Source organism: Streptomyces sp. RGM 3693, assembly GCF_050471125.1.
Lineage (GTDB): Bacteria > Actinomycetota > Actinomycetes > Streptomycetales > Streptomycetaceae > Streptomyces.
The window spans coordinates 2,633,419-2,689,859 of the sequence record NZ_JBMPPQ010000001.1 but is presented as its reverse complement, the minus strand read 5'-3'; the positions used below and the strand labels follow the sequence as shown (position 1 = coordinate 2,689,859).

General features: G+C 71.3%; 52 protein-coding genes and 1 pseudogene (1 of these 53 running past the window's edge). 34 read left to right on the top strand and 19 right to left on the bottom strand.

The genetic code is table 11. From position 1 onward, the window contains the following. Positions 1 to 46 precede the first annotated feature (46 nt). From ACO0M4_RS11505 to ACO0M4_RS11495, 3 genes are all read left to right on the top strand, one after another. A complete protein-coding gene (locus ACO0M4_RS11505) occupies positions 47 to 1,072 on the top strand; it encodes an alpha/beta hydrolase (RefSeq protein WP_430369773.1) in 1,026 nt (341 codons plus the stop codon). Between the two features lie 63 nt (positions 1,073 to 1,135). Beyond that, on the top strand, positions 1,136 to 1,330 hold the full coding sequence (locus ACO0M4_RS11500) for an antitoxin (protein WP_430369772.1): 195 nt from the start codon (positions 1,136 to 1,138) through the stop codon (positions 1,328 to 1,330). A 50-nt stretch (positions 1,331 to 1,380) separates the two neighbouring features. After that, positions 1,381 to 1,965, top strand: a complete 585-nt coding sequence (locus ACO0M4_RS11495; RefSeq protein ID WP_430369771.1) for a GNAT family N-acetyltransferase — start codon at positions 1,381 to 1,383, stop codon at positions 1,963 to 1,965. A 90-nt stretch (positions 1,966 to 2,055) separates the two neighbouring features. On the opposite strand, the gene ACO0M4_RS11490 is transcribed toward ACO0M4_RS11495, so the two are convergent. From ACO0M4_RS11490 to ligD, 3 genes are all read right to left on the bottom strand, one after another. Beyond that, positions 2,056 to 2,268 carry a cold-shock protein gene (locus tag ACO0M4_RS11490; RefSeq protein WP_016576347.1) on the bottom strand — a complete coding sequence of 71 codons (213 nt, stop codon included), beginning with the start codon at positions 2,266 to 2,268 and terminating at the stop codon, positions 2,056 to 2,058. A 285-nt stretch (positions 2,269 to 2,553) separates the two neighbouring features. Next, positions 2,554 to 3,777, bottom strand: a complete 1,224-nt coding sequence (locus ACO0M4_RS11485) for a D-alanyl-D-alanine carboxypeptidase family protein (protein WP_430369770.1) — start codon at positions 3,775 to 3,777, stop codon at positions 2,554 to 2,556. 126 nt (positions 3,778 to 3,903) lie between these two features. After that, positions 3,904 to 4,809, bottom strand: coding sequence for a non-homologous end-joining DNA ligase (gene ligD / locus ACO0M4_RS11480; RefSeq protein WP_430369769.1), 906 nt, complete (start codon positions 4,807 to 4,809; stop codon positions 3,904 to 3,906). Positions 4,810 to 4,840: 31 nt separating this feature from the next. On the opposite strand from ligD, the gene ACO0M4_RS11475 reads away from it, so the two are divergent. Together ACO0M4_RS11475 and ACO0M4_RS11470 are read left to right on the top strand one after the other, a co-directional pair. Beyond that, complete coding sequence (locus ACO0M4_RS11475; protein WP_430369768.1) at positions 4,841 to 5,977, top strand: Ku protein; 1,137 nt, start codon at positions 4,841 to 4,843, stop codon at positions 5,975 to 5,977. A 101-nt stretch (positions 5,978 to 6,078) separates the two neighbouring features. Next, a complete protein-coding gene (locus ACO0M4_RS11470; protein ID WP_430369767.1) occupies positions 6,079 to 6,492 on the top strand; it encodes an RNA-binding S4 domain-containing protein in 414 nt (137 codons plus the stop codon). On the opposite strand, the gene ACO0M4_RS11465 is transcribed toward ACO0M4_RS11470, so the two are convergent. After that, a complete protein-coding gene (locus ACO0M4_RS11465; RefSeq protein ID WP_430369766.1) occupies positions 6,489 to 6,956 on the bottom strand; it encodes a YchJ family protein in 468 nt (155 codons plus the stop codon). The two genes, ACO0M4_RS11470 and ACO0M4_RS11465, sit on opposite strands and share 4 nt — an antisense overlap. Before the next feature lie 194 nt (positions 6,957 to 7,150). Here ACO0M4_RS11465 and ACO0M4_RS11460 point away from each other — a divergent pair, with 194 nt between their 5' ends. Both ACO0M4_RS11460 and ACO0M4_RS11455 read left to right on the top strand, forming a co-directional pair. After that, positions 7,151 to 7,345: a hypothetical protein gene (locus ACO0M4_RS11460; RefSeq protein ID WP_016576341.1), complete on the top strand. Its 195-nt coding sequence runs from the start codon at positions 7,151 to 7,153 to the stop codon at positions 7,343 to 7,345. Positions 7,346 to 7,490: 145 nt separating this feature from the next. Further along, on the top strand, positions 7,491 to 9,128 hold the full coding sequence (locus ACO0M4_RS11455) for a hypothetical protein (RefSeq protein WP_430369765.1): 1,638 nt from the start codon (positions 7,491 to 7,493) through the stop codon (positions 9,126 to 9,128). A gap of 71 nt (positions 9,129 to 9,199) precedes the next feature. Here ACO0M4_RS11455 and ACO0M4_RS11450 read toward each other — a convergent pair whose 3' ends face one another. Continuing rightward, a complete protein-coding gene (locus ACO0M4_RS11450; RefSeq protein WP_430369764.1) occupies positions 9,200 to 10,705 on the bottom strand; it encodes a PLP-dependent aminotransferase family protein in 1,506 nt (501 codons plus the stop codon). A gap of 101 nt (positions 10,706 to 10,806) precedes the next feature. Between ACO0M4_RS11450 and ACO0M4_RS11445 the strand changes: the two genes are divergently transcribed. From ACO0M4_RS11445 to uppS, 5 genes are all read left to right on the top strand, one after another. After that, on the top strand, positions 10,807 to 11,493 hold the full coding sequence (locus ACO0M4_RS11445) for a YczE/YyaS/YitT family protein (RefSeq protein WP_430369763.1): 687 nt from the start codon (positions 10,807 to 10,809) through the stop codon (positions 11,491 to 11,493). Continuing rightward, on the top strand, positions 11,490 to 12,290 hold the full coding sequence (locus ACO0M4_RS11440; RefSeq protein ID WP_430369762.1) for a glycerophosphodiester phosphodiesterase: 801 nt from the start codon (positions 11,490 to 11,492) through the stop codon (positions 12,288 to 12,290). Before ACO0M4_RS11445 ends, ACO0M4_RS11440 begins: the two co-directional genes overlap by 4 nt. 414 nt (positions 12,291 to 12,704) lie before the next feature. Then, positions 12,705 to 13,307, top strand: coding sequence for an ATP-binding cassette domain-containing protein (locus ACO0M4_RS11435; RefSeq protein ID WP_430369761.1), 603 nt, complete (start codon positions 12,705 to 12,707; stop codon positions 13,305 to 13,307). A gap of 14 nt (positions 13,308 to 13,321) precedes the next feature. After that, entirely contained in the window at positions 13,322 to 14,182 is an 861-nt protein-coding gene (locus ACO0M4_RS11430) for an ABC transporter permease (RefSeq protein ID WP_430371339.1), read from the top strand. A 57-nt stretch (positions 14,183 to 14,239) separates the two neighbouring features. Further along, a complete protein-coding gene (gene uppS / locus ACO0M4_RS11425; RefSeq protein ID WP_430369760.1) occupies positions 14,240 to 16,024 on the top strand; it encodes a polyprenyl diphosphate synthase in 1,785 nt (594 codons plus the stop codon). A 124-nt stretch (positions 16,025 to 16,148) separates the two neighbouring features. On the opposite strand, the gene ACO0M4_RS11420 is transcribed toward uppS, so the two are convergent. After that, positions 16,149 to 16,736, bottom strand: a complete 588-nt coding sequence (locus ACO0M4_RS11420; protein WP_430369759.1) for a TetR/AcrR family transcriptional regulator — start codon at positions 16,734 to 16,736, stop codon at positions 16,149 to 16,151. Between the two features lie 70 nt (positions 16,737 to 16,806). On the opposite strand from ACO0M4_RS11420, the gene ACO0M4_RS11415 reads away from it, so the two are divergent. The 3 genes and pseudogenes from ACO0M4_RS11415 (at position 16,807) to ACO0M4_RS11405 (ending at position 18,783) form a co-directional block, all read left to right on the top strand. Beyond that, positions 16,807 to 17,700, top strand: coding sequence for an NADP-dependent oxidoreductase (locus ACO0M4_RS11415; RefSeq protein WP_430369758.1), 894 nt, complete (start codon positions 16,807 to 16,809; stop codon positions 17,698 to 17,700). Between the two features lie 182 nt (positions 17,701 to 17,882). Next, a pseudogene (locus ACO0M4_RS11410) lies at positions 17,883 to 18,140 on the top strand (MFS transporter); the annotation flags it as partial. Positions 18,141 to 18,405: 265 nt separating this feature from the next. Further along, positions 18,406 to 18,783, top strand: a complete 378-nt coding sequence (locus tag ACO0M4_RS11405) for an RNA polymerase-binding protein RbpA (RefSeq protein ID WP_100605284.1) — start codon at positions 18,406 to 18,408, stop codon at positions 18,781 to 18,783. Positions 18,784 to 18,913: 130 nt separating this feature from the next. On the opposite strand, the gene fxsA is transcribed toward ACO0M4_RS11405, so the two are convergent. The 5 genes from fxsA to ACO0M4_RS11380 form a co-directional block, all read right to left on the bottom strand. Next, a complete protein-coding gene (gene fxsA / locus ACO0M4_RS11400) occupies positions 18,914 to 19,480 on the bottom strand; it encodes an FxsA family membrane protein (RefSeq protein WP_430369757.1) in 567 nt (188 codons plus the stop codon). A 34-nt stretch (positions 19,481 to 19,514) separates the two neighbouring features. Further along, positions 19,515 to 20,270: a polyprenol monophosphomannose synthase gene (locus ACO0M4_RS11395; protein WP_430369756.1), complete on the bottom strand. Its 756-nt coding sequence runs from the start codon at positions 20,268 to 20,270 to the stop codon at positions 19,515 to 19,517. Beyond that, complete coding sequence (lnt, locus tag ACO0M4_RS11390; RefSeq protein WP_430369755.1) at positions 20,267 to 21,928, bottom strand: apolipoprotein N-acyltransferase; 1,662 nt, start codon at positions 21,926 to 21,928, stop codon at positions 20,267 to 20,269. Before lnt ends, ACO0M4_RS11395 begins: the two co-directional genes overlap by 4 nt. Positions 21,929 to 22,488: 560 nt before the next feature. Further along, complete coding sequence (locus ACO0M4_RS11385; RefSeq protein WP_430369754.1) at positions 22,489 to 24,159, bottom strand: amidohydrolase; 1,671 nt, start codon at positions 24,157 to 24,159, stop codon at positions 22,489 to 22,491. 60 nt (positions 24,160 to 24,219) lie between these two features. Beyond that, positions 24,220 to 24,660, bottom strand: a complete 441-nt coding sequence (locus ACO0M4_RS11380) for an Lrp/AsnC family transcriptional regulator (protein ID WP_016575508.1) — start codon at positions 24,658 to 24,660, stop codon at positions 24,220 to 24,222. Between the two features lie 213 nt (positions 24,661 to 24,873). Here ACO0M4_RS11380 and ACO0M4_RS11375 point away from each other — a divergent pair, with 213 nt between their 5' ends. Beyond that, on the top strand, positions 24,874 to 25,299 hold the full coding sequence (locus tag ACO0M4_RS11375; RefSeq protein WP_430369753.1) for a hypothetical protein: 426 nt from the start codon (positions 24,874 to 24,876) through the stop codon (positions 25,297 to 25,299). Positions 25,300 to 25,324: 25 nt separating this feature from the next. On the opposite strand, the gene ACO0M4_RS11370 is transcribed toward ACO0M4_RS11375, so the two are convergent. Continuing rightward, entirely contained in the window at positions 25,325 to 26,482 is a 1,158-nt protein-coding gene (locus ACO0M4_RS11370; RefSeq protein WP_430369752.1) for a phosphotransferase family protein, read from the bottom strand. Beyond that, entirely contained in the window at positions 26,479 to 27,633 is a 1,155-nt protein-coding gene (locus tag ACO0M4_RS11365) for a hypothetical protein (RefSeq protein WP_430369751.1), read from the bottom strand. Before ACO0M4_RS11365 ends, ACO0M4_RS11370 begins: the two co-directional genes overlap by 4 nt. A gap of 173 nt (positions 27,634 to 27,806) precedes the next feature. On the opposite strand from ACO0M4_RS11365, the gene ACO0M4_RS11360 reads away from it, so the two are divergent. Continuing rightward, positions 27,807 to 28,985, top strand: a complete 1,179-nt coding sequence (locus ACO0M4_RS11360; RefSeq protein ID WP_430369750.1) for a threonine synthase — start codon at positions 27,807 to 27,809, stop codon at positions 28,983 to 28,985. A 187-nt stretch (positions 28,986 to 29,172) separates the two neighbouring features. Here ACO0M4_RS11360 and ACO0M4_RS11355 read toward each other — a convergent pair whose 3' ends face one another. Further along, positions 29,173 to 30,345 carry an acyl-CoA dehydrogenase family protein gene (locus ACO0M4_RS11355; RefSeq protein WP_430369749.1) on the bottom strand — a complete coding sequence of 391 codons (1,173 nt, stop codon included), beginning with the start codon at positions 30,343 to 30,345 and terminating at the stop codon, positions 29,173 to 29,175. A 363-nt stretch (positions 30,346 to 30,708) separates the two neighbouring features. On the opposite strand from ACO0M4_RS11355, the gene ACO0M4_RS11350 reads away from it, so the two are divergent. Next, positions 30,709 to 31,986 (top strand): glycoside hydrolase family 18 protein, encoded by a 1,278-nt coding sequence (locus ACO0M4_RS11350; RefSeq protein WP_430369748.1) that lies wholly within the window; start codon positions 30,709 to 30,711, stop codon positions 31,984 to 31,986. A 130-nt stretch (positions 31,987 to 32,116) separates the two neighbouring features. Here ACO0M4_RS11350 and ACO0M4_RS11345 read toward each other — a convergent pair whose 3' ends face one another. Beyond that, positions 32,117 to 32,773, bottom strand: a complete 657-nt coding sequence (locus ACO0M4_RS11345; protein WP_430369747.1) for a TetR/AcrR family transcriptional regulator — start codon at positions 32,771 to 32,773, stop codon at positions 32,117 to 32,119. A 144-nt stretch (positions 32,774 to 32,917) separates the two neighbouring features. On the opposite strand from ACO0M4_RS11345, the gene ACO0M4_RS11340 reads away from it, so the two are divergent. From ACO0M4_RS11340 to adh, 4 genes are all read left to right on the top strand, one after another. Next, positions 32,918 to 33,532: a DUF6230 family protein gene (locus tag ACO0M4_RS11340; protein ID WP_430369746.1), complete on the top strand. Its 615-nt coding sequence runs from the start codon at positions 32,918 to 32,920 to the stop codon at positions 33,530 to 33,532. After that, on the top strand, positions 33,523 to 34,605 hold the full coding sequence (locus tag ACO0M4_RS11335; protein WP_430369745.1) for a DUF6114 domain-containing protein: 1,083 nt from the start codon (positions 33,523 to 33,525) through the stop codon (positions 34,603 to 34,605). Before ACO0M4_RS11340 ends, ACO0M4_RS11335 begins: the two co-directional genes overlap by 10 nt. A gap of 88 nt (positions 34,606 to 34,693) precedes the next feature. Beyond that, on the top strand, positions 34,694 to 35,980 hold the full coding sequence (locus ACO0M4_RS11330; RefSeq protein WP_430369744.1) for a GAF domain-containing protein: 1,287 nt from the start codon (positions 34,694 to 34,696) through the stop codon (positions 35,978 to 35,980). A 139-nt stretch (positions 35,981 to 36,119) separates the two neighbouring features. Next, the gene (adh, locus tag ACO0M4_RS11325; protein ID WP_430369743.1) at positions 36,120 to 37,643 is read left to right on the top strand and encodes an aldehyde dehydrogenase; all 1,524 of its coding nucleotides are present in this window, start codon (positions 36,120 to 36,122) and stop codon (positions 37,641 to 37,643) included. A gap of 151 nt (positions 37,644 to 37,794) precedes the next feature. Here adh and ACO0M4_RS11320 read toward each other — a convergent pair whose 3' ends face one another. After that, on the bottom strand, positions 37,795 to 38,166 hold the full coding sequence (locus ACO0M4_RS11320; protein WP_430369742.1) for a hypothetical protein: 372 nt from the start codon (positions 38,164 to 38,166) through the stop codon (positions 37,795 to 37,797). 654 nt (positions 38,167 to 38,820) lie between these two features. Between ACO0M4_RS11320 and ACO0M4_RS11315 the strand changes: the two genes are divergently transcribed. Further along, a complete protein-coding gene (locus ACO0M4_RS11315; RefSeq protein WP_430369741.1) occupies positions 38,821 to 41,064 on the top strand; it encodes a protein kinase domain-containing protein in 2,244 nt (747 codons plus the stop codon). Between the two features lie 262 nt (positions 41,065 to 41,326). Here ACO0M4_RS11315 and ACO0M4_RS11310 read toward each other — a convergent pair whose 3' ends face one another. Further along, on the bottom strand, positions 41,327 to 42,076 hold the full coding sequence (locus ACO0M4_RS11310) for a formyltransferase family protein (protein ID WP_430369740.1): 750 nt from the start codon (positions 42,074 to 42,076) through the stop codon (positions 41,327 to 41,329). A gap of 298 nt (positions 42,077 to 42,374) precedes the next feature. Beyond that, positions 42,375 to 43,280, bottom strand: coding sequence for an ATP-grasp domain-containing protein (locus ACO0M4_RS11305; RefSeq protein WP_430369739.1), 906 nt, complete (start codon positions 43,278 to 43,280; stop codon positions 42,375 to 42,377). 156 nt (positions 43,281 to 43,436) lie between these two features. Here ACO0M4_RS11305 and ACO0M4_RS11300 point away from each other — a divergent pair, with 156 nt between their 5' ends. The 8 genes from ACO0M4_RS11300 to polX all read left to right on the top strand — a co-directional run bounded on the left by ACO0M4_RS11300 (position 43,437) and on the right by polX (position 52,875). Beyond that, positions 43,437 to 43,574 (top strand): hypothetical protein, encoded by a 138-nt coding sequence (locus ACO0M4_RS11300; RefSeq protein WP_430369738.1) that lies wholly within the window; start codon positions 43,437 to 43,439, stop codon positions 43,572 to 43,574. A 581-nt stretch (positions 43,575 to 44,155) separates the two neighbouring features. Beyond that, positions 44,156 to 44,932: a Crp/Fnr family transcriptional regulator gene (locus ACO0M4_RS11295; protein ID WP_430369737.1), complete on the top strand. Its 777-nt coding sequence runs from the start codon at positions 44,156 to 44,158 to the stop codon at positions 44,930 to 44,932. Between the two features lie 225 nt (positions 44,933 to 45,157). Further along, positions 45,158 to 45,826 carry a hypothetical protein gene (locus ACO0M4_RS11290; RefSeq protein WP_430369736.1) on the top strand — a complete coding sequence of 223 codons (669 nt, stop codon included), beginning with the start codon at positions 45,158 to 45,160 and terminating at the stop codon, positions 45,824 to 45,826. After that, complete coding sequence (locus ACO0M4_RS11285; RefSeq protein ID WP_430369735.1) at positions 45,819 to 48,065, top strand: hypothetical protein; 2,247 nt, start codon at positions 45,819 to 45,821, stop codon at positions 48,063 to 48,065. The genes ACO0M4_RS11290 and ACO0M4_RS11285 overlap by 8 nt, the downstream gene beginning before the upstream one ends. Positions 48,066 to 48,070: 5 nt before the next feature. Next, a complete protein-coding gene (locus ACO0M4_RS11280; protein ID WP_430369734.1) occupies positions 48,071 to 49,144 on the top strand; it encodes a hypothetical protein in 1,074 nt (357 codons plus the stop codon). Then, positions 49,137 to 50,471: a DUF4407 domain-containing protein gene (locus ACO0M4_RS11275; RefSeq protein WP_430369733.1), complete on the top strand. Its 1,335-nt coding sequence runs from the start codon at positions 49,137 to 49,139 to the stop codon at positions 50,469 to 50,471. The genes ACO0M4_RS11280 and ACO0M4_RS11275 overlap by 8 nt, the downstream gene beginning before the upstream one ends. 73 nt (positions 50,472 to 50,544) lie before the next feature. Beyond that, entirely contained in the window at positions 50,545 to 51,075 is a 531-nt protein-coding gene (locus ACO0M4_RS11270) for a Pycsar system effector family protein (RefSeq protein ID WP_430369732.1), read from the top strand. A gap of 69 nt (positions 51,076 to 51,144) precedes the next feature. Beyond that, positions 51,145 to 52,875 carry a DNA polymerase/3'-5' exonuclease PolX gene (gene polX / locus ACO0M4_RS11265; RefSeq protein WP_430369731.1) on the top strand — a complete coding sequence of 577 codons (1,731 nt, stop codon included), beginning with the start codon at positions 51,145 to 51,147 and terminating at the stop codon, positions 52,873 to 52,875. Positions 52,876 to 52,901: 26 nt separating this feature from the next. On the opposite strand, the gene ACO0M4_RS11260 is transcribed toward polX, so the two are convergent. Continuing rightward, positions 52,902 to 53,561 (bottom strand): ScbR family autoregulator-binding transcription factor, encoded by a 660-nt coding sequence (locus ACO0M4_RS11260; RefSeq protein WP_430369730.1) that lies wholly within the window; start codon positions 53,559 to 53,561, stop codon positions 52,902 to 52,904. Between the two features lie 99 nt (positions 53,562 to 53,660). Between ACO0M4_RS11260 and ACO0M4_RS11255 the strand changes: the two genes are divergently transcribed. The 3 genes from ACO0M4_RS11255 to ACO0M4_RS11245 form a co-directional block, all read left to right on the top strand. After that, positions 53,661 to 54,581 (top strand): ScbA/BarX family gamma-butyrolactone biosynthesis protein, encoded by a 921-nt coding sequence (locus ACO0M4_RS11255; RefSeq protein WP_430369729.1) that lies wholly within the window; start codon positions 53,661 to 53,663, stop codon positions 54,579 to 54,581. Between the two features lie 229 nt (positions 54,582 to 54,810). Further along, positions 54,811 to 55,530 carry an HAD family hydrolase gene (locus tag ACO0M4_RS11250; RefSeq protein WP_430369728.1) on the top strand — a complete coding sequence of 240 codons (720 nt, stop codon included), beginning with the start codon at positions 54,811 to 54,813 and terminating at the stop codon, positions 55,528 to 55,530. A 199-nt stretch (positions 55,531 to 55,729) separates the two neighbouring features. Beyond that, positions 55,730 to 56,441, top strand: the 5' portion of a protein-coding gene (locus ACO0M4_RS11245) for an aminoglycoside phosphotransferase family protein (protein ID WP_430369727.1). It continues 245 nt past the right edge of the window; the window shows 712 of its 957 coding nt (coding positions 1-712); its start codon is at positions 55,730 to 55,732; its stop codon lies off the right edge, out of view.

Here is a 56,441-nt window from a genome sequence, read left to right as displayed (position 1 = left end):
ATCGTCATGGTCACTCGCATGTGATCGACCAGTAGCGGAGTCACCGTTGAAACACCCTTACGCCCGCGCGCTCACGGCCGTCCTCGTCGCGTCCTGCGCTCTGCTCGCCGGCTGCTCGGAGAACGGCAAGCCGGTCGACTTCAACGCGGGCGCGCCGGGGAGCGCGTCCACCCCGGTCAAGCCGGTGGACCAGGACACCCGCATGCCCACCGGCCCGAAGAGCGAGTTCCGGATCACCCGCACCCTGGACGACGGCACGCACATAGCCCGGACCACGCTGAAGGGCGCGAAGTCCGGGGTCACCGGCAGCGTCTGGGTGTGGGCCCCGAAGGAATACCAGGATCCCAAATACGCCAAGAGCGGTTTTCCGGTGCTGATAGCCCTGCCGGGTGGTCTGGGCAGCCCGAAGGACAAGGACGGGGTGACCAATTACTGGGTCGGCGGCGACATCAAGCTCCAGGAGAACCTCGCGCAGTGGACCGCGGAGGGCAAGAGCCTGCCATTCGTCGTGGTGATGCCGATGCTCAATCCGGACACCCGCTATCACGACGGCAGCGACATACCGGGCCAGCAGAAGATGGGGACCTGGCTGACCGATGACGTCGTCGATCTGGTCAAGGCCAATTTCCGTACCTTTGCGTCCCGGGACGGCTGGGCTTTCATGGGGTCGTCCTCGGGCGGTTTCGTGGGCCTGAAGTCGGTGCTGAAGCATCCGGAGAAGTTCAAGGCGGCGATAGCCAGCGGCCCGGACATCGTGCCGGATTCCCCGATGTGGGCCGGCCACCAGAAGGAGAAGGACGCCAACAACCCGGAAAAGCTCGCGGCGGGACTGCTGAAGAAGGGCGGACCTGACGTCTATCTCGCATTCCAGGCCGGCAGCAAGGAAGGCGCCGCGGTGGTCAATCCCATCCGCCGGTTCCGGGAGAAGTACAGCAAGGGTCCGATCCACACCGCGCTCCAGATGATTCCCGACGGCCGGCACAATGCCTGGGATTACCAGAAGGGCATGGCGGCGAGCTCCATGAAATTCATCAGCGACCAGCTGAAGGCTCCGATTCCCAGCGGCTCCTGATGCAGATCGTCCGTTCGGGGGAGATGCTGGTGTCGAGGGGGGCCATGCTGAGGAGGGCGATCCATGTCTGTGCTGGACAAGCTCAAGGAACTGCTCAAGGGCCACGAAGAGCAGGCGGGTAAGGGCGTCGACAAGGCCGGTGACTACGTCGACGAACGGACCCAGGGGAAGTACCAGAGCCAGGTCGACACCGCGCAGGACAAGCTCAAGGAGCAACTCGGCGGGACGGACCGGGACACGGACCAGCCGCCGCAGTAATTCCGCGCTCGCCCCGGGACGGGGACGGCGCCCGGGATTAGGCTGAACGGATGATCACCACGTCCGCCCGGCTCGCCCCCGACGTCCTGATGCGCCCCACCGAGCTGGCGGACGCCGCCGGATACTCCCGGGCCTACCTGCGTAGCCTCGACCACCTCCGGCACACCGAACCGCACCGCGCGGACGGGTTCTACACCCCGGCCGGTCAGGCGGAGCGACTCCGGGGGCAGTTGGCGGAGCGGGACGCCGGGCGGGTGATGCCCTGGGTCCTGGTCCGCGAGGCGGACGGCGGGTCCGGGGAGTCCGGGGAGCCGGACGTGGTCGGCGCGATCACCCTGTCCCAGATCACCTACGGCCCGCTGCGCAGCGCCAGCGTCGGCTACTGGATCGACGCCGGCCACCTGCGCCGCGGGCTGGCCGCCGCCGCGCTGCGGGCGGTGTGCGAGGCGGCCGACCGGGAGCTGGGGCTGCACCGGGTGGAGGCCGGGACGCTGGTGGACAACATCGCCTCACAGCGGGTCCTGACCGGCTGCGGCTTCACCCCGTACGGCACCGCGGAGAAGTACCTGCACATCAACGGCGCCTGGCGGGACCACCGGCTGTTCCAGAAGATCCTCAACGATCGCCACCCGTAGCACCCGTAGCACCCGTAGGTGCGTCGTGTCGTACGGCGGCGCCCGCCCCCTGCGCGGGGCGGGCGCCGTCCGATGCGGCCGGGGCCGCGCTCACGAGGAGGTCAGCACCCGGATCTTCTCCGCCTGCGGGCCCTTCTGGCCCTGGGTGACCTCGAAGCTGACCTTCTGGCCCTCCAGCAACTCGCGGTAGCCGGTGGCGTCGATGTTGGAGTAGTGCGCGAAGACGTCGGCGCCGCCGTCGTCCTGCGCGATGAAGCCGAAGCCCTTTTCCGAGTTGAACCACTTCACCGTGCCCGAAGCCATGTTGCGTCTCCTTCGCTCTATGGGCTCGAATCGGCTCCCGCACCGCGCGGAATCCGGAGGTGATCGCCCTGGCCCGGAGACGTACCGGACAGCAAGAACGCCCGTGAATGCGACACGGGCGCCCGGCACTTCGGAACCACGACAGCTGATCAGGACGCTACACCGACCGGGCCCACCAGTCACCACAAATCATGGCAAACGCGTCATCCTTCACCGGGCAAGGCCACACCACTTCCTCCGTATCTCCGGCTTATCGAACGAATGTGCGAGGCCGAGAGGGGGCCGTCAGGAGGCCGGTCCGCCGTCCTCCGGGCCGACCGGCTGCCGCCGGCGCCACCACAGCGCGGTGCCGAGTCCGGCCAGTGCGATCACCCCGGCGGCGGAGAAGGACCACAGGACCAGGTCGTCCGTGCGGCCGCCCGCTCTGGCCGTCGATGCCTGGTGCAGCGCGGTGACCGGCGCCCGGTGGGCGGCCTGCGCCGTCCCGGGGTCCTTCGGGTCGGGGGCCGGGGCGGGCAGTGTGCCGACCGCTGCGGCCCGGGGCGCCGCGGCGAACCCCCAGTCCAGCAGGGCGCGGGCCTCCTCGTAGACCGCGTTCTCGGCGCCGGACTGCGGGTTCATCACGGTCACCAGCAGCGTCCGGTGGCCACGCCGGGCGGCGGCGATGAGGGTGTTCCCGGCATGGGTGGTGTAGCCGTTCTTCACCCCGATCAGGCCGTTGTAGGGGGCCACCCCGTGCGAGCCGACCAGGAGCCGGTTGGTGTTCTGGATACCGGACGCGTCGGGGCCGCCGTCCTCCGGGAAGCGGACGGTCTTCGTGGCGGCGAAGTGGGCGAAGTCCCGGTTGGTCAGCCCGGCCTGACCGAACAGGGAGAGGTCGTAGGCGGAGGAGAACTGGCCCGGCGTGTCGAAGCCGTCGGCGGATTCGACGGTGGTGTCGCGGGCACCCAGCCGCTCCGCGGTCGCCTGCATGTCGTCGATGGTCCGGCCCCAGCCGCCGTTCATGGCGGCCAGCGCGTGCACCGCGTCGCTGCCGGAGCTGAGGAAGACGCCGTGCCACAGGTCGGCGACGCGGTACGGCACGTCCTCCTTGACGCCGGCGAGCGAACTGCCGGCCTCGATGCCAGCCAGGTCCGCGGAGGAGACCGTACGCACCGTCCCCTGGGCGAACCTCGGTAGCACCGTCAGCGCGAACAGCGTCTTGAGGGTGCTGGCCGGCGGCAGCGGCCGGTGGGCGTCCTTGGCCGCGAGGATCCGGTGACTGTCCAGGTCCGTGACGACCCAGGACAGGGCCGACACCCGGGGTGGCTCGGGGACTCCGAGCCTCGGCAAGAACTGCACTCCGTGCTCGTCCAGCAGGTTCTCGGCCGGGGCCGGCGGGGCGCCGCGCAGGTCGTCGACGCCGTTGGGGCCGTCGGCGACCGCCGGGCCGCACAGGGCCAGCAGGCTCGCGGTACAGACGGCCGCTGCGGTCAGGGCTCTGACGGGGGACCAGGTCGCTGTCGACATGTGGCCACGCTAAGAACGCCGCGGGCCGCGCGCCGGTTGGCCTACTCCATACGGTTCCCGGCCGCGACGGACGCGGGCGGGCCGGCCCCTCCGTCCCGGGCCCGCGCGCCGCTCCCCCACCTCCTCCTAAGCGGGGCGCCGGTCGCCGCGCGGCACCGGGCGGGCTCGTTCGGGACCGAGCAGCGGTGCGTGCAGGTCGCCGTAGCGCTCGCGGCGGCCGGCGATCTCGTCGAAGAGGAAGGTGAGTTGACCCGGTTCGGCGCAGGCGGCGACCTCGTCCCAGGTGACCGGGGTGGAGACGGTCGGAAGGGGGCGGGCCCGCAGGGTGTAGGCGGTCGCGGTGGTCTTGGCGGCGGCGTTCTGCGAGAAGTCGAGGAAGACCTTGCCCGGCCGCAGCGCCCGGGTCATCTTGTGCGTGACGAGGTCCCCGAGCGCGGCACCGGCCTCGACGGCCAGCGTCCGGGCGTAGGCGGTGGTGCGGTCGGCGGGGGTCGGCTCGATGGGCACGAGGAGGTGCAAGCCCTTGGAGCCGCTGGTCTTGGCGTAGGCGTCGAGTCCGTCGGCGGCCAGCCGGTCGCGCAGCCACCGGGCGGCGGTGCAGCACTCCACGATGGTGGCGGGTGCGCCCGGATCCAGGTCGAAGACCAGCCGGTCGGCCACGCCCGGCGCGTCGCAGGTCCATTGCGGGGTGTGCAGTTCGACGACGAGGTTGGCGGCCCAGACCAGTGAGGCGAGGTCCTGGAGGAGCACCTGCCGGGCCGGCCCCGACCTCGAATGGGGGACCTCGCAGCTCTTCACCCAGGAGGGGGCGCCGGGCGGCACGTTCTTAGTGAAGAAGCACTGGCCGTCCGGCCCGTCGGGGTAGCGGAGGAAGGACACCGGGCGGTCGTGGAGGTGCGGGAGCAGCGCGTCCGCGGTGGTGGTGCAGTAGTGCAGCACCTCACCCTTGGTGGTGCCGGTCTCGGGATAGAGGACCTTGTCCAGGTTCGTCAGCGAGAGGCGCCGCCCCTCCACGACGGTGATCGGCGACATACCATGGAGAATCCCACATGAGGTGCAGATCATGCGATCTATCTGGAACGGGTCCATATCGTTCGGCCTGGTCACCATCCCGGTGAAGACCTACAGCGCCACCGACCGCACCTCGTCGGTCTCCTTCGTCCGCATCCACGACAAGGACGGCGCCCCGATCCAGTACCGCAAGATCTGCGAACTGGACGGCCAGGAGGTGCCGAACGAGGAGGTGGGCAAGGGGTATCAGCCGCCCGGCGACGACACGGTCGTACCGATCACCGACGAGGACCTGTCCCGGCTGCCGATGCCGACCGCCAAGACGCTGTCGATCCTCTCCTTCGTGGACCCCACCGAGATCGACCCGCTCCAGTTGGACAAGGCGTACTACCTCGGCCCGAACGGGACCTCCGCCGCCAAGCCGTACGCCCTGCTGCGGGAGGCCCTGGAGCACCACCGGAAGGTCGCGATCGGCAAGGTGGCGATGCGCGGCCGGGAGACCCTGGCCATGTTGCGGGCGTACGACGGGGCGCTGCTGATGCACACCCTGCTCTGGCCGGACCAGATCCGCTCCGCTGAGGGCATCGCACCGGAGGCCGTCAAGGTCCGCGAGAACGAGATGACGCTGGCCGAGATGCTGATGGACTCGCTGGGCGCGCTGGACCCGGCCGAGCTCCACGACGACTACCGCGAGGCGGTGGAGGAACTCGTCGCCGCCAAACTGGAGGGCGGAGCCCCGGTCACCCCCGACACCTCCGCCACCTCCGGCGCCCGGGTCATCGACCTGACGGCGGCACTGGAGAAGAGCGTACGGGCCGCCCGCGGCGGCTTGCCGGACACCAGCGAGGAGGGCGCACAGGACGCCTCGGTCACCCCGATCCGGGGCCGCGGCCCGACCGGCAAGAAGTCCGCCGCGAAGAAGTCCCCCGCGCGGACGGCGGCCCCCGGTAAGAGCAGCACCGACACGACCGCGGGCAGCCGAACCGCCGCGAAGAAGACCGGTGCCGGCAAAGCCACCACCGGCAAGACCAGCGGCGGCAAGTCGGGTACCAGCGGGGCGGATACGGGTGCGTCCACCGCCGGGAAGACCGCGGCTGCCCGGAGCACGACCGGGCAGACCACGACCGGGACGACCACGGCCAAGAAGCAGTCCCGGACCAAGCGCGCGACGAAGTCCACCGCGTCCTAGGACCGATCCGACCCTGCTCGACCGGACCGGCCCTGGCGCCCCTCGACGCGGGCCGTCGCTCCCCCGCCCGGCCGGGTGGGCCGTTCCTCTAGAGTCGCAGCATGGCTTCAGACGAGGGGATGACCACCACCCGGGTCGACAGTTGGATCTGGTCGGTGCGGCTCACCAAGACGCGCTCGATGGCCGCGGCGGCCTGCCGGGCCGGACATGTGCGGGTCAACGGTGAGCGGGTGAAGCCTGCCCACGGCGTGCGGTCCGGCGACGAGGTGCGGCTGCGGCAGGCCGGCCGGGAGCGCATCGTGGTGGTGACCCGGCTGGTGCGCAAGCGGGTGGGCGCCCCGGTCGCCGTCGAGTGCTACGTCGACAACAGCCCGCCGGTGCCACCGCGCGAGGAGGTCCCGATCATCGCCGTCCGGGACCGCGGCGCGGGCCGGCCCACCAAACGCGACCGCCGCGAAATGGACCACCTGCGCGGCCGACTCGGCGCCGGCCCGGAGTCCGACCACCAGCCCTAGGCCCCGTCGTCGGGCAGTGCGTCCACGTAGACCCAGTGGCCGTCCTCACGGACGAAGCGGCTGTGCTCGTCCTGGCTGCCGGCCTGGCCGCGCACCGTGTAGTGCGCGCGGAAGGCGACCGTGCCCTCGGTGTGGAAGGCGCTGCCGCCGGTCGTGGCGAGGATCTCCAGGCCGGTCCAGCGCTGCACGGGGTCGAGTTCGAGGGTGGTCGGGCGGGTCGTCGAATGCCAACTGCGCAGCAGATAGGCGGTGTCGCCGACGGCGAAGGCGCTGTAGCGGGAGCGCATCAGCCGCTCGGCCGTCGGGGCGGCCGTGCGCCCCTGGTGGAAGGGGGCGCAGCACTCCCCGTAGGACGCCTCGCGGCCGCACGGGCAGGGCGAGTTCTCGGTGATCGCGACGGGTGCGGGCGGCTGCTGCCGGGTCCGCTGCTTCGAGGGTTTCGACGACTTCCTGGGCTTTGACACGCCATGATTGTGCCGGGTCGGGCGGGGTGGATCCGCGGCGGGCGGGGTGTGGGCCGGGCAGGATCTCACGGGGGTTGGACCGTTTGAGGGATTTCCCCGATAAATCCGCCATTTGCATCTTTTCTTGGCTTGATACCGGCCGTGAGGCTGGAAGAACTCACGGTGACCGTCCCCACACCCAGGAGAGAACCCTCATGATTCTGTCCATTTCCGGCGTCGTCCTGCTCGGTGTCATCGTCTTCCTCTTCTTCCGCAAGGACGGCCTCAAGTTGTCCCACGCCCTGATCTGCGCACTCTTCGGGTTCTACCTCGCCGGCTCGGCCATCGCGCCCAGCATCAAGGCCGGCGGGGCGAGCCTGGCCAGCCTCCTCGGCGGGATCAAGCTCTAGGGCCTGCCCCCCAGCAGCGCGGCGCCGCTCCCACCGCCCGTTCGGGCCCGTCCGTCCCGTCCGGGCGGCGGCGCGTGAGACCCGCCCCGGCTCGCCGCCCACGCCGAGCCGGCCCGCCGTCCGTACGAGCACCAGGAGAGAAGCTGTGGCCCGGCGCCCCTTGCCCCGCATCCTCACCGGCAACGCCCTGACCAGCAGTGCCCCGATCGTCCGCGGCCGCGAACTGGCGCGGACCGCGGCCGACGGCGCGACCGATGTGCTCCACCCGCTGATCACCGTCAGTCGGGGCCTGCGCCGGCTGACGGTGGCCGGACGGGGACGCTGGAACGCCACCCCCAAGGAGCAGCGGGGGCCGCTGTGTTTCGTGGCCGCGGGGGCGGTACTGATCGTGGCGCTGGTGCCGTACGGTCCCCTGCTCGCGGTGATCACGGTGACGGCGGTGGCGGCCTGGGTGGGCCGGGACCGGACGCCGGTGGCGGAGGACACCGGCCCGAGCGAGGCGGAGACCGAGCGGCTCCAGGCCCTCTACGAGGCGCTGGTGCCGCACTTCTCCGCCGAGGGCGACCCCAGCCCTCTCTACGCCCATGACGGCGACTGGCAGCGGGCGTTCACCGAGTACGCCTTCGACGAGGACGGTCGGCCGGCGCGGCTGCATCTGAAGTACCCGGCGTATTTCCCCGACGGTGACGACCGGTCCCGGGTCGGCATCGAGCAGCTGTTGCACGCCAAGTCCGGCCGCGGCCGGGAGTGCCGCTTCGACTGGGAAGAGGAGGCCAACCAGCTGGTGATGACGGCGCTCGGGCCGCTGCCGGCGGACGTCGCGGCGCAGCGCTTCGTGACCTCCCCGGGGGAGACGGTGCTCGGCTTCACCGACACCGATTCCGTGCAGCGGACGCTGCCGGTGCTCTGCGGGGGCGCGACTAGGGACGTGCCCCCGGTGGTGTGGCGCACCGGCCGACGGTCCACCGAACCGCATCTGCTGGCACTGGGGCAGCCGGGCGCCGGCGTGACGACGCTGCTGCGCTCGATCGCGCTCCAGGCACTACAGCACGGCGACGTGCTGGTGATCGACGGTGGCGGCACCGGTGAGTTCGGGTGCCTGGCGGGGCGGCGCGGGGTGTTGGCCGTGGAGAGCGGGCTGACCGGCGCGTTGGCGGCGCTGGAGTGGGCGACGCACGAGACCGAGCGGCGGCTGGTCGCCGCCAACCGGGCGCAGCAGGCCGGGCAGCCCGCGCCGGCGGACACCCGCAGCGGGCTGTGGATCATCGCGGACCGCCTGACGGCGCTGTCCCATCTGGCGGCGGTGGAGGGCCGGGACGACCCGCAGCGGCTGCTCCAGGTCCCGCTGCGGCACGGCCGGGCGGCTCAGGTGACGGTGGTGGTGGCCGACCAGTTCGAGACCGCCGAGCTGCTGAGCGACCCGGTACGGAGCCACGCCAAGGCGCGGATCGTGCTCGGGCCGGCCACCGCCGAGGAGGTGCAGGCGGTGCTGGGGGTGCCGGCGCACACCACGCCGCTCGCGCAGGTACCACCGGGCCGCGGCTACGCCCGGCTCGGCACCGGCCCCGTCCTCCGGCTCCAGGTGCCGGCCACCCCCGACCCGTACGACGAGGCGACCGGTGAGACGCACCGGCGGGCTGTCCTGGCGCTGCTCCCGGAACGGACCGTTCCGGGAGACCCGGCGGAAGCCGCCGCCACCGCACCCGGGCCGGTGTCCTTCGCGAAGCGCGACGCCGCGGCGCCGGTGGGCGGCCGGAACCCCGACGCCCCCGAGCAAACCTGACGCCACGTCACCTCGCAGACGCACTTCCCCCACCACGAACCGGGCCGGCCGGACAGCCGTCTGACGCCGCCTCAGGCGACGAACGCCTGCGGCGGCTCCGCCTCCACCGACACTCCGGTAGCCACCAGCCGCGCCGCCCTCGCCAGCCGCACCGCGGCCTCGTCGGCGACCGCACCGCTGACCGTGAACGGCAACCGCACGAAACCCTCGAAGGCACCGTCCACGCCGAACCGCGGTCCCGACGGCACCCGAACCCCCAGCCGCTCCCCCGCCTCCGCGATCCGCGAGCCGGACAGCCCGCCGGTCCGGGCCCAGAGCGTCAGGCCGCCGCGCGGGACGCTGAACTCCCAGTCGGGCAGGTGGCGGTGGAGGGCCTCGACGATCGCGTCGCGGTTCTCCCGGGCCTGCGCACGGCGGATCCGGACGGCCTCCTCCCAACCGCCGCTCTCCAGGAGGGAGGCGATGGCGAGCTGTTCGAGGACGGGCGAGCCGAGGTCCGAGTAGGCGCGGGCGGCGACCAGGCTGCGGATGATGTCGGGCGCGGCCCGCACCCAGCCGATCCGCATCCCGGCCCAGAACGCCTTGCTGGCCGAGCCGACGGTGATCACGGCGCTGCCGGCGGGGTCGAACGCACAGACCGGGCGGGGCAGTTCGGTGTCCGGGTCGAGGACGATCTCGGTCATGGTCTCGTCGACGACGAGCAGGGTGCCGGCCGAGCGCGCGGCGTCCACGAGCCGGCGGCGCTGGTCCTCGGTGGCGAGGCTGCCGGTGGGGTTGTGGAAGTCGGCGACGACGTAGGCCATCCGCGGTGCGGCGTCGCGCATGACCTGGCGCCAGACCGGGACGTCCCAACCCGCCAGCCGCTCACCGAGGGCGACCGGGACGAGTCGGGCGCCGGCGTCGCGCATCAGCTGGAGGATGTTGGCGTACGAGGGCGAGTCGACGGCCACCCGTTCGCCGGGGCTGGTACACAGCCGGCAGATCGCGGCGACGGCGCCCATCGCGCCGGTGGTGACCATGATCTGTTCGGGCATGGTGGGGATGCCGCGGGCGGTGTAGCGGTCGGCGAGGGCCTGGCGCAGCGTGGGCAGGCCGGCCGGGTAGTCGCCGTGGGTGTGGGCGTAGAGCGGCAGGTCGGCCATGGCGCCCTGGACGGCGCGGGTGAGCCACGGCTCGGGGGCCGGCAGGGCGGCGCAGCCGAGGTCGATCATCGAGCCGGCGGCCTCCGGCGGGAGCGGTTCCAGGCCGCGGGTGGGCAGCGGGTTGCCCGCCGGTACGGCGGTCCAGCTGCCCGAGCCGCGCCGGGACTCCAGGAACCCTTCGGCGCGCAGCGCCTCGTAGGCCGCCGCGACGGTGGTGCGGCTGACGCCGAACGCGGCGGCCAGCTCGCGTTCGGCGGGGAGCCGGGCGGCGACCGGTACCCGGCCTTCGAGGACGAGCCGTCGGACGCCGTCGGCGAGGTTGCGGTAGGCGGGCAACTTCCGCCCGCCGGCGGTGAGTTCGGCGGCCCGCGGGTCCTGCGACCGGAGCAGCCGGGCGAGTTGGGGCGCACCCACCGCAGAAGTCCACTGCGCCATGAAGATCAGTCCACCTTCCGCAAATTGGCTCTACATCCGGAGACCGGACATGCCACATGGTGACATGCGCCAGTCCAATCTTGCCAGGAGGGGAAAGAGTCATGTCCATCACCCAGGGGTCCGGCCCCGTGCGGTCGCACCTGCCACGCCGGCTCGTGCAGCTCTACTCGGGGCTGGTGCTGTACGGCCTGAGCATGGGCCTGATGGTCCGCGCCGGACTGGGCCTGGAGCCGTGGAGCGTCCTCAACCAGGGCATAGCGCGGCACACCGGACTGTCGATCGGCACCGTCACGATCGTCGCCGGGGCGCTGATCCTGCTGCTGTGGATCCCACTGCGGCAGCGCCCGGGCCTGGGCACGGTCTCGAACGTGGTGATCCTGGGGCTCGTCATGGACGCGACGCTGGCCCTGGTCCCCACGGTGGACCCGCTGGCGGTCCGCATCCCGCTGCTGGTGGCCGCGGTCATCCTCAATGGCGCCGCGACCGGCCTGTACCTCACGGCACGGTTCGGCGCGGGGCCGCGCGACGGGCTGATGACCGGGTTGCAGCGACGCACCGGTCGCCCAGTCCGGCTGGTGCGGACCTGCATCGAGGTGACCGTCCTCGCCGTGGGCTTCGCGCTCGGCGGCTCCCTCGGCGTCGGCACGGTGGTCTACGCCCTGGCCATCGGGCCGCTGGCGCAGTTCTTCCTCCGCCTGTTCGCGATCAAGGGACTGCCGGAGCGGCCGTCCACCGTGGTGGCCCGCTCCCCCGAGCGGTCACCGGAGCGCGCGATACTGCCGGAGTGACCCCTGCGATACGCCTCCGCCACCCCTACCTCGACCATCCCGGCCCGCTCCCCTTCGCCCACCGGGGCGGAGCCGCGGACGGCCTGGAGAACACCGCCACCGCCTTCCGCCGCGCGGTGGACCTCGGCTACCGCTATCTGGAGACCGACGTCCACGCCACGTCGGACGGCGCACTGGTCGCCTTCCACGACGCGACCCTGGACCGGGTCACCGATTCCCAGGGCACCATCGCCACCCTCCCCTGGCGGGCGGTCCGCCGGGCCCGGGTCGCCGGCCGGGAGCCGCTGCCGCTGTTCGAGGAGCTGCTGGAGGAGTTCCCCGGGGCCCGCTGGAACGTCGACCTGAAGGCGGAGAACGCGCTGGAGCCGCTACTGGCCCTGCTGCGCCGCACCGGCGCCTGGGACCGGGTGTGCGTCGGCTCGTTCTCCGAGGGCCGGGTGGCCCGGGCACAACGCCTGGCCGGCGGCCGGATGGCCAGCTCGCTCGGCACCCGCGGAGTGGCCGGCCTGCGGCTCCGCTCGTACGGGCGCGGGGCGCTGCCGCTGGACCGGCTGCTGGGCGCGGCGGTGCGGCGCAGTGCGGTCTGCGTCCAGGTCCCCGAGCGGCAGTCCGGACTCCGCGTCGTCGATCCGCTGTTCCTGCGCGCCGCACACGCACTGGGCATGCAGGTCCACGTCTGGACGATCAATGACGCGGATCGGATGAGAGCGCTGCTGGATCTCGGCGTGGACGGCATCATGACCGATCACATCGAGACGCTGCGCACGGTGCTGATCGAGCGGGGATGCTGGGTCTAGGAACTGCGGAGGTTCTTCTCGACTCCGAACGTCAAGGTGATCCGCTTTCCCGCGCGGCAACCGCCCACCGATGAACACTGGGCGTTCCCGGGTCATCGGCGGGGCCGCGGGATGGTTTCACGCGTACCCGCACCGGCCGAGAGAGTCGAACACGGCTGTCACCTGATGGAGGGGACTAGCCCGCTATCACCGCGAAAGCCATTTAGCCGACTGTACGGTCTATGCGTCGCCCGAGGGGGGCGGTAGCAACTCGTGCACCCACACCTCCTTGTTCGTGCTGTCGGGATGGTGCCGGGGCGCCCACGACCGACCTGCTGGAGGGGCTGTGAGGATTCCTGGAGGCCGGGCTGTCCCGGTCGCGATCGTCGCGCTGATGGCACTGAGGGTGCTGGGCAGCAACGGCGGAGCGACCGCGTGAAGGTCAGGGACGTACATCACTCCTACCGTCGGCGCACGGTGCTGCGCGGCATCGACCTCGATCTGCGTCCCGGCGCGTTGGCCGGAATCGTCGGTGAGAACGGTGCGGGCAAGTCCACTCTGCTCAAGATCCTCTCCGGGGAGCTGCGTCCCTGTCGCGGCACCGTCCGGCACAGCGGCCGGTTCGGGTACTGCCCGCAGCACGCCGTCCTCAACGACGCCTTCACCGTCCGGCAGCACCTGGAGTTCTTCCGGACCGCCTTCGACCTGGCCGACCTGCGCCACGCCGAGGAGGCGATGGACGTCCTGGGCTTCGCCGAGTACACCGACGTACGCGCCGGGGTGCTCAGCGGTGGGACGCGGCAGAAGCTGAACCTGACTCTGGCCCTCATGCACGATCCGCAGGTGCTGCTGCTGGACGAGCCCTACCAGGGCTTCGACTGGGACACCTACCAGCGCTTCTGGGAACTCGCCGCCCGGCTGCGCGATGCCGGGCGCTCGGTCCTGGTCGTCTCGCACCTCGCCTACGACGAGGAGCGGCTGGACGCCTTGTGGCGGCTGAAGGACGGGACGCTCCAGCCCGCCGGGAGCGCGCCATGAGAAGGCTTGGGTACCTGCGCAGGCACCTGGCGCTGTTCACCACCGCGACGCGGTACACGCTGACCGAGCATCTGCGCAACCGGTTCGCGATGGTGCTGGTCGCCGTGTTCATCCCGCTGTGGACGATGCTGGCGTACCTGGTCATGCCCGACTCCCCGGCCCGGATGCGGCTGCGGGCCACCGGCGAGGTGCTGGCCCCGCGCGGCAACGAGATCACCGAGCTCAGCGGTGCGCTCAACGCCGTCACCCTGATCACCGGGTTCATGATGTTCGCGGCGACGTTCGCCGGTCACGACTTCGACCGCCGCCTAGCCATGGCCGGCTATCCCCGCGCCCATCTCGTCCTGGCGAAAGTCGCCGCTCTCGCCCTGGCCTCCGCCGCCGTGTCCGCCTACGCCACCGTCATCACCTGGCTGATCTGGACACCGCGCCAGCCCTTCCTGCTCGCCGTCGCACTGTTCAGCGCGGCCCTGACCTACGGCGTCCTCGGCGTCGGCTTCGGCGCCGTGATGCGCCGGGAGGTCGAGGGCATGTTCGCCATCCTGATGACGAGCATCATCGACCTGGGCCTGCAGAACCCCATCACCAGCTCCGGAAGCGAGAGCCCCGTCACCCGCTTCCTGCCCTCCTACGGCGCCATGCAGACCAGCACCGCCGCCGGCTTCTCCACCGCCGACGTGCCCGGCCAGATCGCCATGCAGCTCTGCTGGTTCGCCGGAGCCGGGCTCATCGCTCTCCTCGCCTTCCACCGCCGCACCCGCAACGCCCTGCCCCCGGCCGCCCGGCCCCTCGTACCAAGACCTCACCGTACGAGCAGCGACGAGACGGACCAGACAGACGAGACAGCCAACGCCGGTACTACGGCGGCGGGTTGAACCTTCGCCGCACCCGGCCCCGTGCACCGGTACGTGTCTTCAGCTGGAGTCGCACACATGCCCCGAATCCGTGAAACCGTGTCCGAAGGCCGTACTGACACCACCCTGCGGGCCGCCTATCGCGTGTGCCGCCGCACGACACGCACGCAGTATCCCGAAACGTACGCTCTCATCCGCCTGCTGCCCCCGGTGCTGCACCCGGCGTGCTGGGCTGTCTGGGCCGCGGTGAACGCTCTCGATGATCTGGTCGACGACCGGGACGCGGCGGCAGCCGAGCGGACCGCCCGGGCCGAGAGCTGGATCGCCGCGCTGGAAGCCGACCTGGCGTCCGGGACGAGCACCGACCCGATCCGTCATGCCCTGGTGGACACCGCCGCACAGTGGCACGTGGATCTGTCCGCACTCCGGGACGGGATGCTGGTGATGCGCGACGACGTGCAGCGCTCCTTCGACGACTGGGCCCAGTGGCGGGTCTGGAGCCGCGGCCACGTCGTACCCACCTTCGACTTGTTGCGGAGTCTGCTCGGCCGGGCGGGCGTGCCGGTGGTGGTCCGGCTGGACCGGCAGGCGAGCTACGAGCGGTTCCTCGACGGTACCCGGCTCGTCGAGAGCCTCACCGACCTGGCGGCCGACCTGGACGACGGGCACCGGCTCCTGCTGCCGCGCGAGATCCTGGAACAGTTCCCGGGCGCCTGGGACGACCTGCGGCAACGCCGGTGGAGCACAGCCACGGCGGCGCTGGTCGCCGAGCTGACCGGCATCGCCCGCCGATGGGTGGCCCAGCCCGGCCTGACCGACGGCATGCACCCGGGAATCGCCATCGCGGTCGACGCGGCCGCCGATCTGCTGCTCGCCCAGCTCGACGCCGTCGAAGCGGCCGGCTCGGCCCTGCTCCACTCCGAGGCACGGCCCTCACGGGCGACGCGTGCGCGGATCTTCGTCCCCGCCCGCATCCGGTCAGCCCTGGCATGGAGCCTGACCCCGGTGACCGTGCCACCCACCCGACGACGGCCCACGGCAACCGAACCCAGGTCAACGGCGCGCCCGGCTCCTGGCACGACGACGTTCAACCCGCCGCCCCGCCACCCCAGCGGCTGCCGGCCCCCGCAGATCGCCCCCGAAGCCATGCCGACCCACGTGGCCATCGTCATGGACGGCAACGGCCGCTGGGCCGAACAGCGCGGCCTGTCCCGCTCCGAGGGCCATCGCGCCGGCGTCGCCGCCCTGCACGAGATGGTCCACGGCGCCTTGGAGATCAGCCTGCCCCACCTGACCGTGTACGGGTTCTCGACCGAGAACTGGAGGCGCGACACGGAGGAGGTCGAGGGCATCATGAGCACCCTGCGCAAGGCACTGGACGACGACCCCTTCCGCGACCTGTACGTACACCTGCGCTGGTCCGGCCGCCCGGAGAAACTGCCAACGGACCTCGTCGAGTCCCTGCGGCACAAGGAGACCACCACCCGCACCCGCACCGGCCTGACCTGCACCCTCTGCTTCAACTACGGCGGTCGGGACGAAATCACCCGCGCCGCCACGGCCCTCGCCCGAGCGGTGAAGGCCGGTGACCTGGACCCCGACTTCATCGGCGAGGACGACTTCGCCCGGCACCTGGCCCTCGCCGACCTGCCCGACGTCGACCTCCTGTGGCGCACCGGAGGCGAGCGCCGCACCTCCAACTTCCTCCCCTGGCACGCCACATACGCCGAACTGCACTTCACGTCCGACTACTGGCCGGACGTCGACCGACGCGACCTGTGGCGAGCCGTCATCGAATACAGCCACCGTCATCGCCGGCACGGCAGCACACGACCGGCGCCGACGTCCACCACCGACCAATAGCTCCGTACCGTCCTCGCCGCCACGCTGAACAGCTACGCGTGCCACGATGCGTGGCGGCCAGACTCGTCCAAGCTCAGTGCGATGTCTGCCGACCGGCCCCGGCCCTACCTGGGGGAACAGTTCCTCACGCGGGTCGAGGAGGGCAGGCGACCTCCCAGGCCGCCTCGATCATCCGGAAGATCTCGTCCACCGCGGCGTCCGGATCGGGCGCCTCACGGGCCAGCGAATAGGCGTCGATCACGAACCTCGCGAGCGTCCGGCAGGCCGTGGTGGTCTGCGGCTGGTCGAGATCGGCGGCGAGGGCGGTTGCCAGCGACTCCGCGTGGCGCAGCCTCATCAACTCCTCGTACTCCCGCAGGGCAGGTGATGCGTCGATCATGCGCCAGATCGGGGCGGCACTGTCCGCTGTGCAATGGCGCACCAGCGCCTGGATCTCGCGGCGCAGCGCAGGGATGAGCGGCTCGTGCGGCGCCCGGCCGGTGACCGCCTGCGCGAGGCGTTGCTCGAAGTCTTCGTCCTGCTCGAACACCAGGGCCTCTTTCGAGGCGAAGTGGGAGAAGAGCGTGGTGACGGCCACGTCGGCCTCGGCGGCCACGTCGCGGATGCCCACCGCGTCGTACCCGCGCTCCAGGAAGAGTCGCAGGGCGGTGTCGGCGATCTTCTGGCGGGTCGCGGCCTTCTTGCGCTCACGGCGCCCGGGCGTCACGGTCATGCCCTAACACTATCAGGTCCAAAACCACAACCGTTCTCAAACACTAACCGTTAGTGTTACGGTCCATCGCATGAAGAGAGTGAGCTTCGCCGAGTTCGGCGGTCCGGACGTTCTGCAACTCGTAGCCGCCGAGGAGCCCCACGCGGGCCCCGGTCAGATACGCGTCACCGTGCGGGCGGCGGGCGTGAACGCCGTCGACTGGAGGATCCGTGAAGGCCAGTTCCAGAAGATCCATCCGATCGAGTTGCCCGCCGGAGTCGGGCAGGACGCCTCCGGGGCGGTGGACGAGGTCGGCGAGGGCGTCGAAGGGGTCGAGGTCGGCGACCACGTGTTCGGCGAGGGCGCGAGCACCTATGCCGAGTTCGCCGTCCTGTCGGCCTGGGCCAAGATGCCCGAGGGTTTGACGTTCGAAGAGGCGGCCGGGTACCCCTCCGCGGTGGAGACCGCGCTGCGCATCATCCGCCAGGTCGGTGTGCAGTCCGGGCAGACGCTGCTGGTCAGCGGTGCGTCCGGGGGAGTCGGATCGACGGTGATGCAGATCGCCCGCGACCGCGGCATCACCGTGATCGGCACGGCTGGGGCCGCGAACCAGGACTATCTACGCAGCCTGGGTGCCCTCGCCACGACGTACGGCGAGGGCTGGGTCGAGCGGGTACGGCGGTTCGGCCGCGTCGACGCGGCTCTCGATCTGGCCGGCTCGGGCGTGATCCGCGAACTCGTCGAGCTGACCGGGGATCCGCAGAGGGTGATCTCCATCGCCGATCGCGCCGCGCCGGAGTTCGGCGTCCGCTTTTCCGGCGTGGCCGGGAGCGTGCCGGAAGCGCTCGTCGAGGCCGTCGACCTCATCTCTCGGGGAAAGCTCCACATCCCGGTCGAGAAGACGTACCCGCTCGCCGAGGCCGCGGCGGCGCACATAGACAGCCATGCCGGTCACACGCGCGGGCGCCGGATCATGGTCGTCTGAGCCGTTCCTGCACAGTCGCGCCTCGCGGGGCCCCTGGACGGAGCGCCTTCACCATGGTCGGCGCCGCCATATCAACGATCTTGGTTCGCGTGTTGATCGGCTACCGACAACCCAAAGCACCCAACACCAACTGACCAAGCAAGGGCCAGACCCACGTCGGGTGTCCGCTGGATCCGTAGCGGCTGTCCCGTTCCCTCTTCTCCCATCTGATCCCGCGCGGCAAGGAGGCGGAGTACTTTTCCGCGTACGAGGTGAGCGACCGGGGGGTGAGCTGGTTGGGACCGCTGGTGTTCGGGATGGCGTACCAGCTGACCGGGAGCTACCGGGACGCGATCGTGTCCCTGGTGGCGATCTTCGCGCTCGGGTTCGTACTGCCGGCGCGGGTGCCGGTGCGGCGGGCAATCGCGGCGGCCGGCAATCCGGTACCTGACCGGATTTAGCCCTTGAGGGCGCGGGGCGGTAGTGTACGCCTTTGGCTCACCAGGCGGACCGTTACTGCGTGCTCAACTCCTTGAGGCGTTGGGTGACATCTGCTGCCAGATGTGACAAACCGGGCGTTGGTGGGTACAACAAGGGGCGGCACGACGGGCGACGCAGGCGACGTATGTCCCGATGACGGGAATCTTCACCGCCGACCGGACGTTGACCGGATGACGACGACAGCGACACCTGTCCTGTGGGCGACAAGCCCGGGAGGCACGATTCATGAGTGAGCGAGCTCTCCGCGGCACGCGCCTCGTGGTGACCAGCTACGAGACCGACCGCGGCATCGACCTGGCCCCGCGCCAGGCGGTGGAGTACGCATGCGAGAACGGACATCGCTTTGAGATGCCGTTCTCGGTTGAGGCCGAGATTCCGCCGGAGTGGGAGTGCAAGGTTTGTGGTGCACCCTCGCTTCTGGTGGATGGGGATGGTCCTGAGGAGAAGAAGGGCAAGCCCGCGCGTACGCACTGGGACATGCTCATGGAGCGGCGGACCCGCGAGGAGTTGGAGGAGGTGCTGGCCGAGCGGCTGGCCGTCCTGCGCTCCGGCACCATGAACATCGCCGTGCATCCGCGCGACACCAACCGCAAGTCCGCCTGACGGGCGGACCGAACCGAGCGGCACGGCAAGGGCCGGTGCCACCGCATTAGCGGTGGCACCGGCCCTTGCCGTGCGTGGCCGCCGCACCGAGGCCGGGCGTGCTCGGCGCCCGGCCAGGTGCGGCGCGGTGTCAGCGGGTGAGCGGCGGATCCTGGCGGCGGGCGGCCGGCGGGTCGTCGGGGTGGATCACCTGGCCCTTGACGACCTTGCCGTCCGGGCGGTGCATCCGCGCCTGTTGGTAGGCGTCGCTGAAGGACCCGGGGGTGAAGCCCGGCCGGGTCAGCAGCTTGTCGGCACCGCGCAGGATCAGCCGGCCGGTCGGCGGGAGGAGGCAGAGCAACCCGAGCACGTCCGAGAGCAGGCCCGGCAGCATCAGCAGCAGCCCGCCGATCATCGGGAGGGTGTTGCCGGTGCCTCCGGAGCCGGTCTCGCGGGGGGCGTCGGGGGTGCCGCCGGTCTGCAGGGCGCCGGTGAGGTTGCGCCAGGCGCGGCGGCCGGCTCGCTTGATCACCGCGCCGCCCACGACCACCCCGGCGAGCAGCATTAGGAAGACCGTCAGGCCATTGGTGGCGCCGGCGACCACCGTCAGCAGCCAGATCTCCAGCACCATCCAGGCGGCGACGCCCAACGGGACGAACCGGCGGGCGCGCGAACGGGGCGGGCGGGGACTCGGCGGTGGCGTGGCTCCGAACGTCATGCCACTAGTGTGCCTGGCCCGGCCCGCCCGGGGATCAGCGGCCGCGGATCTTGCTCACCTTGGAACCGACACCCCAGGCCGTGATCCGCCAGAGCGCCTCCACGACGATGTCGCGGTTCATCTTGCTGTCGCCCAGCTCCCGGTCGACGAAGGTGATGGGGACCTCGACGACGTGGTAGCCGGCCTGGACGGCCCGCCGGGCCAGGTCGACCTGGAAGCAGTAGCCCTGGGAGGCCACCTCGTCCAGGCCCAGGCCGTTCAGTGTCTCCACCCGGAAGGCGCGGAAGCCACCGGTGACGTCGCGAATCGGGACGTCCAGCATCACGCGGGAGTAGGTGCTGCCGCCGCGGGAGAGGATCTCGCGGTACTTGGGCCAGTTCACCACCCGGCCGCCGGGCACCCAGCGGGAGCCGAGGACCAGGTCGGCGCCCTTGAGCGCGGTGAGCAGCCGGGGCAGCTCCTCGGGCTGGTGGGAGCCGTCGGCGTCCATCTCGACCAGTACGCCGTGGCCGTTGTCGATGCCCCAGCGGAAGCCGGCGAGGTAGGCGGCGCCCAGCCCCTCCTTGCCCTTGCGGTGCAGGACGTGGACCTTGTCGTCCTCGGCGGCAAGTGCGTCGGCGAGTTTGCCGGTGCCGTCCGGACTGTTGTCGTCCGCGATCAGGACGTGCGCCTCGGGGACGGCAGACCGCACCCGCGAGACGATCGGCTTGATGTTCTCCGCCTCGTTGTACGTCGGAATGATCACCAACGTGCTGCCGAGCGGTCCGTACTGCCGCTGACCGTCTGTCACTGCTGTCCCTTCTCGTCCTTCGTTCGCCTGCGCCGGCCGGCGATGACGGCGGCCCCGCAGGACAGGAGGCCCACGATAGCGAGCGCCCACTCGGGAGCCGCTCCAACGCGGTCAGCGAGCGTCGTTTCGTCTCGCAGCGGGATGCGGGCCGAGACCACGCCCTGGGTGAATTCGGGAATCTGGTGCGTAACGGTCCCGTCCGGAGCGACCACCGCGCTGATCCCGCTGGTGGCCGCGGTGACCACGGCCCGGCCGTGCTCGACGGCCCGCAACTTGGACATCGCGAGCTGCTGCTCTGGCTGGCCGGTGTGCCCGTAGGTGGCGTTGTTGGTCTGGATGACCAGGGCGCGGACGCCCGCGCCGACGGTGTCGTGGACGATCTCGTCGTAGGCGACCTCGAAGCAGATGACGTCGCCGAGCTTGGCCGGTCCGACCTTCAGCAGGCCGGTGTGGTCGCCCGGGTAGAAGTTGCGGGGCACCCGCTTGAACCGCGTGATGATCTTGCTGAGCTGGTCCCGGAACGGCACGTACTCGCCGAACGGCACCGGGTGCTGCTTGGTGTACGAGGCGCCCGGACCGGTCTTGGGGTCCCAGACGATGCCCTCGTTGAAGACGTAGCCGGGCTTGGTCGGGTGGTCGACCAGGGCACCGACGAGGACCGGCACGCCGATCGCCTTCACCGCCTCGTCGATCCGGTCGTACGCCTGCGGGAACTGGAAGGGGTCCAGGTCGGAGGAGTTCTCCGGCCAGATGACCAGGTCCGGCTTGGGCACGCGGTGGTTGCGGACGTCGTCGGCGAGCTTCTCGGTGGCGGCGGCGTGGTTGTCCAGGATCTTCATCGGGCGGCCCAGGAAGTCCATGCCGGGCTGCTGGACGTTGCCCTGCACCACCGCGATCCGGACGGTGTCGTCGGCCTTGGTCGGGATCGGGACCGCCAGGCCCGCCACGGTGACCGCGGCGGCCAGTCCGAACGCCTCCAGCGTCCGCACCAGTGCGCGCGCGCCGCCGCCCCGACGCATGCCCCACAGGGCGGCAGCGGAGGCGGCCAGCAGCGCACCGGACAGAGCGACGGCGAAGGTCACCAGCGGGGCACCGCCGAGCGCGGCGAGCGGGGTGAACGGCGAACCGGTGTTGGCGAAGGCCAGCCGGCCCCAGGGGAAGCCCCCGAACGGCAACCGGTCCCGGGCCCATTCCTGGGCGACCCACAGGCACGCGCCCCACAGCGGCCAGCCGGGCAGCCGGGAGGTGAGCGCCAGCCCCGCACCCAGCAGCATGACGAACAGCGACTCGGCGACGGACAGGCCCACCACCGCGTCCCAGCCGACCACGTGCAACCACTTCAGCAGGAGCAGGAAGAACGGCAGCCCGAACGCGAAGCCGGTCCAGGCGCCCTGGCGGGCCCGGCGGCCGTGGGTCAGCAGCGCCAGCGCGGCCACCGCGACCAGGGACAACGGCCACAGACCGTACGGCGGGAAGGCGAAGCCGAGGGCGAGGCCGGCGGCGACCGCGAGGGCGGTGCGCAGCGCCTCGCGGCGGGCCAGGGCGGCCAGCCGGCGGGCCCGTCCGGGGCGGGCGGCGCCGGTCGCGGTGGACGGCGCCGGGCCGTCGGGTGCGGTGCCGCGCACGGCTGCGGCGGTGGTGTCGGAACCCGATGGCACGGTCGCGGGCCTTCCTGCAGGTCGTCCGGTTGTCAGCTGACCGTACATCGCAGGGCCGGGGGTGCGGGGGTGGGGTGCGCGGACCGTACGCGGATCGCGCGGGCCGGGCTGCGGGAGGGCCGGGCGGTGCGTGGCACCGGCTTCCTGGGGGTGGACGGGGGCCGCGCGGGGTGCGGATCGGGGCCCGGCGCCCTTCGGGCCGGCCTGGGATCCGCTGGCTGCGGGTCGACCGAGAGCCGTTGTCTACTGAGCGCCGGGCCCCACCCGGGTCGCACCTGCCGACCAACCTCGCCATCGCCCTGGCGCTGGACCTGGCTCCCAGTGGCGGTGTGCCGGATGGCTCGCCGCCCCATGGCCCAGCTGCGTTCGACGGCTGCGCGGAGGTCTCCCGGTCGGACGTCCTGTGGTGGACTCGGCCGAACCTACCGGCCGACCGGCGCCTGCTGTCAACAGTCCCTCCGCCTGCGTCGTTTTCGCGTCGTCCCAGGTCAGTGCCGAGCCTTCCCAGGTAGGGCAGGCAGGTTCGGGCACGGGGTCCGGCACCACCGGCACCTGCGATGTCACTCGATCGGCCGGTCGAAGACCGGCCGGCCGCCGACGACCGTGCGCAGGCAGCGCGGGAGGTCGTTGCCGGGGGTGAGATCGGGCAGGCCCGGGGTGCCGGAGCGGGGGTCGGTGGACCAGCGCTCGACGCGTGCGTCGGGGGCCTGGACGATCAGGTCGCCGGTCCGCCAGACCGCGTAGTCGGCGGGGGCGCCGGGCACCAGGACGCCGGCGTCGTCGCGGCCGATGGCGCGCCAGCCGCCGCGGGTGTGGGCGGTGAACGCGGCGCGGGCGGAGATGCCGTGGGCGCGGGTGCGGTGGAAGACGGCGGCGCGCACGGTGCCCCAGGGGTCGAGCGGGGTGACCGGGCTGTCGGAGCCGAGGGCGAGCGGGACGCCGGCCTTGAGCAGGGCGGCGTAGGGGTTGAGGCCGGCGGCCCGGTCGGCGCCGAGGCGGGTGGCGTACATCCCGTCGGGGCCGCCCCAGGCCGCGTCGAAGGCGGGCTGCACGGAGGCGGTGAGGGCCAGCTCGGCGAAGGCGGTGATGGTGGCGTCGGTGAGCATCTCGGCGTGCTCGACCCGGTGCCGGGCGGCCCGGACGTGGGCCAGGCCGACCCGCTCGGCGGCGGCCCGGACGCCGTCGGTGACGGTGGTCAGGGCGGCGTCGCCGATGGCGTGGAAACCGGCCTGGAGACCGGCCTCGGTGCAGGCGGCGACGTGGGCGGCGACGTCGTCACGGTCGAGGTGCGCGGTGCCGGTGTGGGTGCCCCCGCCGCAGCCGGGGGGAGCGTCGGCGTAGGGGGCGTGCAGGTGGGCGGTATGCGAGCCGAGCGAGCCGTCGGCGAAGAGGTCGCCGGCGGCGCCGTGCGCGCCGAGTTCCCTGATCCGGTCGGCGTCCTTTGCGGATGCGATGAGTTCGGCCCAGTAGCCGATGACGCGCGGGCCGGTGCCCTCGGCGGCCAGGGCCAGCAGCGCGGTGAAGTCGTCCTCGCTGGAGATCTCCGGACCGGCGCACTCGTGAACGGTGCCGATGCCGAGCGAGGCGGCCCGGGCCAGTGCGGCGGCCTGCGCCTCGGCGCGCTGGGCGGGGGTGACGGTGGCGTACGCGGCGGCCCGGACCGCGTGGTGGGCATCGCCGGTGAGCGGTGCGTCGGGGTGGAAGCCGGCGCGTTCGCGGATGCCGGGGACCAGGTCGAGCAGGGCGGTGGTGACGACCGCGGAGTGCACGTCGACGCGGGTGAGGTAGAGGGGACGGCCGCCGGCGGCGGCGTCCAGCTCGGCGCGGGACGGCGGGCGGCCCTCGGGCCAGGCGCTGGCGTCCCAGCCGTGGCCGAGCAGCACGCCGCCGGCGGGGCGGCCGGCGGCGTACCCGCGGATCCGGTCCAGGGCGTCGGTCAGGGTGGCGGCGCCGGCGAGGTCCAGGCCGGTGAGGGCCAGCCCGGTCGCCGTGGTGTGCACATGTGCGTCCGTGAACGCGGGGGTGACCAGCGCGCCGTCGAGATGGACGATCTCGTCGACGCCGTCGGCGAAGGAGTCGGCGGCGCCCTCCTCGCCGACCCAGGCGATCCGGTCGCCCTCGACGACCATCGCGGTGGCGAAGGGATCGGCGGGGCTGTGCACCTCACCGCCCCGCAGGAGAACGGTGCGGGAGGGGTGCTGCTCGGAACTGTCCGGGTTGCGCTCGCTCATAACGGACAGTCTCGCCCCTGCGCGGGGGGGCCCGGCGCAGGGGGGTCACTCCCCGGGCGGTCAGATCCGCGGCGGGCGGGCCTCGTAGGGGGTGGAGAGCACCACCGTGGTGCGGGTGGAGACGCCGGCCAGGCTGCGGATGCGGGTGAGCAGGTGCTCCAGCTCCAGTGGGGCGGCGACCCGGACCTTGAGGATGTAGTTCTCGTCGCCGGCGACGCTGTGACACGCCTCCAGCTCGGGGACCTCGGCCAGCCGGTCGGCGATGTCGTCGGGGGCGCTGGGGTCGAAGGGTTTGACCGAGATGAAGGCGGTGAGCGGCAGGCCCACGGCCTCGGGGTCGACGATGGCGGCGTAGCCGCGGATCACCCCGCGCTGTTCCAGGCGGCGCACCCGTTGGTGCACCGCCGAGGTGGACAGGCCGGTGGCCTTGCCCAGGTCGGTGTAGCTCATCCGCCCGTCCTTGACGAGCAGATCCACGATTTGTCGGTCCAACTCCTCCACCCGCTCAACCTACTGTGCGCGGGCGCGTGTGCGCAGCGCGCGCCGGATCGTGGACGCCTGAGCACCGGGTCGTGTGAGGAATGCCACACCGGTGACGCGGGGTCCGGGGGGCGTCGGCGATTATGCGCCCGGCATGAAGGGCATTGCTGCTGTTGGCCGAGACCGCCGGTCACACGAACGAATTCAGCGGTCCGAGTGGCCCACCCGAGGGGGATGGACATCATGCGACGCCTGAAGCAGGAATCCGCCGCAGCCCAGGTCGACGCCCAGGAGGGCGACAGTTTCGGCTTCCCGGTCGAGGAGGTTGCGGACGATCCCTTCGACACCTACGAGATCTACCGCGTGAGCTGCCCGGACTGCGGGCAGCCGATCGCGCTGCTGGTGGACGAGGACACGCTCCCGGAGCACGCGCTGTGCCCGTCGCCGTGGAACCCGTTCGCGCTGACCGTGTGCCAGGGCTCCGGCCGGCCGGCGGCCGACGCCCCGGACACCGACGACATGATGGACGCCCAGGAGCAGGACGCGGCCATCTTGCTGACGCTCCCGGAGGGCCTGGACTGGCGTCGCCAGCCGTTCTCGCACCCCGGCGGGCCGGGTGAGCGGTCGGCCCGGGTGCCGCGCGCGCGCCGCCGGAGCTGACGTTCCGGACGCCGGCCGCGGCGGTTCACCAGTAGCGGCCGGCGAGCATCGCCTCCAACGTGTCCCGGTGCAGGATCAGCCCGTCGGCGTCGGCCGGGACCGGCACTCCCCCAGCTAACGCTGGGGGTACCCCCACACCGAAGTGGACCTGGCGGTAGGCCACCCTGAGCATCACGATGGCGTGCCGCAGGGCCGCGTAGAGGGTGTGGAACTCCATCGCGCGGGGTTGGTGCCCGGTCAGGTGGGCGTAGCGGCTCTCGACGCGGTCGCGGCGCAGGAGGTCGGGCAGTCCGGGCTGGCCGCTGGACTCCGTGAGGTCCTGGAAGAAGCGGTGGAGGTAGATCATCCAACCCAGGTCCAGTTCGCGGGGGCCGAGGGCAGCCATCTCCCAGTCGAGGACCGCGGCCGGTTCGAAGCCGTCGTAGACGATGTTGCCGATCCGGGCGTCGCCCCAGGTGAGTACCGTGTCGCCGGGGTCCTCGGGCCAGTGGTCGGCGAGCCAGGCGAAGCCGCGCTCGATGAGCGGGGAGCGCGGGAGGCCGTCAACCACCCAGGTGTAGTAGGCGTGTTGGGCGTCGACGTGGCGGCGCAAGGGGGTGCCGGTGCCGGGCAGTGCGAGGAACTCCGCTGATGTGGCCGGGAGTTGGTCGTGCAGGCGGGCGAGCACGGAGACGCTCGCCGCCTCCAGCCGGTCGCGGTCGGCGTCGGTCGCGTCGTGCAGCCAACTCCCCTCGTAGGTATAGGGCATGACGTCGGGTGGTACCCGGCCGGTGGCGCGGGCCATGACGAAGAACGGGGCGCCGAGGTGTGCGGGGTCCTCTTCCAGCCAGAGGGTGCGGGGCACCGGTAGGTCGGTGCGGTCGGCGACCAGTTCCATGGTGCGGTACTGCCGGGGCATGTCGTAGCGCGGGAAGATCGTGTACGCCGCGGGGTCGGCGGCGAGCCGGAGGGCGCAGGAGGTGGGGGCCCTGCTCTGCTTGAGCGCAGCCGAGAACTCGGGGGACAGTGGGTCCGGGTGGTCGATGGTGAAGAGCAGGGTCTCGCTGGACATGCCGTTGGAGGCCGGCACGGTGGCCGCGGTGGCGCGGGCGCCGGGGAGGCGGGTGGCGAGCCAGGTGGAGAGCCGCCGGGTGAGCTCTTCGGGGTCGCGGGTGGTGGTGCGGGGGCGCGGCGCGGCACTCATCGGGCGGCCTCTCCGGGGCGGCGGGTGCGGTCCGGGGCGACGGAGTCGTAGCCGGTGAAGCCGCTGGGGTCGTGGCGGCCGAAGCTGCCGTGTTCGAAGATGCCGTAGCCGGTGCGGCCGTCGAGGGTGAAGCGGGCGGCGTGGTCGGTGACGCCGTAGGCGGCGAGCCGGTGGGCGGTCGGGTCGGAGAGGTCGTAGACGCGTCGGTCGGTCCAGCCGCGGCCCTGCCAGGTGCCGTGCTGCCAGTCGTCGGCGGGTGGGTAGCCCGCGCCGAGGGCGAGCGGCGAGGAGGTGAGGATCTCGGCGGTGAGTTCGAGGGGTTTGCGGCCGGGGTCGGTGAGGTGGAGGACGGCGCGTTCGGGGTGGCGGGTGCCGGGGCGGTAGCTGATGTCGGCGTACGGCCAGCCCAGTTGTCGGTCGGGGGCGCCGTCGCGGACCAACAGCGCCTCGTTGAGGGTGCGGTGGCCGTCGGCGTCCTCCTGGACGATGACCATGACGAACCGGTCGTCGAAGCGGACCGGGCACCAGATCCAGTGGAACCCCTCGGTCGGCGACTCGGCGGCGGCCCGGCCGCCGTCCTCGCCGGGTATCGGGCGCACGCCCCAACTACGGTCCCGGGTGCCGGTCCACTCCCCCGGGGTGACGGTGAGCTGTTCGCCGGCCGCGCGGATGGTGCCGGTGCAGGTGCCGGCCTGGACGAAGCGGCGGCCCTCCAGGATCAGCCGGCCGCCGCGGTGCTGGGTGTGGTGCGGTTCCCAGGTGGCGGGGAAGGACGCCGTCCAGGTCAGGTCGAAGGAGAGGCCGTCCAGATCGGAGGGGTCGGGGTCACAGGTGAGCCGGAGACGGTGCAGGGGTTCCTCGACGGTGATCGTGAGCGGGCCGACGGTGAGCGCCAGGCGGTCGTCGGTGAGCGCGTCGGAGGCGCGGACGGCGTACAGCCGGTCGCCGAGGCGGAGGGTGGCGTAGGCGTCGATGACACCGGTGTTGGGGTAGACGCCGAGGCCGGCGATGAGCAGGGCGCGTCCGGTGTGGTCCAGGACGTGGAAGATGCAGCGGTCGTAGGCGTTGCGGTCGCTGGTGGCCACCTGCCGCATGGAGAGCGGGGCCTGGTGGATCGGGTATTCGTCGAGCGGGATCGGGCGGTCGGACACGGTCCCTCCTGGGCGCGGTCGCACGGGGATCACCGGGAAACGAGGAATTGACGGTACGTCAGATAGCGGTGGGCGGCCACACCTCCGAGAGATGTAGGTGGCGCAGTGGCATTACGCCTGTTACCGTCACGCTCGTCCACCGTGGCCCGGCCCCGACCCCAGGAGCGACGACGATGCCCCCTGCCCCCTTGCAATGCCCGCGTTGCGGCCGCGCCGCGGACGGTTTCACCGGCTGCTCGTCCTGCGCCCGTGACGGCGTCGGCGTCAACACCCCACCCCCGCTGGCGGATCTGACCGGCCTGGACCTCGCGGCGTACCCGGGCGGCCCGTGGGGCTGGCCGACGGCGCTGCCGGTGTCCGGCCCGCCGGTCACCCTCGGCGAGGGGAACACCCCCGTCGTGCGACTGCGCACCGCACCGCCGGAGGCGCCTGAACCACCCATCGGCGCAGGCGAGTTGTGGCTGAAATACGAGGGCGGCAATCCGACCGGATCGCACAAGGACCGGGCGATGTCCGTGGGGGTGGCGGCGGCGCTGGCGGCCGGTGCGGACACCGTGGTCGCGGCGTCCTCGGGCAATGCGGGGGCGGCGGCCGCGGCCTACGCCGCCCGGGCCGGACTGCGCTGCGTGGTGTTCACCACCGACGCGGTACCGGCCGGGCTCCGGGCGCAGATCGACGCGCTGGGGGCCGAGCGGGTGGTGCACCGCGGCGGCACGGCGGAGCGCAACGCGGCGATGGCCGAGGCCGTCGCGGAGCACGGGTGGTACCCGCTGACCAGCTTCTCGGCGCCGTCGCCGGGCGGGAACCCGTACGCCAACGAGGGCTACAAGTCGGTCGCCCACGAGCTGGCGCGGGACTTCGCGGGGCGGCGGATCGATGCGGTGGTGGTGCCCACCAGCCGGGCCGATCTGCTGGCCGGAATCGCCCGCGGTTTCCGGGAGTTGGCGGGTGCCGGGCTGATCGCCGAGGTGCCCCGACTGGTGGCCGCGGAGGCCGCGCCGGCGGCGCCGTTCACCGCCGCGCTGCGCCGCTCCGACCGGGCCGAGCAGGAGCGGACCCAGGTGGACGCGGGCCCGTCGGTGGCGTTCTCGCTGGGTGAGCAGCGGCCGTGCTGGCAGGGGCTCGACGCCCTGTGGCGCACCGGCGGCACCGCAGTGGCGGTGGACGACGAGGTGACCATGGCCGAATACCGGCGGCTGGCCGCGGAGGGGCTGTTGCTGGAACCGTCGTCCGCGGTCGCGGTGGCGGTGGCTCGCGACCTGGTGACCGCGCCGGGCGCCGTGGTGGTGGCGATCGGGACGGCCACCGGGATGAAGGAGCTCGGGGCGGCGACCGGAGGGGACGACCGCTGAGGGCACGGGCGGCGCGCGGTCCGGGAGCGGGCGTCGATCATCGGCGGTCGGCGGTCGCACGGAACGGCCGGCGGCGGTACGGAACGGTCGGCGGTCGCACGGAACGGCCGGCGGCGGTACGGAACGGTCGGCGGTCGTACGGAACGGCCGGCGGAGCGGGGCACCGGCCGGCCCCGCCCCCGGTGACTCAGTGTGACTCGGGACCCGCGAGGTGCCGGGCGATCACCATCCGCTGGATCTGGTTGGTGCCCTCGACGATCTGCAGCACCTTGGCCTCGCGCATGTAGCGTTCGGCCGGGAAGTCGAGGGTGTAGCCGTAGCCGCCGAGCAGCTGGACGGCGTCGGTGGTGACCCGCATCGCGGAGTCGGTGCAGAACAGCTTGGCCATCGCCGCTTCCTTGGAGAACGGCAGGCCGGCGTCGCGCAGCCGGGCGGCGCTGAGGTACAGCGCCCGGCCCGCCTCCACCTGGGTCGCCATGTCCGCGAGCATGAACCGCAGGCCCTGGAAGTCGGCGACCGGTCGGCCGAACTGGCGGCGCCCGGCAGTGTAGGCGAGGGCCTCGTCCAGCGCCGCCTGGGCGATGCCGATGGCGCAGGCGGCGATGCCGAGGCGGCCGGAGTCCAGGGCGGAGAGGGCGATCGTGAAGCCCTGGCCCTCCTCGCCGATACGGCGGGAGTCGGGCACCTGGACCCCGTCGAAGTGCAGCTGCGCGGTCGGGGAGCCCTTCATGCCCATCTTGAGCTCGGGTTTGGCCGGGTTGAGCCCCTCGGCGTCACCGGGCACGAGGAAGGCGGTGATGCCGTGGGCGCCGCTGTCGCCGGTACGGGCCAGGACGGTGTAGAAGTCGGCCACCCCGCCGTGGGTGGTCCATGCCTTGGTGCCCTCCAAGGTCCACATGTCACCGCTCCGGGTGGCGCGGGTGGTCAGGGAGGCGGCGTCGGAGCCGGCGGCGGGCTCGGACAGGCAGTAGGCGCCGAGCAGACCGCCGCCGAGCATGGCCGGGAGGTGCTCGGCGCGCTGCTCCTTGGTGCCGAATCCGGCGAGCGCGTGACAGGCCAGGGTGTGCACGCTGACGCCGAGGCCGACGGTGAGCCGGGCGGCCGCGAGCTCCTCCAGGACCTGGAGGTAGACCTCGTAGGGCTGGTCACCGCCGCCGAATTCCTCGGCGTACGGGAGCGACAGCAGGCCGGATTCGGAGAGCAGGGTGAACAGGGCGCGGGGGAAGCGGCCGGCTTCCTCTTCTTCGGCGGCGGTTGGCCGGATCTCGCGCTCGGCGAGTTCCCGTACCAGGGCCATCAGATCGCGGGCCTCCTCGGTGGGCAGCCTGCGGTCCACCGGCGGGGGGACGTACTCGGTCATGGCGGCGCTCTCCTCCCTTTCGGGCGCTGCGGCGACGCACGCATGGGGTGGGCGGCGGCGCCGGATTCCGTCGTGCCTCGCCGATGATCGCGTTCCGGGTCTCGGAAGGCGATGACCTGCGGCTGTGGCGCTAGGAGTATGCCCGATCGGCGGCCCGGCGTCACGGGTTGATCATCAATCGCCGTGCGGATCCGGACCATGGGGCGGGCCGGCAGCACCACCGGGAAATTGGTCCGAACCATTGACGCAGTGGTCTAGTCCTTCTAACTTCTCCCCCAACGTTCCGCGCGTTCATGCCAATTCGGCAGGCATGTGAGCCGGAACGCCGCCATGCTCCACCCTCGCCCCCTCCGAGGAGACGACATGCTCAGACCCCACCGGATGCGAGCGCCACGGCAGCTGATCGCCGCCGCGACCGCCCTGTGTACCGCGGCCCTGGCCGGCACCCTGTTCGCCGGCTCCGCCTCCGCCCACCCGTCGCCCGCCACCCCCACCGCCGCCCACCCGGTCACCGCGGCCCGGACCACCGCGGCCGGCAACAAGGTCGTCGGGTACTTCACCAACTGGGGCATCTACGACCGCAATTACCAGGTCAAGAACATCGAGACCTCCGGCTCCGCGGCCAAGCTGACACACATCAACTACGCGTTCGGCAACGTCCAGGGCGGCAAGTGCGCCATCGGCGACTCCTACGCCGACTACGACAAGGCGTTCACCGCCGACCAGAGCGTCGACGGCAAGGCCGACACCTGGGACGACCCGAACGGCCTGCGCGGCAACTTCAACCAGCTGCGCAAGCTCAAGAAGCTGCACCCCAACCTCAAGGTGCTGTGGTCGTTCGGCGGTTGGACCTGGTCGGGCGGGTTCGGCGAGGCCGCCAAGAACCCCGCGGCGTTCGCCCAGTCCTGCTACGACCTGGTCAAGGACAAGCGCTGGGCCGACGTCTTCGACGGCATCGACGTCGACTGGGAGTACCCCAACGCCTGCGGCCTGTCCTGCGACACCAGCGGCAAGGACGCCTTCACGGGGGTCCTCAAGGCGCTCCGGGAGAAGTTCGGCCAGAGCAGCCTGGTGACCGCGGCGATCACCGCGGACGCCTCGGACGGCGGCAAGATGGACGCCACCGACTACGGGGCCGCGGCACAGTACGTCGACTGGTACGACCCGATGACCTACGACTACTTCGGCGCGTGGGACGCCAAGGGACCGACCGCCCCGCACTCCCCGCTGACGTCGTACGACGGCATACCGAAGGCCGGCTTCAACACCACCGACACCATCGCCAAGCTCAAGAAGCTCGGCGTGCCGGCGGACAAGATGCTGCTGGGCATCGGCTTCTACGGCCGCGGCTGGTCGGGCGTCACCCAGGACGCGCCGGGCGGCACCGCGACCGGCGCGGCGCCCGGCAAGTACGAGGCGGGCATCGACGACTACAAGGTGATCAAGAGCCGCTGCCCGGCCACCGGCACCGTGGGCGGCACCGCGTACGCCAAGTGCGGTGACCAGTGGTGGAGTTACGACACCCCGCAGACCATCGGCACCAAGATGGCCTACAAGGACGCCCAGGGACTGGCCGGGACGTTCTTCTGGGAGCTGAGCGGGGACACCCCGGACGGCGAGCTGATCAACGCCATCAAGTAGCCGCGACCACGGGGCACCACCCCGTCGAAGGGCCGCACTGTAAAACGGGGAACCCGAGCGGGCGGGAGACGACAGTCTTCCGCCCGCTCGGCAGCGTCCGGCCGCCGCACGGACCGTAATTGACACTTCGTCAAGCCGGTGGTCGGGGCGGCGCCGGACAGTCCGGCTCGCACTCCTCGATCAGTCGGAGGGTGTCGCCCAGCCCGCGGACCAGCAGCGACACCACGGTCTCGCGCGGCAACTCCTGCTCCTCGATCCAGTCGAGGGTGACGCCCTCGACACTGGAGAGCCAGCCGGTCAACGCCGTACGGGCGAGCGGCGGGATCTCGTCCCGGTCCCAGGCACCCCGCGCGATGGTGCCGAGCAGCCGGGCCCGGACGCCGGCGCGGATGGCCAACACCTCGGCGTCGAAGCCGACCCCGCCGGTGACGATCGTGCGGTAGGCGGCCTGGTGGTGTTGGGCGTAGCGCAGATAGCCGTCGACGGTGCGCCGGACGCGTTCGACGGGCGGTAGGTCGTGGTTGCTGCCGGCGCGTTCGACGAGTTCGGCCACCGCGTCCTCGATGATCGCTAAGTAGTAGCCGCGCTTGTTGGTGAAGTAGTAGTAGATCAGGCCCTTGGCGACCCCGGCCTGGCGCGCTATGTCGTCCATCGACAGCGCGTCGTACGAGGTGTCGGCGAACAGCTTCTTTCCGGTGGCTATCAGTTCGGCGCGACGTGCCTGGTACCGCGCGGTGCCGCGATCGCTCCGCGAGGCCGCGTGTCCGTGCTGTTGACTCTTATTCAAAATCCGCCCTAGTCTTCAACTGCCAAGAGTTTTGCGCAGTATGACAGAACGTCACCTGCGCTCTCCGGTCCGCGGCGGACCCCCGCGGACAGCTCCATGAAGCACTTCCCTCGCGCATTCGACCGCTGCCCCGGGGAGGACGCAGTGAGCACACCGAACGGCAGGGCGCCCGAAGGGCGGACCTCCTGGAAGAAGACCGCGGCGGTGGCGGTGCCGGCCGTCATCGCCGTGGGCGCACTGGCCACCGCCATGGCCCAGGGCGCCCTGGCCGCCTCGTTCGCGGTGTCCGGCACCAACTTCCAGGTCTCGTCCGGCAAGCTGACCAGCTCCGGTCTCGCCTCGTACGTGCACACCGACCGCGACACCGACGACCGCGGCCACCCGGTCGCCCTCCTGGGCATCGGCAAGGCCGACCTGACCGACATCTGCCAGGCCGCGCAGGTCAAGACGCCGGTGGGAACGGTGGTGTTCAAGCTGACCGCGGGCGGCCGGGCCGGGCCGGTGCGCGCCGACAACCTCATCATCGACGGGGAGGACCTGGTCGGCGACGCCCGGTTCGGCACCGCCCAGATCGGCCGGGACGCCGGCACGCTCGACACGGTGCCGGGGGTCAAGGGCCCACGGGGGAAGTTCGGACTCCAGGCCGGCAACATCGAGGTGGCCGGCGTCAAGTCGAACGCCTGGTCCGCCACCGGCGGCAACTTCCGCCTCAAGGGGCTACGGGTGAGCGTCAGCCTGGACGGCACGACGTGTTTCTGAGCGCGCGCCGGGCACGGTGGGGCGCCCGACTGGAGCGGACGCTGCCCTGGCCGGAGCGGCGGGCGGCGTTCCGGCGGTGGCGGCGGACCCGGCCGTTCTGGGCCGGGCTGCTGCTTCTGCTGGGCGGCGCCGAACTGCTGCTGGTACCGCTGTCGCCGCTGACCGTCCTGGTCAGCCTGGGACTGGGCGGACTGGCCGCGCTCGGCATCGGACTGGCGTTGATGGTGGCCGGGGTGTTCCTGTGGTGCACGCCGGCCGCACACCACTACGTGAGCATCAATGCGCTGATCCTGTCGGTGCTCTCGTTCGCCGCGACCAATCTCGGTGGGTTCCTGGTGGGGATGGGACTGGGGATCGCAGGCAGCGCGTGGGGATTCGGGTGGACGCCGGTGCGGGACGCGGCGGACGCGGGCCGGGCGAGCGCGAACGCCACGGAGCCCGCCGGGACGGCGCCGGACCCCGACCCCGACCCCGACCCCGACGGCACCGGACCGACCGGACCTCCCGGAGCGGACCCCGCGGACCGTACGCCGTCCCATCGCGGCACCGGCAGCAAGGCGCTCGCCATCGGCCTGCCGATCGCCCTGCTCACCGCGCTTGCCGGCCCGGCACAGCGAGCCGACGCGACCAGCACCCCGGCACCCCCCGTCGCACCAACCGTGACCACCACCCGCTTCGCCCCCCAGGGATTCACCCTGGCCGGCGTCACGACCGTCCCCACCACCGCCGGACCGCTGAAGGTGATGGTGCTGCGCATGAAGGCGGCGTCCCTGACCGACTACCGCCTCACCACCCACGACCACCAGGGCCCCCAACTCCGCCTGAATGCCGATGCGTTGGACCTCAAGGGCGCGGTGACCCTCTACCTCACCAAGTTCAGCGGCTGCATCGAGGGGGTGCTCTGCCTCACCTTCACCCCGGACACCCTCCCCGTTCCGCCGGTCGTCCCGCCGTTCGTCTACATGACGCGGGTGACCGCCGAGCAGGCCCTGGTGACCTCGGACCTGATCGTGGCGGACGGCCTACGGCTCCAGGCGGGCGACACCGCCAACGGCACCGCCGGCGGCGGTTGAGCCAACACGCCCGTTGCGGGGTTTACGCCCCCGGCCGGTACGAGCACCATCGGCGTACAAGGCAGGAGCCGCAACGGAGAGGTGACGCGTGGTCAACCCTTGGCTGGCGATGGAAGCGGGCGCCGACCCGGGCGAACGCATCCGCACGGTACGCCGGGCGCACGAGGCGTTCCTCACCGACGGAACGGTGGCGCCGCCGGTCCGACAGGTGGTCGCCGACTCCTGGCGCCGCTCGGCCCGGGCCTGCGCCGCACCGGACGGTGAGGTCCCCGTCGAACTCGACGAGGCCGCACTGCACAGCTACCGCGAGGCGCATCCGCTGGCCCGGGCGATGCCGGTCTTCCGGGAACTGCTGGGCAGCATCGCCCAGGACGGGGCGCATCTGCTGGCGGTCTGCGATCCGCAGGGGCGACTGCTGTGGGTGGAGGGGCACCGCGGGGTGCTGCGCCGCGCCGAACAGATGAACTTCGTGGTCGGCGCCCGCTGGGACGAACCCCACGCCGGCACCAACGCACCGGGCACCGCGCTCGCCGCCGACCACGCCGTCCAGATCTTCGCCACCGAGCACTACAACCGCCGGGTGCAGCCCTGGACGTGCGCCGCCGCCCCCCTGCACGACCTGCGGACCGGGCGCCTGCTGGGCGCCGTGGACATCACCGGAGGCGACCATCTCGCCAGCCCGCACAGCCTCGCCCTGGTGCAGGCCACCGCACGTGCCGCCGAGTCGCATCTGACCGATTCCACCAGGCAGTGGGGAAACTTCCTGACGGCGCTCGGCCGCGACGAGGCACTGCTGGTGCGCAACGGCGAGCGGCTGCGCCTGGGCCGCCGACACAGCGAGATCATGGTGTTGCTGGCCCATCACCCAGCCGGGCTGACGGGCGATCAGCTCGCGGTACTGCTCTACGGCGAGCGGGAGATGCGCCCGGTCACCCTGCGCGCCGAGCTGTCCCGACTGCGGCAACTGGTCGGCTCGCTGCTGCACTCCCGCCCCTACCGCCTGAGCACCCCTCTGGAGACCGATCTCGCCTCCGTACAAAGCGACTTGACGAACCATCACCTCGCCCTGGCGCTCGACACCTACCGCGGCCCGCTCCTGCCCTCGTCCGAGGCCCCCGGCATCCGCCGACTGCGCACCGCGCTGGAGGACCGGATGCGCCGGGCGCTGCTCACCGCCGCCGACCCGGACCAGCTACGCGCCTGGTCGCTCACCCCTTGGGGCGAGCACGACTTGGAGATCCGGGAGGCCCTGGTGGACGCCCTGCCGGAGCGTTCCCCGGCCCGCACCGCGTCCGACGCGGCGGCCGGGCGGCTGCGCACCGAGTACGGCCTGACCGCCAGCAGCCACTTCCGCACGGGGGTCGCCACGCGCTGATGCCACGGTCCGGACACCGGCCGCGCGCCCCCACTCCCCCGCGCAACGTTCGCGCAACCTTCGCCGCCCTAGCCTCCCCCCACCGCCCGCCGCACGGCAGCGGCGGGCCGCGCCGCGCGATCAATTGGGAGGCCGCCCCATGGCACGTTATGCGAACCCCGGTTCCGCCGATGCCGTGATGAGCTATCAGCCCCGCTACGACCACTGGATCGGCGGTGAGTTCGTCGCGCCCGCTCAGGGCCGGTACTTCGAGAATCCGACACCGATCAATGGACAGCCGTTCACCGAGGTCGCCCGCGGTACGGCCGAGGACGTCGAACGGGCCCTGGACGCGGCGCACGCCGCCGCCCCCGGATGGGCCCGCACCTCCGCGGCGGACCGCGCCGCCGTGCTCAACAAGATCGCAGACCGGATGGAACACCACCTGGAGGCGCTGGCGGTCGCCGAGAGCTGGGAGAACGGCAAGCCCGTGCGGGAGACGCTGGCCGCCGATATCCCACTAGCCATCGACCACTTCCGCTACTTCGCGGGCGCGGTCCGCGCCCAGGAGGGCACCCTCTCGGAGATCGACGAGGACACCGTCGCCTACCACTTCCACGAGCCGCTCGGGGTGGTCGGCCAGATCATCCCCTGGAACTTCCCGATCCTGATGGCGACCTGGAAGCTGGCCCCGGCGCTGGCCGCCGGCAACACGGTGGTCCTCAAGCCCGCCGAACAGACACCCGCCTCGATTCACTTCCTGATGAGCCTGATCGCCGATCTGCTGCCGCCGGGCGTCGTCAACATCGTCAACGGCTTCGGCGTCGAGGCGGGCAAACCCCTGGCGTCCAGTCCCCGGGTCGCCAAGATCGCCTTCACCGGTGAGACCACCACCGGCCGGCTGATCATGCAGTACGCGTCCGAGCACCTGCGGCCGGTGACCCTGGAGTTGGGCGGCAAGAGCCCCAACATCTTCTTCGACGACGTCTCCCACGCCGCGGACGACTTCCAGGACAAGGCCCTCGAAGGCTTCACCATGTTCGCCCTCAACCAGGGCGAGGTGTGCACCTGCCCGTCCCGTGCACTGATCCAACGCGGTCACTACGCGGACTTCCTGGCGGCCGGCGTGTCCCGCACCGAGAAGATCGTCCAGGGCCACCCCCTCGACACCGACACCATGATCGGCGCCCAGGCGTCCAACGACCAGCTGGAGAAGATCCTCTCCTACTTCGACATCGGCCAGAAAGAAGGCGCCAAGGTCCTGACCGGCGGCACCCGGGCCGAGCTGGGCGGCGAACTGGAGGGCGGCTACTACGTCCGCCCGACCATCTTCGAGGGCAACAACGACATGCGGATCTTCCAGGAAGAGATCTTCGGCCCGGTCGTGGCGGTGGCCCCATTCGGCGACTTCGACGAGGCGATCGCCCTCGCCAACGACACCCTCTACGGCCTCGGCGCCGGCGTCTGGACCCGCGACGGCTCCACCGCCTACCGCGCGGGCCGCGCCATCCAGGCCGGCCGGGTATGGACCAACTGCTACCACGCCTACCCCGCCCACGCCGCCTTCGGCGGCTACAAGCAGTCCGGCATCGGCCGCGAAACCCACAAGATGATGCTGGACCACTACCAACAGACCAAGAACCTGTTGGTGAGCTACTCGCCGAAGAAGCTCGGGTTCTTCTAAGCGCACAAGAAAAGGCGCCTGACCTGGGCTTTTGCCCATCAGGCGCCTCTCCCTCGGCCCGCTAACAGTCGGGCCAGGTTTACGTGGTAACTCCCAGTTCCTCCCGCGTCTGACCAGCGCTTCCGGACCAGTCACGGACCAAAGCCCCGGCTCAGCCATCAGTCACCGCACCCTGGCTGATGCGCTCCCACTCCTGCATGGACTGCTCGATGAGCCGGTTGGCCTGTTCCCGCACGCCATCCAGGAACTTGGCGTAGTGGCGGAAGAGGACCTCGATGCTCTGGCCCGCCCGGCGAGCGCATTCGGCGGGGTCCACGCCGGAGTACAGCCAGAAGGAGATCCCTGCGTGCCGGAGGTCGTAGGGCCGCTGGGCCAGGCCGCAGGCGCGCTCCGTGCGGGTCAGGACGTACTCCCTTGCCCGCTTCCACGTAGTGCCGTACGCCGCGAAGTCCACATAATTGCCCCGCCTGGTTCCGAAACAGCCGTCCGTCCGGCGCCACACCGAAGCGTTCGATGTGCGCACGGAGCATGCGTACACACTGCGGGGGGATGGGAACAGGCCGGGTGGTGGTCTGGGCACGGCGCTTGAGCAAGTGCACCTCGTGCACCCCGCCGTCGTCCGTCCACACCACTGCCTCCACAGCACGGATCGCCTCCGCCACCCGCTGTGCTTCGTCGCCGCCTGCCATCGCGCGCAGTAGCTCGTTCTTGAGCCGTTCCCTAGCCGGCATGCCACCGTGGTGTTCGAAGACCACCGCCCCGAAGGGCAACTTCGGGTACTGGTCGGCGAGAAACGTGCCCGCGAGCTGTGCTCCACCCCCTCCCGGCCGCCGCCCTCACGTTCGACGGCCGAAGACGGTCCTGCCACACACACGTCCCCTTACCGACATCGTGGATCAAAGCCAGGTACGCAGTCAGCTCCCCCGGCTGGGAAACCCCGGCCGAGCTCCTGTCTGAACTGCTCGCGGCGTGATCAACCGACCGTGGTGTTGCGACAACCCCTGGAATCCGCCCTCCTCTTGGCGGGGCTTCGTCAAGTGCGGCACGGGAACAGCCCTGGGGCCCCTGTTCGTCACCCGCTGTGCTCTGCTGTACTGCCCTGCGGCTAATTTGTGTGCAGGACAGGTACGCAGGCCCGTGGTGGCAGAGGTGCACGGGGGACGGGAGGTCGGGAAGAGTGTCGCTGCGCGCAGGTGATCCAGCCGAGATCGGCGGTTATCCGCTGGAGGCGCGGCTCGGCTCGGGTGGCATGGGCACGGTCTTTCTGGCCCGTACGAGTTCGGGGCGACCTGTCGCGATCAAACTGATCCACCCCCAGTTCGCGGCGGACGACGAGTTCCGCATCCGCTTCCGGCAGGAGGTGGCGGCGGCGAGGCGGGTGAGCGGCGCGTTCACCGCCGCCGTGGTCGACGCTGCCCCTGAGGCCGAGCAGCCGTGGATGGCGACGACCTATATCCAGGGGCACACGCTCGCCCGGCGCATCGCCACGAAGGGTCCGCTGAGCGGAGCGGAGCTGAGGAGGCTCGCCATCGGGCTGGCGGAGGCGCTGCGGGACATCCACCGGGTGGGGGTCGTCCACCGTGACCTGAAGCCCTCGAACGTCGTGCTCTCGCCCGAGGGCCCACGCGTCATCGACTTCGGCATTTCGCGCGCCGTGGACCAGCAGACGCTGACGATCACAGGGCGGGTCATCGGTACGCCGCCCTTCATGTCGCCCGAGCAGTTGCAGGCGCCGCGTGATGTGGGGCCGCGGTCCGATGTCTTCTCGCTGGGGACGCTGCTGGCGTACGCAGCGACGGGCCACGGGCCCTTCGACGCGGACAGCCCCTACATCGCTGCGTATCAGGTGGTGCACGAGGAGCCGTCGCTCGATGACGTGCCGGTGGCCTTGCGCACGGTCGTCGAGTCGTGCCTGGCCAAGGAACCCGACGGGCGCCCCTCGGCGGACGAACTCCTCGTGCTGCTACGGGACCTGCCGGCCGACCTCGGCCAGACCGACGCGAGGGAAGTTGGCGCGGGCCGCACCCGCGACATGATCACCCAGCATCACTTCGCGGCGCCGGCCGCCCCGGCGCCGGCACCCCCGACCACCACCCCGGCCGGTCCCGAAACGGGGAGCACTGGCACCCCCATCGGCCGCCGACTACGTCGCCGATGGCGTCCCGTGCTCGCGGCCGCGGTCGCGGTGGCAGCGATCGGCGGGGGAGTCGCCACATGGAAGGCGGGCGGCTTCGGGGGGAACAGCGGCGGCGACAAGGGCAACAGCCTTGCGGCGGCGGGTGCCGCGCTCCCGGACGGCTTCGAGCCGTGGCACAAGGCCGTGCCGGGCGGTCGCCCGGACATCCCCGACGAGCTGCGTTGCGTCGCGCACGGCGACGCGCTGTTCTGCGGGGGCGGCAGTGTTGTCGCGACCCGTATCAGGGCCAGGGACGGCTCGCGGGTGTGGACGGCGAAGAGCCCCGGCGTCCCCGTCAACGGCATGCACCTGGTGGGCGCCACCGAAGACACGGTGCTCGGTTACCGCTTCGCCGCCCAGGACGCCCCGCAGGACCCTCCCAGCGAGGTGGTGGCCATCGACGCGAACAACGGCCGAGAGCTGTGGTCCGTGCCGTCCGGCGCCCAGTCGGCGGCCGTCACGGGTCGGACTCAGGACGCCATCGTGGTCGGCTCCGACGTCGTGACGGTCGATGCTTCCAACTCCCGCTTCGAGGCCCGCAACGCGCACAGCGGTCACGTCACATGGACGTCGCCATTCCCAGCGGGTACGCAGTGCGCTCCCGTCCCGGTGGGCCCACAGCTCGTCGCGATGTGCGCGACGAATGCGGAAGTGGATGCCTTGGCGGTGCGCCACCCCACCCTGTACCCGGTCGACCGCGCCTCGGGGACACTGGGCAGGCCCATCGCGGTCAACGGCCCCGCCGTGCCGATGGGCGTCGCCAACGGCAGGCTCGTACTCCTGCAAGTACACATGCAGGGAACGGAGTCGGCCGGCTACGACGGGGTGGCGCGGGTGGACCCGGCGTCGCGGAAGGTCACGTACTCCCGACTGGCCAAGACATACGCGGGGACGCCAGGCATGGCGGACAGCACCGTCTACGTGAGCGGGCAGACCGGTCTCGTCACAGCACTCGACCCCGCGACCGGCCGGGAGAAGTGGTCGCGGCAGACTGGTGTGGAGGGTGCGTCGGGTCCTGTTGCGGGAGCCGACGCACTGTATTTCAGCTCGGCCACCGGCCGGGTGGTCGCGCTGTCGCCGCACGATGGCAAAACCCTGTGGACAACAGATCCGCAGGCCGATGGTTTGACGGGCGGGTCGGGCGCAAGCCCGCGGGTGACTCTTGCGGGGCGTGCGGTGATCGTGGCCGCGGCCAAGAACACTCTCTTCGCTTTCGACGCGCAGAAGCCGCCGAAGTCGGGCTGACCCGGGTGGCTGGACGGCGGCTGCAACATTGCCATGGAGTACCGCGGGAAGCTCCCCCGCTGGCACCCCGTACCAAGATCCGGGCCAGGCGCGGACCAACTCGGCTTCGCCTCGCGCATTTCCACCCGTTGCTACAGGTCAGAGAAGGGAGAAGGTCGCGTACCGCCAAGAGACCAAGAACCTGTTGGTGAGCTACTCGCCGAAGCAGCTCGGGTTCTTCTGGGGGCTCGAACGAAAGGCGCCTGACCTGGACTATCGCCGGTCAGGCGCCTTTCGTTCGGCCCGCGCCGGCCGGGGCCACGCCAGAGTGCAGGCTGGGGGGACGAGGAGGGGCGGCAGCGGAAGTCGGTACGTAGCCGGTGCTCAGCCGGTGCGCAGCCGGTGCGCAGCCGGTGCTCAGCCGGTGCGCAGCCGGTGCGCAGCCGGTGCGCAGCCGGTGCGCAGCCGTCCTCGCGTTTGCAGCCCAGTTGGTTAGGTTTTCACCGCGCGTGGAGTGCCCACTTGCTGCCATCGACGAACGCCGTTCCGGGCAGTGCGATGAGTTCGGGTTTGAAGAGGGGTGGCGTGTCCATTGCCGGCTCCCAGGTCGCCATCTTCTCGTCCTGCGGGACCTCGATCCGCCGGCCTCGGCGAGGTCGGTGACCACCCGCACCAGCAACCGCACACCGAGTGGGGCCAGGTGCTCGCGCCACAGGCTCTGTGCGGTCGAGCCCGGGGGCACGAACAGGTGCTCCTGTGCGGCGATCGGGCCGCCGTCGGTGCGCTCGGTGAGGTGGTAGACACTCCCACTCGTCACCTTGTCGCCGTCGCGAACCGTCCATCGGATCGCGTCCCGGCCGCGGTGCAACGGCAGCAGACTGGGGCGATAACCGATGGTCGCGACGGCGGCCCTGGCTCGTGTCTGGCAGCCGATGAAGGCGTGCGAATGCGCGGCGACAATGAGGTCCACCCCGTCCGGGATGTGCATCGCGCGCAACTCGTGGTGCCGGTGCCCGTCGGTGACGGCCAGCATCCGGCCGGCACCGGCGTTCCGCCGCACCAGCACGCGGTCGCCGGAGCGGTGAACGTCGTTGCGCAGCAGATCGGTTCCAGCGCCGGAGTCGCGGCCCTGGTCCTGATCGCGGCGACGGGCGACAACCGGCTGGGGGCTATCACCTGGCCTACCTTGCGGCCGCCACCGCCGCGCGACGGGCTGGCTCCGCGTTACCGCCAACGGCCCCGCACGCCCACAGCGTCAGAGACGGCCGTAGCAGCTTGCCGACGCCAGTCGTCTCGCCCGCTCGGTGGGGACCAGGGGTCCGCTTGCCTGATCACAGCATGGCCAGGTGCGCTTCCACGTACGGGACCGCAACCGACTCCGCGGGGTGCACCGAGCCGAGCATCGGGTGCACGTTGACTTCGAACACCACGCCACCGTTCTCGACGGCGAGGTCGACGCCGGCGAAGGGAAGCCCCATGGACTCGGTGGCCGAGACGGCCAACTTGCCGAGTTCTGCGGGCAGATCACCGATCGGCAAGGGGGCGCAGCCCGCTCCCTGGGCCTCGTTGCAGGGAGCATCCGGATCGGCCTGGACATGTTCACATGCCTGTACCGGGCGCCCGTCCAGCACGGACACACGGAACTGATGGCGCAGCCCGTCGGAGTTGAAGTTGTCGGCATCCCGGGAGATCAACCAGTCCTGCTCGGAACGGGCGTAGTAGCCGACCGCGGCGTGCAGTTGCTCAGGAGTGGTGACGTGGAAAACGTCATTTCCGCAGGTGCCCAGCACCGGCCGGGCCCAGACATTGCGGCCCAGCCTCTCGAATGCCGCGACGGCTTCCTGTGCGCTGGGCCGGGACAGGCTGATGGTTTCCATATGCCGGATACCGTGCTGGGCGAACCGTTCCACCATGAGGTTCTTTTCGGTGGCCGCCCGCCAGGCACTGGCGTCCGTTCCGAGCGACGCCACCCCGTGCCGGCTCAGCAGTCGCTGGAACGGGGCGAAACTGCGGCGTTCGGGAGGCTGAACCTCGTAGATGAGTACAGCCGAAGGCGTCACCATCAGCCCCTCGGCCGGCACCTCGAACCGGACTCCCGAGTCGACGAGATGCGTCCGACCGACCCCACCCGTCATGAAGTGCCGCGCATCGATCAGTACGGGTGGTCGTCCGGTGAGCAACTCGACCGCAGCGGCCAGAGCGGGACGACTGCCCTCCGTCGAGCCGTGATCGGTCATCAACACAACCTCGCGTGTGCCCATATCGGCCTGATCCCCTCGCCCACTGGGTCGCGCTACGCGGCACCCGCGCCGCGAGGCTCGATCCTGCCAGCGCGACTACGGAAGGCGATAGCGCAATTACAGACAGACGGTACCGCGCGGGGCGAGCTGCGCATGTCGGCCACGGCCAACGCCGTGGCCGGTCTGCTGAACCTCCTGCTCTTCTTTGCCGTTCCGGTGGTCGGCGTGCTGGACTTGCACGACCGGGCCGAGGGGCACTTGGCCTGGCTCGTCGAGACGATGACCGCCTAGCGGGAGATTCGGCTCGCACCGCTGTCGGGCGCACCCGCCTGCTGGGATCGCTGTCCCTCACTTGCCGGTGGCGGAGCCAGCCGCGCCCGCGACGCTGTCCACGGTCCGGTGCGCTGACTGGCCCGCCGCCTGGCCCGCCATAGACGTGACAACGGCGGTGCCTGACTCGACGCATCGTTCGAGGGACTTACGTCGTCACTGGCGGATCGTCTCGACGTCGCGCTTCGGGTGCGGGAGCCCGCGCCGGGAGCTCGCACCGGCCCCTTCGCATCCGGCAGGGCAACCGGGAGCGCCGTGACGCGGCGCCCCGTCCGGAACGGTGACGGCGCATAATGCTCGCCATCGCGTTCGAGCGTCCCGTGGCGACAGTTGCCGCATGCGCCGCCACGACCCTCCTTCTGCGGCTGCGGCGGCCGTTTCCGGATCTTCCATGACGAGTCCGCCACCGCCGGGCGGGTGCCCGGACGCGGGCCGGCACGGAATTCAGCCAAAGCCGTTCTTTTGCTTCACGATTCACCCACCGGCGGCAATATAGGGGGACGTGCGCCGAGTACCGCTGTGCGTGCGCGAACGACATCGCAATGGGGGCAAAAGAACATGCTGAAGTTACGCACCAGTTCGCGCAGGCCCCGGGCCGGCGAGTCGACCCGATGAGGCGCGAGTGGCCGCTCGCCACTTTCCTCGGCCGACTGAAGCCCACATCGCTCGCCGCCGCCCTGGAATTGGGCACCCTGGCCAAATACCCGGCACATCGCACTTTGTTACATCAGGGCGATGAGAGCAGTCATGTCCTATTGATCACCCACGGTGTGGTCAAAGTGGTGACGAGCTCGGCGGACGGCTTCGACATGCTCCTGGCGATTCGTCTGGCCGGCGATCTGGTCGGGGAAATGGCGGCGTTCGAGGACGAACCGCGCTCCGGCACCGTCATCGCCTGCGGTGAGGTCACCGCGCGGATCATCCAACGGCGCACGTTGGAAACCTTCCTCAGCGGGCATGTGGACGCCATGGCCGCGCTGTACCGCATGATGAGCGCCCGGCTGCGCTGGGCGAACCGCCGTCGGCTGGACTTCCGCGCCTACGACGCGTCGACCCGACTGGCCCGGGTGATCGCCGAATTGGCCCAGACCTACGGACAGGCGGCCAGCGGCGCCAACGGGCGGCGCTGCGCGCTCGGCGTCACCCTCACCCAGTCGGAATTGGCATCACTCGCCGGACTGGCCCTCCCCACCGCGGAGAAGGCGCTCGCCGCACTGTCCCAACGCGGCCTGATCGAGCGCAGCTACCGTCAGATATCGATCAGTGACATTCCGCAGCTGTTGGAATTCGCGAAAATCGAAGCCGAGAACCCGTATTAATACGGGTTCGTTTCTCGCCGGCACTCCTAGCCTCTCCCTCACACCTCGCGGAAAGTCCGTGAGATGTGAGGGAGGAATGAACAAGTGGCCGATCAGGCCGGGTACTACCCCTGCACGTGCATTGCCCTGGACGTCCAGTCGTACGGAGGGAACAACGACCGCCGGCAATCCGAAATCCAGCACGATCTCCCCCGGCTCCTTTCCCGGGCCGCCCACAATGCGGCGTTGGACCGGACCCGATGGCACATCCAGGCCAAGGGCGACGAGCAGTTGGCCGTCGCCCCCATGGACGGCTCCGAACCCCGGATCGTGGACGACTACATCCGCCACATCACGGCGGTGCTGTTCGCCTACAACGAGGACCGGGTGCGCAGCGCGCGGATGAGGGTGCGGGCCGCCATCCACCACGGGCCGGTGGAGGTCGCCGACAACGGCTTCGCCGGCCGGACCGTGGTCACCACCTGCCGACTGCTCAACTCCGGCCCACTCCGCGCCGCGTTGGCCGCCGCGGACGACGCCGATCTGGTGCTCGCCCTGTCCGACACGGTCTTCCTGAACACCGTGGCCGGCGGGCACACCACGCTTCCCCGGTCCGCCTTCCGGCGGGTGGACATCCGGGAGAAGGAATGCGAGTCGACGGCCTGGCTGTGGGTACCGGGCCACGATCCGGACGCTCTGGACCCGGTGGTCGCCGCTCCGGAGGCCGACGGCTCCAGGGACCCGGCCGCCGCGGCCCGGACCGGCGCGGCGAACAGCGCGGAACACCCCACGGCCGGCCATCCGGGCCCGGGGATCCGTAGCACCTACAAGAGCCGGAACCTCAACGTCAACAACTTCCACGCGCCCGTGGACCTGCGCGGTGGGGTCGTCGGATTCGGATCCACCGATGGCTGACCACGAGCCCGACGACGCAACGGCGCCGGCAGGCTCCGGAACGGGGGAAGTACCGCCTCGCCAGGCACCGGACGACGGCGTACCGGGACCGGCGGGTCCCGCTTCGGACCCTGCCGGAGACGGGAGCACGCACCCCGCGCCGGGCCACCCGGACCCGGCCGCCCAAGACCTCGAAGCCCGAGACCTGGAGGCCGACCAACAGGACTACCACGAGCTGACCGGCGCTCTGAACCATCGGGTCCAGCAGGTCTACAACACCTTCTACGGCCGGGTCGACGCAGCGGAATCGGTGTTCGGCTTCGGTGCCGCCACCTCCCCGGGACTGGCACCCGGCCTGGTCGAACCCGCCGAGATCGGCCGGGTACTGGCGCACTACCTACACCCGGACGCGTATGACGAAACCGCCGGCCGGCTGCAGTCCGACCACCTGGTGGTGCTGGCCGGGGAGGAGGGCAGCGGGCGGCGGGCCGGGGCGTTCGCGATGCTGCGGGACCTGCTGGGCGAGGATGCCGCGCTCCGGAGCCTGTCCCCCGCGAACTCGTTGACCCACCTCGCGGCGAAGGGGACCGTCAAGCCCGCGAGCGGGTACGTCATCCTCGACTACGCCGGCGAGACGGAATCCGACGCGGTACAGGACTACAACCTCAAGAAGCTCCAGGACGAGTTGCGCCGCCGCGGCTCCTATCTGGTGCTCACCGCTTCTCCGGCCGACCGACGGCGGTTGGCGCTGAAGGCCCACTGCGTGCCCTGGACCCCACCGGGCCCGCTGCCGCTTTTCGAGCACTGCGCGGACCAGATGTACGGAGCCGCCTTCCTCAGCCAGCTGCCCGCCGCGACCCTGGACGAACTCCGGGCGCTCGTGGCGGAATTGTGGCGGCCCAGGGACATCGTCCGGGCCGCCCGGCAACTCGCCAACGGCACGCAGGCCGCGCTGGAGGACCTGCGGGACAGTGCCAAGCAGACCGTCCGGGAGTGGTTCCAGAAGAGTCCCGGGCGCGAGGATCTGCTCCCGATCGCGGCCCTGGCCTTCGCCGAGGGGCTTCCTGAGCGCACCTTCGAGGAGCTGGTGGTGCTCCTCGATGACTACGTGCGCAACGGGGACCGGCCCGCCGGCGAGCCGGTGTCCGACGAGGACGCCGTCCCGGTCACCCGGCCGCCCCTGCGGCAGAGCCGGGCCGCGTGGAGCACCCGCGCGTCCGGGATCGCCGCTCCGGTGCACCGGGGCGACCGGTGCCGCAGCGAGCGGACGATCGTCTTCGCCTCTCCGAGGGTCCGGGGGCTGGTGATCGGCGAACTGCACGCACTGTACGGCTACGAGCTCTGGTATCCGCTGCGGCGCTGGCTCAACCAGCTGGCCCTGGAGGGCGGCCCCCGGGTCCGGGAAGAGGTGGCGCGGGGCGTGGCGCTGCTGGCCCGGCACGCCCTGCCGGAGGTCGAGGAGAACCTCCTCCCGTCCTGGTCGGACGGGCTCAGCAGCCAGCGACTGACCGCGGCCTTCGTCCTGCAGTTCATGTGCGGTGACGAGCGCCTGGCACCGCAGGCACTCGCCACCGCCCTCAGCTGGTCGAAGCGGGGCAACAGGCAGTTGCGCGCCATCACGGCGGCGATGGCCTTCGCCGGCGAGGCCGGGGCCCTCTACCGGCTGGACGCGCTCAACTGCCTGTGGGGGATGACCGTCCGCGGACAGCGGGTGGCGGCCGCGGCACGCCGTTCGCTGGTGCTCCTGCTTGCGACGGCCGCGGCCGAAGCGGAGGCCGAGCGCGCGGAGTTCTCCCTCCGTTACTTCCGGACCCAGCTGGCCCACGCCCGGGACCCCAGGGATCGGACCCTGGCCCTCGAATCCGTCCTTCAGGTCCTCGAAGCCGAAGGGCTCACCCCAGGGGTACCGCTGACCGCGGAACTGCTCCAGCGGCACCCTCCGACCGCCCGGCACCTGGGCTCTCTCTGGAGCACCGTGCTGCTCAGCATGGGCCGCGCACGTGCCGTGACCGCGCTGGTCCGCACCCTGGCCGCACTCCAGGACGTCCGGTCCGCCACCGGCTCGGTACGCGAACTGGGCGAGGCGATGCGTGGCGCTCTGGACCGCCGGCAGTGGCAGGGCTTGCAGGCCAACGTGTCGGTGGCGGTTCGCCATCCGGACTACGCAATACCTGGTACCCAGCACCTCGTACAGGTCCTCCTCGGAAACCTGCGACGCCACGGATCCACCAGCAATTCCCTTTCCCTCCAAGGAGGATGACAGCAGTGCACGAGAACTATCCGATCGTGGCGGAGCAGATGCTGCAGACCGTGCAGCGCGGCTGGTGGTCACGCCGCCGGCAGCGCGCCGACCTGCCGGCCCTGCCGCCCGGTGCCGTCTACGTCTTCCGGGTCGGCGGTCAGTACCGCGAATACCCGGAGGGGATGACCTTCGACCCGTCGCACCCCGACGTGGTGGACGCCTCGTCGGTGAGCCTGGTAGACACCCGGGCCCGGCTGGTCGAGGCGGAGCGGGTGGTGCCCTCGGTGAGCGAAGCCGACACCTTCACGATCCGGGCGTCCTTCACCTGTCAGGTCACGGACGCCGCCACCGTCGCCCGCCAGGGCATCGACGATGTGACGGTTCCCCTCCGCACGTACCTTGCGGGCGACAGTGAGCTGTCCCGGGTCAGCGCCGCCCACCGCATCGAGGAGGTCAACGCGGTCCGCGACGAGGCGACCCGCCGGATGACCGCGTACACCACGATCGTCACACCGCGGATCGCCGGGATGAACGTGGAGTTCGTCGGCATCGAGGTGCTCACGCCGGAGGACCTGCGCAAGTGGGAGCAGAAGCTCCGGGACGAGCGTCGCGACCAGGAACTCCTCCGCGGACAGCACGAGTTCGAGTCCCAGTCGGTGCAGCGGCTGGCGGAGCTGCTCCAGCAGGGCGGCGAGTACGTGGACGCGCTCGGGGTGACCCGCAACGTCATCGACGTCGCCGCGATCGCCGAGCGCGCGCACCGCCGGGAGGACGACGACCGGGCACACCGGCAGCAGGCGGCCGCCCAGGCCAGCGCCCGGACGCACGAGCGCGAGCGGGAACAGCGCGCACTCCACGCCGATCTGCTGCGCACCCTGGTGACGCACATGGGCCGGGCCGAGCACTTCGTGGACTACCAGCAGGTGTTGCAGCAGTTGATGGAGCAGGGCACCGTGCCGGCCGCCGGTCCGGCGGCCCCGGCCGTGGAGTCCGCGCCGGCGGACCGCGCCAACGGCTCCCCCGCAAAGCTGACCGGCCGAAACGGCCAGGGGCCCGGCCCCCGTTACCTCAAGGACGAGGACGACCTCCTTGACTGACTACCTCAAGCTGCCGGAGGGGTACGGCAGGCCACGGGAACAGGCCCCTCCCACGGGTTTCGACCCGGCCCGCCGGCTGCGGTCCCTCACCGGCGTGGACGAGAACCTGCTCGCCTGGGTCTGGTACGAGCGCAGCAAGTACACCGCACTGGGCGGCGTGGTACTCGGTACCTCCGTCATCGCGGCGTTCTCCATGTGGAACTTCGCGAACGAGGCCGTCGGTGGCACGTCCGTCCTGGCGTTGGTCCCCGCCGTGGTCTGGATGCTGTTCGTGCTCAATCTCGACCGCTGGCTGATCGCCCCGCAACCGAACGCCAAGCGGCGGGTGACCCCGCTGCTGACGCGCCTCCTGGTGGCCGTGCTGCTGGGCACGGTCATCGCCGAGCCGCTGGTGTTGCGGATATTCCAGACCGCGGTCGAGGAGCGGATCCAGGACGAACGGCACGGCGACGTGGACCGGCTGCGGAGCAACCTCCTGCGCTGCAACCCCGACCCCTCACAAGGTTCCGGTGACCGGGGGCGGCCGGGTGGCTGCGACAGCTACCTGCTGTCGTTCAACGCGACGCCGGGAGGGCAGTCGGCCGAGTTGGACGCACTGCGCCAGGACGCCGCCGAGCTGCAGAAGCGGGTCGACCAGGACACCAAACTGCTGGAATCCCTGGATGCGGACGTCCGGAACGAGTGCCGTCAGCTGATCCGCAATGCCGGCACCGGGCTGCTGGAACGGACCTCGGAGTGCCAGCGGCTGCGGGCGAAGGCGGCCGACTACCGCGCCACGCACCACACCGCGGCCAACGAGCGCCGGCTGGCCCAGATGAACGACCGGATCGGCCAGGACGGCAGCCGGCTGACGCACTCCCGTAGCGCCTTCCTGACCGCCCGGGACAACGAGATCGCCCGCCGGGTGGCCCAGGAACGGGCGAAGCAGAAGGGCATCGGCGTGCTGGAGCGCATGGCGGCCCTGGAGCAGCTCACCGGGGACGACCCGACGCTGTTCACGGGTGTCTGGCTGGTCCGGCTGCTCTTCGTGCTCATCGACGTGCTGCCCGTGCTGGTCAAGTTCCTCGGCCAGGAGAGCAGTTACGACCGGTTGCTGTCGTCGCGCAGCAACAGTGCGGTCAAGGTGCACGACGCCGCCGTACGCGCCGCGGAGCGGAAGTCGCTGGCGGAGCTGGAGATCGCCCAGGAGGAGTGCGAACAGTATGTGCGGCGCCGCAAGGCCGAATTCGACGCGGCCCGCCGCGAGCACGTGGCGGAGATGAACATTCGCGTCAGCCAGGCGGTCAACGCCCTGGAGGACGAGTTGCGCCGCAAGTCGTCCGTCTGATCCGGCCGCTGCCGACCGGCGGGGCTCCCCGGCCATCAACCGGGGAGCCCCGTTGCGCCAGAGAGGAGTCCCGTTGTCCGTTTCGAGCCGGGCCGGTGGTCCACACCGCGACGGCGGTGATCCCAGGAGTGACGCCCTGGCCCGATTACTGGTGACCGAGACCCGCGAGGAGATGGTCAAGGCGGATCAGAAGGCCGGCTTCCTGTTGTCCGTCCTCGGGCTCGCCGTGACCGCCCTCCTGGGAGCCGTGAGCGCGGGTGCCGTCGCTCCGCTGCGCTTCGGGGTGGTCGCCCAGGTGTGCTTCTGGTCCGGTTGTGCGGCGCTACCGCCCTCGTTGTGCCTGCTGGGCCTGGTCATCGTGCCCCGTACGGCAACGGCCAGGCGGCACCGCGTGCACTACTTCGGCGATGCCGTCGGCGCCACCTCCGCCCGGCTGAGCTCCGCCGTCCGCCGGACCGATCTCGTGGAGCGGGACGTCAGCCAGTTCGCCGAGCTGTCCCGCGTGGTCGCCACCAAGTACCGCTGGATCCGGCGCGGAATGGTCGCGAGCGCGTTCTTCCTGGTCCTGACGTCACTCGGCGTGCTGCTCGGCTCACTGCGCTGAGCGGCGGACGGTGCCCCACCGCCGCCCCCTTCACATGCCGCCCCACCCCACCGGGCGCACCCTGGAGACATGGTCCGCGCCAACGAGGAGGTCGAGGCGTTGCTCCAGGAGTACGCCGACCTCCTGGCGATCAGTGGTGGGGACGCCTTCAAGGCCCGGGCGTACGAGAAGGCCGCCCGGGCGATCGGGGGGCATCCCGCCGATGTCTCGAAGCTCGATGTGACGGGGCTGCGGGAGATTCCGCACGTGGGGGCGTCGATCGCGGAGAAGGTGGTGGAGTACCTGCGCTCCGGCCGGGTGGCGGTCATCGAGGAGACCAGGGCGGAGATCCCCGCGGGGGTGCGGGAGCTGATCGCCATCCCCACGCTGGGGCCGAAGAAGGCCATGGTGCTCTACGAGGATCTGGGCATCACGTCGGTGGATCAGTTGCTGGACGCCGTGCACGAGGAGCGGTTGCGGGATCTGAAGGGGTTCGGCGAGAAGACCGAGGAGAACATCCTGCACGGGATCTCGCTGCTGCAGCAGGCGGGCGGCGGGCGGATCCTGATCAGTGCCGCGATGGACGTCGCGGAGCAGATCACCGGGGAGTTGTCGGGGATCACCGGGTGTGAGCGGTGCACGTATGCGGGGTCGCTGCGCCGGATGCGGGAGACGATCGGGGACATCGACGTCCTGGTGGCGGCGGAGCGGTCGGCGCCCTTCATGGCGGCGTTGGCGGAGCTCCCGTACACCGCCGAGGTCATCGCGCACGGCCAGAAGAAGACCTCGATCCGCACCACCAAGGGCCTCCAGGTGGATCTGCGGGTGCTGCCGCCGGCCTCCTGGGGCGCCGGGCTCCAGTACTTCACGGGGTCCAAGGGGCACAACATCCGCACCCGGGCGATCGCCGTGCGGAACGGCCTCAAGCTCTCCGAGTACGGGCTGTTCGACAGTGAGAGCGGGGAGTTGGTCGCGTCGGAGACGGAGGAGGAGATCTACGCCCGACTCGGTCTGCCGTGGATCGCGCCGCCGCTGCGGGAGGACCGGGGCGAGGTCGCCGCCGGACTCCGCGGCGAACTGCCCGATCTGGTGGCGGAGGACGACATCAGGGGCGATCTCCACACCCACACCGATCTCACCGACGGGCTGTCCTCGTTGGCGGACATGGTCACCGCGGCCGCCGCCCGCGGGTACGCGTACTTCGCCGTCACCGACCACGCGCCGCACCTCGCCATGCAGCGGATGACCGACGAGAAGATGCTCGCGCAGCGGGACGCGGTGCGCGCGCTGGACCGGAAGCACCGCGGTATGCGGCTGCTGCACGGCACCGAACTCAACATCGGGCCGGACGGGGACGTCGACTGGCCCGACGCGTTCCTGGCGGAATTCGACCTCTGCGTGGCCTCGGTGCATTCGCACTTCCAGCAGAGCCGGCAGGCCCTCACCCGTCGTCTCATCCGCGCCTGCGAGAATCCGTACGTCGCGATCATCGGGCACCCCACCACGCGATTGATCGGCAAACGCCCGGGAATCGACGCCGACTTCGACGCGGTCTTCGAAGCCTGTGCGCGGACGGGTACCGCGCTGGAAATCAATGCCCACCCCGAGCGGTTGGACCTGTGCGACGAGGACATCCTCCGCGCCAAGCGCCACGGTGTGAAATTCGCGGTGAATTCCGATGCCCACGCCACCACACATCTGCCGTATATGCGCTACGGGGTGGGCACGGCCCAGCGCGGTTGGCTCACCAAGGACGACGTCATCAACACCTGGTCGCTGACCGCGTTGCGACGCTTCCTGCGCGGCGGCCGCCGGTCGTAGCAACCGGCCGGCTCCGCCGCGCCCGGTCAGGCGGATTCGGGCGCCGGCCGGGCGGCGCGGGCGAGTTGGTGCGCCCGGTCAAGTAGTGCCGCCGGGTCCGGCTCGGCCTGGAGGCCGCGGAGCAGCAGCAGCCACAGGTCGCCCAGGTGCTCCTCGATGTTCCGTCGCCCCTCCAGTGCCTCGGAGACGGTGTGCAGGCCGAAGAAGGCGCAGACCACGCTGTGCGCGGTGGCGGCGGGCGGTACGCCGACGGCCAATTCGCCGTTGCGCGCGGCCTCTTCGAGGAGTTGGGTGACGGCTTCGATCCACCCCAGGAACGGTGTCGGGAGTTGGGTCTCGATGGCCTTGCGCTCCGCCCAGAGGCGGGCCCCGGCCCGGACCACGATGTCGTCGCGGAACGCCCGCGCCACCTCGAAGCTCAACCCGACGAGTTTCTCCAGTGCGGGCACACCGGGCTGTCGGTAACGACTGATCAATTGCGGCCAGGTGTCGAAGTGCTCCTCGACGATGGCGAGGGCAAGCTTCTCCTTACTGGCGTAATGGAAATAGATCGCGCCGCTGGTGCGGCCGGAATGCGCGCTGATATCGCTGATGCTCGTGCCGGCATAGCCCCGTTCATCGAACAAGGTTGCGGCTGCTTCCAGAAGGAACCTGCGCGTGGTCTTCGCCCGGATCTGCACGTGCACCTCAGATGTCGTTCTCGTGCCATCTGGAAGGAATCTACCGCGCCCGGGCGCTTCCAATTCACGGGTGCGCGTGTTCGAATTTCGATATTCCCTGGTCATATGAATACGTCATCTGTCGCCGCAGTCGAAAAGAGTGGGCCGCTCAGCTGGTCCCGTACCGTCGAGCGGGAGTTGGTGCACCGGAACTCCGTGGCCGAGGTCCTGCTCACGGACGTCCGGCGGACGACCGCGCCGGACGCCTTCGAGGCGGCGGCGTCCTGGCCACGGGCCCATACGACGTTCCCCCGCGACGGATCGCACCGGCACAGTCCGCTGGTCCTGGTGGAGACCCTGCGCCAGCTCGGGTTGTACGTCCCGCTGCGGTTCCTCGGGGTTCCGGCGACGCGCCACGCGATCATCACCGACCTGTATTTCCGCCTGACCCCGCAGAGCGAGCCGCCGGCCGAGCCCGGCGCGACCGAGGTCACCTGCCGCGCCCGGGTGAGCGGTATCCGGCGGGCGCCGGACCGGACCGTCAGCGGCCTGCGGCTGGACGCTTCGTTCGCCGCCCGCGGGACGGTGTTCGGGCAGGGCGGCGGCGGGGTGCGGTTCGTGGACGAGGCGGGTTACACCGCGCTGCGGACCCGGGGTGCGGCCGGTGCGTCGACGGCCGCACCCCGGACGGCGGCACACCGGCCGGACGCCGGCGCGCTGACGGTGAACCACCCCCAGGACGCAGTTCTGGCCGAGGACGGCGACGGGCTAATGGTGGCGCCGGCCGACCCGCTGCACCCGTTCCTCTTCGACCACCCCACCGACCACGTGCCCGGAATGGTGCTCCTGGAGGCCGCGCGGCAGGCCGTCGCGTACCGCACCGGGGGCGCGCTGGCCCGGCCGTGCGCCGGGCGGCTGCGGGCGGTGCGGTTCACCGAACTCGCGCCGGCCGCGCGCGTGCTGTGCACCCGGCACCACTCGACGTGCGTGTTCCGCGTCGTCCAGGGCGGCACACCAACGGCCTACGGAACCTTCAGTTACCCATAGAGCATAAAATATGGACATTTATCGATCTATTGACCCTGTCGCATCGCCGTCCGTAACGTAACGATCGTTATTTTCCGACGCCGAGCGCGCCCAGGTCTCCCCTGTCCGGGAGCCGCCCTCCGCCGGGAACCCCTCAGCCCGCTGCCGCGGCCGCGCACCGACACCGTCACCCCTTCTGGGCCGACCGGTCACGTCGCCGCCCTCCGGGCCCATCGGAACGGAACCTCGGATGACAGCACATCGCATCCTTTCTTGGACCCCCGCCGCCGTGGTCTTCGACTGCGACGGCACGTTGATGGACACCGAACGCCACTGGGTGGACGCCCGTGACGCGGTGCTGCGCGAATACGGCCACGCCCCCGCGCCGGGCTTCTCGGAACAGGCCCGGGGGCTGCACTACACCGCGTGCGGACGGCTGATGGCCGATTCCCTCGGCCGCCCCGAACTCGCCGACGAGCTCACCACGTCGCTCCTCGACCGCTTCCGTCGGCTCGTCGCAGCGCATCCGACGACCATGCCCGGCGCCCCCGAACTGGTCCGCTCGGCCGCGCAGTTCGCCCCGCTGGCGGTGGCCAGCAACTGCCCGCTGGAAGTCGTCGAGTCCTGCCTCGACGTGGCGGGGCTGCGGCGGTTCTTCGACCACATCGTGGTGCCCGACGCCACCACCAGACCCAAGCCCCATCCGGACGTGTACCTCACCGCGGCCCGGCTCTGCGGGGTCGAACCGGCCAGGGCACTGGCCGTCGAGGACTCGCCCTGCGGCGTCCGGGCCGCCGCGGCGGCGGGACTGCGGGTGATCGGCGTTGGCCCCCGGCCCGCCGCGCCGGAGACCGAGATGGCCGACTGGTGGGTGCACTCCCTGGAGGAACCGGCGGTGCAGGGCTGGGCGGGGGCCCGTATCCCCGCCCAGGGCTCCGGGCCCGGCGCCACCGGGAACGGCAGACCGTAACTCCCGCCCGGCGCGGGTGCGTTCCGCCGCCGCGCCGCACGAGGGCCGCGGCGGCGGACCCGACCGGGCGACCGACCCCGCGACCGGCCGGGTTAGGGTGAACGCATGCTTTGACGCCTGCCCGCGGCCCGGGCACCCCCGCCGACTCCTTCGTTCCCGCACCGCATCCCGGATCCGGATCCACGAAGGAGATTCCCTGATGACCACGTCGGCCCTGATCGACGTACCCGAAGCGTTCGCGACGTCCTACGGTGCGCACGGCGCCGCGGAACGGGCCTGGCTCGCCGCGCTGCCCGCGCTGGGCGCGGAGTTCCTCGACCGCTGGACGCTGCGGCCGGACGGCCCCACCCGGTACGGCATGGCCTCGCTCGTCCTGCCGGTGCGGCGGGCGGACGGGACGCCGGCCGCACTCAAGCTCCAGCGGTTGCGGGAGGAGACCGTCGGCGCCACGGCGGGCCTACGGGCCTGGCGGGGCAACGGCATCGTGCGGCTGCTCGACCACGACGCGGAGACCGCCACCCAGTTGCTGGAGCGGCTGGACGCCGGTCGACCGCTGTCGGCGGTACGCGACGACACCGAGGCGCTGCGGATCCTGGCCGAGCTGATGAGGCGGCTGGTAGCGGTGCCCGCCCCAGCGGGGCTGCGCCGGCTCTCGGACGTCGCCGCCGCCATGCTCGACCACACCCCGCAGGCCGTCCCCGCGCTCCGCCACCCGGCCGAGCGGACGCTGGTGCGCACCTGCGCGGCCGCCGTGGCCGACCTGCTCGGCGAGGCCGGGGACCGTCTGCTGCACTGGGACCTTCACTACGACAACGTGCTGGCCGGGGAGCGTGAACCCTGGCTGGCCATCGACCCGGAACCACTGGCCGGCGACCCCGGGTTCGAGCTGCTGCCCGCCCTGAACAACCGGT

Excerpts from the sequence above, each read along its gene's own strand:
- ACO0M4_RS11500 (WP_430369772.1), top strand. The coding sequence starts at position 1,136 with ATGTCTGTGCTGGACAAGCTCAAGGAACTGCTCAAGGGCCACGAAGAG.
- ACO0M4_RS11495 (WP_430369771.1), top strand. The coding sequence starts at position 1,381 with ATGATCACCACGTCCGCCCGGCTCGCCCCCGACGTCCTGATGCGCCCC.
- ACO0M4_RS11490 (WP_016576347.1), bottom strand. The coding sequence starts at position 2,268 with ATGGCTTCGGGCACGGTGAAGTGGTTCAACTCGGAAAAGGGCTTCGGC.
- ACO0M4_RS11485 (WP_430369770.1), bottom strand. The coding sequence starts at position 3,777 with ATGTCGACAGCGACCTGGTCCCCCGTCAGAGCCCTGACCGCAGCGGCC.
- ligD (WP_430369769.1), bottom strand. The coding sequence starts at position 4,809 with ATGTCGCCGATCACCGTCGTGGAGGGGCGGCGCCTCTCGCTGACGAAC.
- ACO0M4_RS11475 (WP_430369768.1), top strand. The coding sequence starts at position 4,841 with ATGCGATCTATCTGGAACGGGTCCATATCGTTCGGCCTGGTCACCATC.
- ACO0M4_RS11470 (WP_430369767.1), top strand. The coding sequence starts at position 6,079 with ATGGCTTCAGACGAGGGGATGACCACCACCCGGGTCGACAGTTGGATC.
- ACO0M4_RS11460 (WP_016576341.1), top strand. The coding sequence starts at position 7,151 with ATGATTCTGTCCATTTCCGGCGTCGTCCTGCTCGGTGTCATCGTCTTC.
- ACO0M4_RS11450 (WP_430369764.1), bottom strand. The coding sequence starts at position 10,705 with ATGGCGCAGTGGACTTCTGCGGTGGGTGCGCCCCAACTCGCCCGGCTG.
- ACO0M4_RS11445 (WP_430369763.1), top strand. The coding sequence starts at position 10,807 with ATGTCCATCACCCAGGGGTCCGGCCCCGTGCGGTCGCACCTGCCACGC.
- uppS (WP_430369760.1), top strand. The coding sequence starts at position 14,240 with ATGCCCCGAATCCGTGAAACCGTGTCCGAAGGCCGTACTGACACCACC.
- ACO0M4_RS11420 (WP_430369759.1), bottom strand. The coding sequence starts at position 16,736 with ATGACCGTGACGCCCGGGCGCCGTGAGCGCAAGAAGGCCGCGACCCGC.
- ACO0M4_RS11415 (WP_430369758.1), top strand. The coding sequence starts at position 16,807 with ATGAAGAGAGTGAGCTTCGCCGAGTTCGGCGGTCCGGACGTTCTGCAA.
- ACO0M4_RS11405 (WP_100605284.1), top strand. The coding sequence starts at position 18,406 with ATGAGTGAGCGAGCTCTCCGCGGCACGCGCCTCGTGGTGACCAGCTAC.
- fxsA (WP_430369757.1), bottom strand. The coding sequence starts at position 19,480 with ATGACGTTCGGAGCCACGCCACCGCCGAGTCCCCGCCCGCCCCGTTCG.
- ACO0M4_RS11385 (WP_430369754.1), bottom strand. The coding sequence starts at position 24,159 with ATGAGCGAGCGCAACCCGGACAGTTCCGAGCAGCACCCCTCCCGCACC.
- ACO0M4_RS11375 (WP_430369753.1), top strand. The coding sequence starts at position 24,874 with ATGGACATCATGCGACGCCTGAAGCAGGAATCCGCCGCAGCCCAGGTC.
- ACO0M4_RS11370 (WP_430369752.1), bottom strand. The coding sequence starts at position 26,482 with ATGAGTGCCGCGCCGCGCCCCCGCACCACCACCCGCGACCCCGAAGAG.
- ACO0M4_RS11360 (WP_430369750.1), top strand. The coding sequence starts at position 27,807 with ATGCCCCCTGCCCCCTTGCAATGCCCGCGTTGCGGCCGCGCCGCGGAC.
- ACO0M4_RS11355 (WP_430369749.1), bottom strand. The coding sequence starts at position 30,345 with ATGACCGAGTACGTCCCCCCGCCGGTGGACCGCAGGCTGCCCACCGAG.
- ACO0M4_RS11350 (WP_430369748.1), top strand. The coding sequence starts at position 30,709 with ATGCTCAGACCCCACCGGATGCGAGCGCCACGGCAGCTGATCGCCGCC.
- adh (WP_430369743.1), top strand. The coding sequence starts at position 36,120 with ATGGCACGTTATGCGAACCCCGGTTCCGCCGATGCCGTGATGAGCTAT.
- ACO0M4_RS11310 (WP_430369740.1), bottom strand. The coding sequence starts at position 42,076 with ATGCTGGCCGTCACCGACGGGCACCGGCACCACGAGTTGCGCGCGATG.
- ACO0M4_RS11305 (WP_430369739.1), bottom strand. The coding sequence starts at position 43,280 with ATGACCGATCACGGCTCGACGGAGGGCAGTCGTCCCGCTCTGGCCGCT.
- ACO0M4_RS11300 (WP_430369738.1), top strand. The coding sequence starts at position 43,437 with ATGTCGGCCACGGCCAACGCCGTGGCCGGTCTGCTGAACCTCCTGCTC.
- ACO0M4_RS11295 (WP_430369737.1), top strand. The coding sequence starts at position 44,156 with ATGGGGGCAAAAGAACATGCTGAAGTTACGCACCAGTTCGCGCAGGCC.
- ACO0M4_RS11285 (WP_430369735.1), top strand. The coding sequence starts at position 45,819 with ATGGCTGACCACGAGCCCGACGACGCAACGGCGCCGGCAGGCTCCGGA.
- polX (WP_430369731.1), top strand. The coding sequence starts at position 51,145 with ATGGTCCGCGCCAACGAGGAGGTCGAGGCGTTGCTCCAGGAGTACGCC.
- ACO0M4_RS11255 (WP_430369729.1), top strand. The coding sequence starts at position 53,661 with ATGAATACGTCATCTGTCGCCGCAGTCGAAAAGAGTGGGCCGCTCAGC.
- ACO0M4_RS11250 (WP_430369728.1), top strand. The coding sequence starts at position 54,811 with ATGACAGCACATCGCATCCTTTCTTGGACCCCCGCCGCCGTGGTCTTC.